Raw genomic sequence first — 57671 nt, forward strand, 5'->3', positions numbered from 1 at the left:
GTGCTGCTTATGGAAGAAAACTGAGATTTTATCGGAGCGCGGCGGGCGGTCGCGCGGATCATGCAAACGCGCGCAGGAAACCGAGCGGATCGTGCGTGCGCGCGACCGACGCGATGAACGCGAACACGATGATCGCGATGATGCCGAAGGCGGCGCGCGCGCCCTTCGTGCGGCCGCGCTTCAACGCGAGCGTGCCAAGCACGATATAGACGACGAGGCCCGCGATTTTCGCGCCGAGCCACGCGGCGTTCGCCGAAAAGCCGATGATCGCGACCAGTGCGATCGCGCTTGCGAGCAGCAGCGTGTCGACGATGTGCGGGAGGATTTTCGTGGCGCGCGCGGCGAGGAGGCGCGAGTCCGTCAGCATCCAGATCCAGCGCAGCACGAAACCAGCGATGGAGAGGCCCGCGCAGGTCATGTGGAGCGCGCGCAGCGGCAGGAAATAGTCGCCCATGGCGGGTTCCTTCTTAATTGTCGATGTATTTGTCGAGCAAGGCCTGAGCGATGGCGTCGCTTTCGGCGTCGGCGTCGCCCGCGTAGTTCGACGGGCGGAAGTGCATCTGGAAGGCGCTGAAGACGCGGCGCGTTTTGTCATCGAGCACGCCGTCGGTGGCGACGTCGTAGCCGTAGCGCTTCAGCTTTTCCTGCAATGCGCGCACGTCGGATGGCGCGTTGGGATCGCGGCCGGCGAGGTGGGCGGCGACGGCGTCGGCGTCGGGCCAGGCGCCTACGCCGGCATCGTACAGCGCGCGCCAGGGAAAGAGCGGGCCTGGGTCGATCTTGCGTTGCGGCGCGATGTCGCTATGGCCGACGACGCGCGTCGGCGGGATGTGGTGACGCGCGACGATATCGCGCGAGAGTCTGATGAGGGCGTCGATTTGTGCGGGCGGGTATGGTTGCCATTTTTTTTCGCCGCCTTGCTCGCCGATGGGACCGAGATTCACGTTCTCGATGCCGATCGAGGACGCGTTTAGTTCCGTCGCGCCTTGCCATGCGCTTACGCCCGCATGCCAGGCGCGCTTGTCCTCGGGCACGAGCTGGTAGACGACCGGTTCGCCGTGTTCGACGCGCGGGGCATCGGGGACGATGTAGTGGACGCTAACCTGGTCGCCTGTGAGGACCTCGATCGAACGCGCTTCGTCGATTTCGGTGTAATGCATCACCAGGAAGCGGATGCGGGAGTCGGCGTTTTTGGCGTGGTGTTGCGTGTCGGCGAGGTAGGTGCCGCGGTCTTGCATTGGGGTGGTGCAAGCGGTGAGCAGGGATGCCAATATCGATGCGGCTAGACTAATCGCGCGTTTAGTGCTTATCAAGATTGCATTTCTCGGATCTTGTGAACGTGCATCCAGTGAGTAAGAAGCGCGTCGTGGCTCGGTTGATCTTGAGCGGCGTTCGGAAGTCGAAGCTGTTGGCCGAGAAGCGCAGCGTAGTCGCTATCCTTCAATTCCGGCGAGATCGACACCCTATAGGTGGCCGGGTCAATCGCGATCAACATGCGATCGTAAAGCGTATGCAGGTCCGCGCGAAGCAAAAGGCCATTTTTCACGTGGTTGGTCTGCGGGCCTCTGTAGCCGCAGATATGCGCAGCTTCGAGAACCGCTTCGACTGCACAGTCCGTGAGTGCGCAACGACGTTCGTACGCCTCCAGCAGTTTCTTGCGAAACGCAGACTGGCCCTGCCGCATGACGATGGCGGTGAGTGTCTTTTTGCGGGCATCTTCGATATTCGAAGGATCGAAAGCGCCGCTTGCTTCGACTTGCGCTTCCGCCTCGGTTTCGGTCTTGAGTTCGTCCTGGGCCAGCGTCTCGCCTACACGCTGAAAGGTGAAGCTCGCGGGCAATGCGCCACGATGCGAGACGTACTCGAAGGGGCCTTCGTATTTGAATCCGGCGCCCGGGTACTCGTATTTTTTCGTACGATAGAACAGCAAAAGCTCCAGGCCACGCACCCGATGTTCGACGATCAACGAGTCGGTACGTCCAGCGTTTTGCCCTTGCCAGTGAAGAATGTCGTCTTCCAGCTTATCGACATACTGAACGCGGTCCGGCGTTTTCGCCTCAGTGACGAACAAAAGAACCGAATCGAAACCCCCAGGACGGAATACGCCCGTATTGATCGTCGCGTCCTGAGAATCGAGGACACCCTTCAACTGTTCGCGCGTGTAAACGCTCCCGGCGGCGAGCAGATCACTAAGTCGATTCAACGCCATGAACGATGTTCGATGCTTTCAATGGGCGATGGGGTCGCAAACGTCGGCCCTTACTTCTTCACCGCCCTCTGCCTAACCGCCTCGAACAAACACACCCCGCTCGCCACCGACACATTCAAACTCTCGACCGCCCCCGCCATCGGGATATTCATGATCTCGTCGCACGTCTCGCGCGTGAGCCTGCGCATGCCCTCGCCTTCCGCGCCGACGACGATCGCCACAGGACCGTCCAGCTTCGTCTCATAGAGCGAAGCCGTCGCCTCGCCCGCCGTCCCGATCACCCACACGCCCGCGTCCTTCAGCTCACGCAGCGCGCGCGCCAGATTCGTCACCGTGATGTACGGCACGCTTTCCGCCGCCCCGCTCGCCACCTTCGCCGCCGTCGCGTTCAGCCCCGCGGAGCGATCGCGCGGCGCGATCACCGCATGCGCGCCGGCCGCATCCGCGACGCGCAGGCACGCGCCGAGGTTATGCGGATCGGTGACGCCATCGAGCACCAGCAGCAAAGGCGTGCCCGAAATGCCATCGAGCAGTTCGGCGAGATTCTGCGCCAGCGGCAGATCGTTCGCGCGCGCGACGATGCCCTGATGCTGAATATTGCCCGCCAGCCCCCACAGCCGCGATTCATCCGCCGCGATCAGCCGCACGCCCGCTTCCTTCGCGGTCCGCAGAAAATCCTGCATGCGCCGATCCTTGCGCGTGGGGTCGTACAGCACCTCTTCGATCGACGATGCATCCGCGCGCAAACGCGCGGTCACTGCGTGAAATCCGTATAGAACCTTGAGACGTGACATGACTGATCCGAACCTTCGGTGAAAACTTGAAAAGCACGACGCGGTCCGAAGCACGAAGCATCGGACCGCGCGTAATGTGTGGCGACGGGAGTGCGTGCCGCCCTATCGTTTCTTGCGCGCCGGCCGCCCCTGCGACGCCGACTTCGACGCCACCCCACGCTTCTTGGCCGCGCCGCCGCGCGGGTTCGCCGCGAGCGGCGCGCCCTTCTTGGTGCCGCCGCGCGCACGCGTGCTGGGCACGTCGTCATCGCCGAACGGGCGGATGCGCGGTCCCGCCGCACCGTTGCCGGCGCTCGCGGCATGCTCGCCCGCAACCGCCGCCGGACGCGGCGACGGCGGCTTCACCGGCGTATCGCGTACCAGCCGGAAGTCGATCTTGCGGGCATCGAGGTCGACACGGCCCACCTGCACGCGCACGCGATCCGACATCCGGTAGCGGATGCCCGTGCGCTCGCCGCGCAACTCGTTCTTGATCTCGTCGTACTGGAAGTAGTCGGAGCCGAGCTCGGTCACGTGCACCAGCCCTTCGATGAACAGCGAATCCAGTTGCACGAAGATGCCGAACGACGTCACGCCGTTCACCATCCCGCCGTATTCCTCGCCGAGCTTGTCGCGCATGAAGTAGCACTTGAGCCACGCCTCGACATCGCGCGAGGCTTCGTCGGCACGGCGCTCGTTCGACGAGCAATGCAGCCCGAGTTCTTCCCAGATCGCCACGCTGTTGCGCGCACGCCCGCGCGCGGTGTCATCGGCTTTCTGCAGTTCGCGGGCGGCTTTCGTGAGGCCGGTGCTGAGCGGCACGTCGTGACCGATGTCCGGCAGATACTTCTTGCCCTGCAGGATCGCGTAGATCGCGCGGTGCGTCAGCAGATCGGGATAGCGCCGAATCGGGCTCGTGAAGTGCGCGTACGCTTCATACGCGAGACCGAAGTGGCCGATGTTGTCGGGGCTGTACACCGCCTGCTGCATCGAGCGAAGCACCATCGACTGCAACATCTGCGCGTCGGGCCGGTCGCGAATCTGCGCGATGAGCGCGGCGTAGTCGCTTGCGTGCGGCTTGGCGCCGCCGGTCAGCGTCAGGCCGACGCCGCGCAGGAACGTGCGCAGGTTCTCGAGTTTCTCTTCCGTCGGGCCCGCGTGCACGCGATACAGGCCCGGGTGCTTGTTGCGCTTCAGGAAATCGGCCGCGCAGACGTTCGCGGCCAGCATGCATTCCTCGATCAGCCGGTGCGCGTCATTGCGATGGCGCGGCACGATCTGCTCGATCTTGCCCTGCGAGTTCACGACGATATACGTCTCCGTCGTGTCGAAGTCGATCGCGCCGCGCTTCTGGCGCGCCGCGTGCAGCGACTTGTACACGCCGTAGAGATTCTGCAGATGCGGCAGGATCTCGGCGCGCTTCGTCGCTTCCGGTCCCTTCGTGTTGGTGAGCACGGCCGCGACTTCGGTGTAGGTCAGACGCGCCGACGAATGCATCACGCCCGGATAGAATTGATACGCCTTGATCTCGCCGCGCGCGGTGATGACCATGTCGCACACGAGCACGCAGCGGTCGACGTCCGGATTCAGCGAGCACAGACCGTTCGACAGCTTCTCCGGCAGCATCGGGATCACGCGGCGCGGGAAGTACACCGAGGTGCTGCGGTCGAGCGCATCGACATCGAGCGGCTCGCCCGGACTCACGTAATGCGACACGTCCGCGATGGCGACCAGCAGGCGATAACCCTGACCGCGTCCGACCGCGACCGGCTCGCAATACACGGCGTCGTCGAAATCGCGGGCGTCCTCGCCGTCGATCGTGACGAGCGGCACGTCGCGCAGATCGACGCGATGGCGGATATCCACCGGACGCACTTCGTCGGGCAGTTTGGCGGCCGCGGCCAACGCGGCGTCGCTGAACTCATGCGGCACGCCGTATTTGCGCACTGCGATTTCGATCTCCATGCCGGGATCGTCGATATCGCCGATCACTTCGGCCACGCGTCCGAGCGGCTGCGAATGGCGGCTGGGGAAATCCGTCAGATCGACGGACACCACCTGGCCGACCTTCGCCTTCTTCGGATTCTGCGTGATCAGGATGTCGTGACCGATGCGCTTGTCTTCCGGCACCAGAATGAGCGCGCCGTTCTCGTTGACCAGGCGCCCGATCACGCGCTTGTTCGCGCGGTCCGTCACCTCGACGATATGTCCTTCGGGCCGCCCGCGCCGGTCATACCCGACGATGCGCGCAAGCACGCGATCGTTGTGCATGACCTTCTGCATTTCGCCGTTGGGCAGGAAGAGATCGTCCTGGCCGTCGTCGCGGATCAGGAAGCCGAAGCCGTCGCGATGCCCCTGCACGCGGCCCGCGACAAAATTCGACGGATGCGTGAGTTGATAGTGGCCGCGCTTGTCGAGGCGGATCTGCCCGTCGCGTTCCATCGCCGCCAGTCGCTTGAAAAATCCTTCGCGCTCCTGGCGCTTGATCGACAGCGCCTCGGCGATGTCGTTCGCGGCATGCGGTGTCTCGCTCGTGCGCAACACGCCGAGAATTTCTTCGCGGCTCGGAATCGGATACGGATATTTGCTCAAGGGCGTAGTCGTGATTTTTCTCGTTGGACGGGACTTTTGCGGTGCTTTGCAACCAAATAATGCGGCCATCGTTGCGGGCCATTCTAACACCCGTCTTTTAGACGCCACGGGGCTTGCGGGCAGATGCGGCGCCGCGCGGGCGTCTTCACGTGCGCTGCATCGAAACGCTTGACACCGGCTCTGGACTCGCTATAATGTCGTTCTTTGCTGCTGAACGCAAAGCGAAATTGCAGCAAAACGCACCCTTGCCCAGGTGGCGGAATTGGTAGACGCACTAGGTTCAGGTCCTAGCGGTGGCAACACCGTGGAGGTTCGAGTCCTCTCTTGGGCACCAGATGTTCGGAAAAGCCACCTTCGGGTGGCTTTTCCTTTTTGTGCGGAGACCGTGCTTTTGGTTTAAGACGAGTCGTATGACTTTTCGATTGACACGGCGCCCGTTCCCGCTAGAATAGCGGGCTCGCTGTACCCCTTGGCCCAGGTGGCGGAATTGGTAGACGCACTAGGTTCAGGTCCTAGCGGTGGCAACACCGTGGAGGTTCGAGTCCTCTCCTGGGCACCAAGGTCCCTCTTTCGCGAAACGCCCATTCGGGCGCGTTGCACGCAAAAACCCCACGCATCGTCGTGGGGTTTTTTGTTTTGCGCCTTCCTTTTCTCCCGCCTCCTTCGAGATGCCTGCCCGGCCTCGCGATATGCGAGACCAGACCAGAGATACGCACCTCCCGCTCTTAAAAAAGTTGATATTTAGCTCCGTCAGGTAAACACATTTATTTAGGAACGCTTATCCTCCTGATGCCCTTTCCCAGGGCAGAAATTTTCTGCCGAAAGAAGATTTCTGTAGATTCGCGATCGTCGCGGGAGAGTCCGTCAACTCAACCACGACGCCGCGCCGGCTGGCGATCGTTGCCTGTCGCTACTCATGTCCATTCCCCTCGAACGTCAGCAGACGAATCAGTTGCAGAAGGTCGTGAGGGTCGATGACGCCGGTCGCACATTGCCAGACATCGAACAACCAGCGCATCGTGATGTCGGACATGCCGAGCTCGCGTTGAATAGCCGAAGCAGACACGTCTCGTTCCAGAAAAACCAGCGCCAGATACATGGCGAGCTGCGTCGGCTCACCGCGGCTGTCCAGGTACACGCCATCTTCCTTGCGCGCGTTCGACTCCCGGAGTCGCCTCAGCATTTCGATATCCAGCGGGACATACAGGTATTGCACTTCCCCGGTGGAACGGATCAGCAAATAGAGCATGTCGCCTTCGAGATGCGCCCAATCCGGAACGTCGAGTTCTTCAGGTATCGCGCCTAAATTTAGCCTGACTAATTGATCTCTTGTCTCCACTTCCAAATATGCTCCTTTGGCCACCATGCGCGTGGCAGGTGGTCGCAACAAGAAGCCCCGTGTTGTGACTCGCTGTGGGGTATCCGGCCGAGGTTCTTCCACAGCACCCTTTGACGACCCCGCTCACGCGGGGGAGTCAAGATTTCGCTCGGTTTTCTATTGTTTAGTTACCCGAACTAATCATTACTTTTAATCTGTTTCGATATTCTTTGAAAGAATAGCTCCCGCATAGTGGGCGATGAAGTGGATACGTCTTAAAGCGGACGACTTCCGAAGAATGGCTCTAGACGGCTTACAGGCACGATCTCAACCCGAAACTCGTGGCACGATGCGTGCTTCGAGTTTCCAAACGTCGGAGAACCCGTGATGCCCGCCCTCTATGTCATCGCCTTCTTCCTGCTCGCCGGTACGCTCACGTTCCTGCAGGCACCCGCGTTCGCGTGGTTCGCCGCGCTCGCGATCTGGATCGCCGTCGGACCGGTCATCGGCGTGACGGGCGCGATCGGCGTCACGCTGCTCGCAATCGTCTTCGCGCTTCCGGCGCTCGCGCTTGCCATCAAGCCGCTACGCCGCGCGCTGATCAGCCATCGCGTGCTCGGCATGTTTCGCACGATGCTGCCGGAGATGTCGTCGACCGAGCGCGATGCGATCGAAGCCGGCACGGTGTGGTGGGACGCCGAACTCTTCTCCGGCCGGCCACGCTGGGACAGCCTGCTCGACCATGGCGCGCCGAAGCTGACGCAGGAAGAACAAAGCTTCATCGACAACGAATGCGCGCGCCTGTGCGAGTTGTCGAACGATTGGAACACGACCGCGATCTGGCAGGATCTCTCGCCGCAAGCATGGGCCTACGTCAAGGCGCAGGGCTTTCTCGGCATGATCATCCCGAAGCAGTACGGCGGAAAAGCGTTCTCCGCGTATGCTCATTCGCAGGTCATCATGAAGCTCGCGACACATTCGTCGGCGGCGGCCGTATCGGTCATGGTGCCGAATTCGCTCGGGCCCGCCGAACTGCTGCTGCACTACGGCACCGACGAACAGAAAGCCCACTATCTGCCGCGTCTCGCGCGCGGCGACGAAATCCCGTGCTTCGCGCTGACGAGCCCATACGCCGGATCGGACGCGGCGGCAATTCCGGACGTCGGCATCGTGTGCCACGGCGTGCACGAGGGCCGCGAGACGCTCGGTTTTCGCGTCACGTGGGATAAGCGCTACATCACGCTCGGGCCGATTGCGACGGTGCTCGGCCTCGCCTTTCGCGCGCTCGACCCCGACCATCTGCTCGGCGAAGACGAAGCCCCCGGCATCACCTGCGCGCTCATTCCGACGAACCATCCCGGCGTAAACATCGGGCGGCGGCACTGGCCGCTCAACGCGGTGTTCCAGAACGGCCCGAACTGGGGCAAGGATGTATTCATTCCGATGGACTGGGTCATAGGCGGGCGCGCCCAAGTCGGCAATGGCTGGCGCATGCTGATGGAATGTCTCGCCGCCGGACGCGCGATCTCGCTGCCGTCGTCGAACGTCGGCATGGCGAAGCTCACCGTGCGCGGCACGGGCGCCTACGCCGCCGCGCGCCGCCAGTTTCGCACCTCGATCGGACGCTTCGAAGGCATTCAGGAAGCGCTCGGACGAATGGGCGGCAACCTCTATGTGATGGACGCGGCGCGGCGGCTGTCCGCGCAGGCCGTCGATCTCGGCGAGAAGCCCTCGGTCATCTCGGCGATCGCGAAGTATCACATCACGGAACGCGCGCGCAAGGTGATCAACGACGGCATGGACGTCGTCGCGGGCAAGGGCATCTGCATGGGGCCGTCGAACTTTCTGGCGCGCGCGTATCAGCAGATGCCGATCTCGATCACCGTCGAAGGCGCGAACATCCTGACGCGCTGCCTGATCATCTTCGGACAGGGCGCGATCCGCTGTCATCCCTACGTGCTCAAGGAAATGGCCGCGACGCGCGAAAACGACCTTCGCGCATTCGACGACGCCTTCTTCGGCCACGCGAGCTTTCTCGCCTCCAACGCGATGCGCAGTTTCGTGTATGCATTCGGCGGCGGCGCGCTCACACGCACGCCCGTGCGCGCCGATGCGCGTCTTCTGCCCTATTATCGCGCCGCCACGCGCCTGTCGAGCGCGTTTGCATTGTTCGCCGATGTCTCGATGCTCACGCTCGGCGGCGAGCTCAAACGTCGCGAGCGGCTTTCGGCGCGGCTCGGCGACATCCTCTCGCAGTTGTACCTGCTGTCCGCGACGCTCAAGCGTTTCGAGGACGACGGCCGCCCCGAAAGCGACCTGCCGCTCGTGCGCTGGGGCGCCGAAGACGCGCTGTACCAGGCGCGCGCCGCGTTCGACGGCCTGCTCGCGAACTATCCGAACCGCGCGGCGGCGGCTTTCCTGCGCGCGATCGCGTTCCCGTTCGGCCTGCCGCACGCACCGAGCACCGATGCCCTCGGCAACGCCGTCGCGATGCTGCTGCAAACGCCCGGCGAAGCGCGTGAGCGGCTCGTCGCGGGCTCGCACGTTTCGGCATTCGAAAACGATCCGATCTCGCGCGGCGAAAAACTGCTCGCGCTCACGCCCGCCGTCGCGGCGCTGGAGGCGCGCCTGCGCGACGCCGTCAAAGCGGGCCAGAGCGCCCCGCTGCCGCAAAGCCCGCAAGACGTCGCAGCGTGGGCGGACACGGCCGCCGCGCGCGGTCTCATCGACGAAAACGAGCGCGCGCTGCTGGGCGAATGGGCAGTCCATGCGCGCGAAGCGGTGAAAGTCGATGATTTTTCCGCAGACTTCGGTATCCTCGAAGCATTGCAAAAGCGCAGCGACGCGCTCGAGCGGACACTGCCCGAAACTATCGCCTGAGCACGCAGGCGTCCAGGCACCGCCGCGCGCGCCCTTCGACCGATCGCCAATCGATGAAAGACCGCTATCTCGACTTCGTCAATTCGCCCTTCGGCACGAGCATCGCACGCTCGCTCGGCTTGCCGCGTCCCGAACCATTGCGCCGCCATCGTGCGGATCGCGCCGAATTCGGCGGCATGGCGGCCATCGGCGCGGGGCCGTCGCCGGCGCTCTTCGATGACCTGATGGCCGTGTTGTCCGGCATCGGCATGACGGGCGTCGCGCACGAGAGCGCGTCCGGCTGGCTGCCCGTCGCCGCCCGTCACGGCGCGATGAGCGGCCGCTTCGAGCCGCGCGCACGCGACGCGCTCGCCACCGACCGCGTGCAGGCCCTGATCTTCGATGCGACCGGCATCGACGAAAGCGGCGAGTTGCATTCCCTCTACGCCTTCTTCCACGACGCGCTGCGCTCGCTCGCGAAGAACGGGCGCATCGTCGTCATCGGGCGGCCGCCCGCCACGCGCGCGAACGTCGCGGCCGCCACCGCGCAGCACGCGCTCGAAGGCATGGTGCGCTCGCTCGGCAAGGAAGCGCGCAACGGCATCACCTCGAACCTGCTGCGCGTGGCCGATGGCGCGGACATCGAATCTGCGCTGCGCTTTTTCGTGTCTCCGCGCTCGGCGTATGTGTCGGGGCAGGTCGTGACCATCGACGCGCCCGCCAGCGCCCCGGCGAGCTGGGCGAAGCCGCTCGCGGGCAAGCGCGCGCTCGTGACGGGCGCGGCGCGCGGCATCGGCGCGTCGATCGCGGCGGTGCTGGCCGAGCACGGCGCGATCGTCACCGGACTCGATGTCGACGCCGTCCGCGACGCGCTCGATCAGACCATGCTGTCGATCGAAGACGCATCGCCATCGGACGGCGCGCATGCGGCGCTCGTCGCGGATATCGCCGCGCCCGAAGCGCCCGCCGACATCGCCGCCGCGCTCATCGCGTCGGGTGGCATCGATATCGTCGTGCACAACGCGGGCATCACGCGCGACAAGACCATCGCGCGCATGAGCCCGGACATGTGGGACACCGTGATCGACATCAATCTGCTGGCGCAGGCGCGCATCGACGATGTCCTGCTCGCGCAGAACGTGTTGCGCGAGCAAGGACGCATCGTCGCGGTGTCGTCGATCAGCGGCATCGCGGGCAATCGCGGACAGACCAACTACGCGACCTCGAAGGCCGGCGTGATCGGCCGCGTGCACGCGATGGCGCCGCTCTTGCGCGCGCGCGGCATCACGATCAATGCGGTCGCGCCGGGCTTCATCGAGACGCACATGACCGCGCGTATGCCGTTCGGCGTACGCGAGGCCGGCAGACGGCTCAATTCGATGGGACAAGGCGGCTTGCCCGTCGATGTCGCCGAGACCGTCGCGTGGCTCGCGAGCCCGGGCAGCGCGGGCATCACGGGCAACGTGGTGCGCGTGTGCGGCCAAAGCCTGATCGGCGCGTGAGGAGACCCGTCCCCATGCATGCACCGACCATGCCGCGCGCCCGCACCGTCGTCATCGATACGCTGCCGCCGCCCGCGAAACTCTATGGCCGCGCGCTGCCGGCGCTGTTCAGGCGCGCGCGTGCGCCGGAGCTGCCCGCGCTCAGGCTCGTGCGCCCGGATGTGAAGCTCGACGCGGAGCAGATCGGCCGCTATGCGCGCGTGTGCGGGTTCATTCCCGAGCACGGCGTACCGCTCACCTTTCCGCACGTGCTCGCGTTTCCCTTGCATCTGATGATGCTCACGGACCCGTCGTTTCCGTGGTCCGCGCTCGGCGTGGTGCATCTGTCCAACAGTGTGCGGCTGCGGCGACCGCTCGCGGCGGGCCAGGGCTTGCGCATCGAAGTGGAATGCGGGCCGCTGATGCCGCATCAGAAAGGCCAGGCGTTCACGCTGCATACGCGCATCTACCGGCGCGGCGAAGCAGTGTGGGACGGCGACAGCGTCTATCTGAAACGCGGCGTGCGCAGCGAAGCCACCGCGCCTTCGGTCGAGATAGCCGATGCTTCCGACACGCCCGCGCCGCTCTTCGCCCGCGAAGCGCGCTGGCAGCTTCCGCCGCAACTCGGGCGCGATTACGCGAAGGCATCGGGCGATTTCAATCCGATTCATCTGCACATGCTGAGCGCGAAAGCGTTCGGCTTTCCGCGCGCGATCGCGCACGGCATGTGGACGCTCGCGCGTACGCTCGCGGCGCTGCATCCGGTCAAGGCGCTCGCGTCCGGGTACGCACAGGGCGATTTCAAATCGCCGCTCTATCTGCCCGGCGATGCGACCTTCTGGACCGCCGTGCCCTCGCCCACCGCGCGCGACTTCGAGGTGCGCAATCTCGCGGGCGACCGGGCGCATCTGCGCGGCCATTTCGAATGGGAGCTGCCATGAGCGAAGTTCGTCGCGTCGCGATCGTCGGCAGCAACCGCATTCCGTTCGCGCGCTCGAACACGGCATACGCCAGCGCGTCGAATCAGGACATGCTGAGCTTCGCGCTGCAGGGGCTCGTCGATCGCTTCGAGCTTCACGGCATGCGACTGGGCGAAGTGGCGGCGGGCGCGGTCGTCAAGCACTCGCGCGACTTCAACCTGACGCGCGAAGCCGCGCTCTCGACCACGCTGGCGAAGGAAACGCCCGCCTACGACGTGCAGCAGGCCTGCGGCACCGGCCTCGAAACCGCCATTCTCGTCGCGAACAAGATCGCCCTCGGGCAGATCGAGGTGGGCATCGCGGGCGGCGTCGATACCGCGTCGGATGCGCCCATCGCCGTGAACGAGCGCATGCGCAAGATCCTGCTCGAAGCGAATCGCGGCCGCTCGGCGGGCGCTCGCGTGGGCGCGCTCGCGAAGCTGCGGCCCGGCATGTTCTTCAGGCCGCTGTTGCCGCGCAACGCGGAACCGCGCACCGGCCTCTCGATGGGCGAGCACTGCGAGCTGATGGCCAAACGCTGGAAGATTTCGCGCGAGGCGCAGGACGCGCTCGCGCAGGAAAGCCATCGCAAGCTGGCGGCGGCATATGGGCGCGGTTTCTTCAACGATCTGATGACGCCATATCGAGGCCTCGCGCGCGACAACACGCTGCGTCCCGATGTATCGCTCGATCAGTTGTCGCAACTGACGCCCGTCTTCGATCGCGATGCCGGCACACTCACCGCGGGCAACTCGACGCCGCTCACCGATGGCGCATCGGCGGTGCTGCTCGCGTCCGATCAATGGGCCGCCGAACGCGGGCTGCCGGTGCAGGCGTACCTGACGTTCTCCGCGACCGCCGCCGTCGATTTCTTCGACAAGCGCGAAGGCCTCCTGATGGCGCCCGCCTACGCGGTGCCATCGATGCTCGCGCGCGCCGGGCTCGCGTTACAGGACTTCGATTTCTACGAGATCCACGAAGCGTTCGCGGCGCAGGTGCTGTGCACGCTCGCCGCGTGGGAAGACGACGAATACTGCCGCACCGCGCTCGGACTCGACGGCCCGCTCGGTTCGATCGACCGCGCGCGCCTGAACGTGAACGGCAGCTCGCTCGCGACCGGCCATCCGTTCGCCGCGACGGGCGGACGCATCGTCGGGACGCTGGCGAAGATGCTGGCGAAAGCGCCCGGACGCAGCGACGGCAAGCCGTTGCGCGGACTGATCTCGATCTGCGCGGCGGGCGGCCAGGGCGTCGTCGCGATACTGGAGCGGTAAGCGGCAGAAGTGAAAGAATAAGGCGCGCCATCGACGAACACGCGCGGCGCCAACGGAGACACCACATGAGCCCGGGACAGGCAGCGCCGCGCGAGGTTTCGGAGCCGCACGCGACTGACGGCATCTGGTACGCGTCGTATCCGCCGGAGGTCGCGCGCGAGATCGACCCTTCGCGCTATCGGTCGCTCGCGCATTTCTTCGACGAGTGCGTCGAGCGGTTTGCCGATCGCGTGGCGTTCGTGAGCCTCGGCTCCGAGATGACGTTTACCGCGCTCGGCAAAAAGGCGCACGCATTCGCGTCGTATCTGCAGAGTATCGGCGTGAAGCCCGGCGACCGCGTCGCGCTGATGATGCCCAACACGCTCGTCTATCCCGTCGCGCTCTTCGGCACGCTGATCGCGGGCGCGATCGTCGTGAACGTGAATCCGCTCTACACGGTGCGCGAGCTCAGTCAGCAACTGAAGGACAGCGGCGCGCAGACTGTCGTCGTGTTCGACAGGTTCGCCAGGACCGTGCAGGACGCGCAACCGGGCACGCGCGTGAGGAACGTCATCGTGACCGGACTCGGCGATCTGCTCGGCCACGGGCTCAATCTGAAAGGCCGCGCCATCGACCTGTTGCTGCGGCACGTGAAGAAGCAGGTGCCCCCGTACGCCCTGCCCGATGCCGTGCGCCTGCCGCTCGCGCTCGCACGCGGCGCACGGCAGAAGTTCGAGCCGGTGCGAGTCGGTCACGGCGACATCGCGTTCATTCAATATACCGGCGGCACGACCGGGGTCGCGAAGGGCGCGATGCTCACGCATCGCAACGTGATCGCCAATCTGTTGCAGGCGCTCGCGTGGGCGGGCGGACGGCTCGTCGATGGCGAAGAGACCATCGTGACGCCGTTGCCGCTCTATCACATCTATTCGCTGACCGTGAATGCGCTCGCGTTTCTCGCGATCGGCGCGCGCAATGTGCTGATCGTCAATCCGCGCGACATCGACTCTCTGTTGCGCGCGCTGCGTCACGAAAACTTCACGGCGATCACCGCGCTCAACACGCTCTACAGCGCGCTCATGGACAACGACGCCTTCCGCCGGCGCGACTTCTCCGCGCTCAAGCTCGCAATGGCGGGCGGCATGGCGACACAGCGCGTCGTCGCCGAGCGCTTCAGGGCGATGACGGGCCAGAGGCTCGTCGAAGGCTACGGCCTCACCGAATGCTCGCCGCTCGTCTGCGCGACGCCGGTCGTCGACATGCACGGCGGCAGCGCATTCGACGGCACGATCGGCGTGCCGGTGCCGTCCACGCTCGTGCGCCTGCGCCGCGAGGACGGCGCGTGGGCGAACATCGATGAACCCGGCGAGCTGTGCGTGCAGGGCCCGCAAGTGATGAAAGGCTACTGGAACCGTCCCGAGGACACCGCGAAGACCATCGACGCGAATGGCTGGCTCGCGACCGGCGACATTGGCGTGATGGATGCGCGTGGCATCATCCGGCTCATCGATCGCAAGAAGGACATGATGATCGTCTCGGGCTTCAACGTGTATCCGAACGAGATCGAGGACGTGCTCGCCGCGCATCCGAAAGTGCGCGCGGTGGCGGTCATCGGCGTGCCCGATCCGGTGACGGGCGAGCGCGTGAAGGCGTTCGTCGTGCGGCGCGATGAAACGCTTACAGTGGAAGAACTGCTGAAGTTCGCCCGTTTACACCTGACCGGCTACAAGGTGCCATCCTACGTCGAATTTCGCGACACCTTGCCGCTCACGACCATCGGCAAGGTGCTTCGGCGCGAGTTGCGCGAAGACGGGTCGATACCACCGAAAGCGCAGGACTGATCTTCGGAGATGCTCATGGCGCGTGCGCGATGGCGCAGGTTATGTCTGTGGTTGTGTCTGTCCGTCGCGCTCGCGAGTGTGCTCGCCCGGGCGGAGACGCAGGCGACGGACGAAGCCGCGCGCGTCGGCACGATGAGTGTCGAGCAGCAGGCGCAATGGCTCTCCGAGTCGGCGGCGAGCGGCACGCTCGCGAAACTCGACGACGCGCAACTCGTCGCCCTGTTTCGCTCGCTCGATGCGGGCACCTTGCCGCGTTATCTGCAGGACGGCTTGCGCGATTACGCGTCGTGCGAGTTCACGATGCGCCGGCGCGAGCGCATCAAGGGCAAGTGGCCGAAGCGTGCGGATCACATGCTCGTGCGCGTCGCGCACGAGCCGCTGCGCATCTACGCCAAATGGCTGCCCGATGGCGCGCACGCGGGCCAGGAAGTCATCTACGACGATTCCACGCGGCCGGACGAACTCTATGGTCATCTCGGCGGCCTGCTGAGCGTCGTGCCGATGTGGACGTCGGTGAATGGCGCGTTCGCCCGCACGCAATCGAATCATTCGATCCGCGAGCTCGGCATCGTCTCGATCTCGCAGCGCTTCATCGAAGAAGGACGCAAGTTCGCCGAAGCGGGCATAACGAAGCCGTCGGAGATCGAAGTGAAGACCGTCAACGGGATTCGCGTGGTCGCACTCACGTATGAAACGCCCGAGGGGCAGCCCGAGTTCTACGCGAAGAAGGAAGTGCTCGGGCTCGATCTCAAACGTCCGCTCTTTCGCACGCTGGAGTCCTACGACAACGACGGCAATATTTTCGAAAGCGTCGTGTTCGAGCGTATCGAGCCTCAAGCCTTCGACGGTCTGACATTCGACCCAAGAAATCCCGACTATCGTTTCTGACCGAAATCGCAATGAAATGCCTGCTGATTTCGTGACACCTAAAGTAACAATCGCGCTCCGGGCGTGCGTGCAGGTTTTAAGTTTCGCCTAAGAATCCGCCGATAACCTTGCCCGCACTCCATCGACATCAACGTCGGCGCACACCGCTTCAGGCCCGTCGCGCCGCGAATCGTCGTGCAAACCTGAGGGCTTCATCATGAACCTCCGTCGTCCCATCTCTGCTCCCGTGCGAGCCATCAAAAGGCTGCTGAGCCATCACGAGATCGCCACGCTGCTGTTGCTGCTGCACGCGCCCATCGACGCGATGGCGGCCACGCCCGATGTCGCGTCGCTGCGGGAGTACGGCTATGTCGAGATCGTGTCGCCGGAAGCGGGCAAGCCGCAAGTGCGCCTGACCGACGACGGCAACGCGGTGCTGCGCGGCCTCGGCGTCAAGTAAGCGCCTCCCGGATACGGGCCTCGCGGACGCCCGGCCACGCGAACTCTGTAATAATCGGTCGATTCCTTTCACCTTCGACCAAGGAGTCATTCGCGATGTCCGCCCTTTCACCCATCGTGCAGCGTGTACTCATCACCAACGACGACGGCATCGATGCGCCCGGCCTCGCCGTGCTCGAAGCCGTCGCCGCCGAACTCGCGCACGAAGTCTGGGTCATCGCCCCGGAACACGACCAGAGCGGCACCTCGCACTCCATCAGCCTGCACTCGCCGTTGCGCGTATCGCGCAAGGGTGAACGACGCTACGGCGTCCAGGGCACGCCCGGCGACTGCGTCGTGATGGGCGCGCGCCACATCATGAAGGACGCGCCGCCCACGCTCGTGCTGTCGGGCATCAATCGCGGCGCGAACCTCGGTGTCGAAACGATGTTCTCCGGCACCGTCGGCGCCGCGATGACGGGCCTGCTGCTCGGCCTGCCGTCGATCGCGCTCAGCCAGACCTTCACCGACCGTGAGAACGTGCGCTGGGATACGGCGCGCGCACTCGCGCCGGGCGTGATCCGCCAGTTGCTGGCGATCTCCCACGAAGCGCCCACGTGCCTGAACGTCAACTTCCCCGATTGCGACGCATCCGCCGCCGGTCCGCTCACCGTGACGCGACAGGGCGTCGGGCTGGTGGAAGGCATCGATGTGGTGCCGCTCGTCGATCCGCGCGGAATCGACTATCACTGGCTGCGCTTTCAGCGCGGCCCGCGCCCGAATTCGCCCGATAGCGAAACGGCGGTGGTCGCGGCCGGTGGCGTGTCGGTCACGCCGCTGCATTTCGATCGCACCGACGAGCGTACTTTCGCCACCCTCGAAGCGGGACTGAAGCGCGGCGTCTGAGTGTCGAGCGCGCGCCGCTAGAACGTTTCCTCCCACACGAAAACGGTCGCTTTCTCGTATGCTCGGGCGATCACAATAAGGAGACGATGATGACCCGTTCCATCGGCCGGCGCGGCGCGCGCCTGATGCTCGGCGCGCTCGGCGCACTCGGCGCGTTGATCGCCGCAAGCGCGTTCGCCCAGACGCCGACGCCCGTCGGCACCTGGCAGACCATCGACGATCAGTCCGGCAAGCCGAAGGCGATCATCCAGATCGTCGATGACGGCAGCGGTCAGTTGTCCGGCAAGGTCGTGCGCGGCATCGGCGAATTCGATCAGCCGGAAAAGCGCTGCACGGCCTGCACCGACGACCGTCGCGATCAGCTGATCAAGGGCATGACGATCATCACCGGAATGCGGCAGAACGGTGATGCATGGGACGGCGGCCAGATTCTCGACCCCGAGCACGGCAAGCTCTACAAATGCAAGATGAAGCTCGAGGACGGCGGGCAGAAGCTCGTCGTGCGCGGGTATGTGGGCGTATCGCTGCTGGGGCGCTCGCAGACCTGGGTGCGTCAGCAGTAAGGTTCAGATACGACAAAGCCGGCCGAAGACGCGTGTCTTCGACCGGCTTTGCTCATCTCGCTCTGGCGCGTTACGCGATCAGGCAGCGTGACGCTGATGCTTATGCGCCTCGTCCGCGTAGGCGCTCTCAGGCATGTTGGCGAGTTCCTGCTTGAATTCCGCCGGCACACGCATGCGCGAGGTCATCAACGCATAGAGCGATTCGCCGGCCGGCCCGAACAGCTGCGTCATCACGCGCAACAGCACGCCCGACTCGTGCCACGTCTTGAAACGCCGATGGCACGTCTGATACGACGGATATTTGCGCGGCAGCGTGGACCACGATGCGCCGCTGTACATCACCCAGAGCACACCGTTGAGCACGGCGCGGGTATTGGCGAGGGGCCGTCCACGCAGCTCCGAACGCGGGCGCAGTTCGGGAAGCAGCGGAGCGACCATCTGCCATTCTTCGTCGGACATGTCGCGGTAGGGCTTCACGGTAATTTCTCCAATTTGCTGACTGAAAACTGGTACCGACGATACCGAGTCCCCGAAAGCCAGCAAATCAGAGAGGTCCGAATCTTGAAAAAGCCGCAGAAGCCTTATGCCGATTGGCTAACCCGAGAATTTTGATTCTCGTATTAGGTCAGCGAAATATCCGTTACGCGCCGTGGCGCTTCCAGGTACTCCTTTGACTGCATCTCGACGATGCGCGAGACAGTGCGCGCGAACTCGTTGGCCATCGGCCCTTCGACGTATAGTTCCTCCGCAGGCACGGCCGCCGACATCAGGAGCTTGACCTTGTGGTCGTAGAACACGTCGATGAGCCATGTGAAGCGGCGCGCCTCGGATGCCATGCGCGGCGTCATCTGCGGCACATCGGACAGGATCACCGCGTGAAAGCGGTTCGCCAGTTCGAGATAATCGTTCTGCGAGCGCGGGCCGCCGCACAGCGTGGCAAAGTCGAACCACACGACGCCGTCGGCACGGCGCAACGCCTTGATCTCGCGCTTTTCGATATGCAGGATCGGGCTTTCGTCGGGCACGGCGGCGAGCTTCGCGTAATCCGCGCGCAACGCCTTGTCGGCGGCTGCGCCGAGCGGCGTGTGATACGCCTTCACTTGAGACAGCGTGCGCTTGCGATAGTCGGTGCCTGAATCGACGTTGAGCACGTCGAGATGCTCCTTGATGAGCTCGATCGCGGGCAGCAGACGATCGCGATGCAGCCCTTCCGGATAGAGCGTGTCCGGCTGGTAATTGGACGTCATCACGAACTGCACGCCGTTCTTGAAAAGCCGGTCGAGCAGGCGATAGAGAATCATCGCATCGGCGATGTCGGAGACGTGGAACTCGTCGAAGCAGATCAGCCGGAAGCGTTTGGCGATGCGTCTGGCGAGTTCGTCGAGCGGATCGGCTTGACCCTTCAGCTCCTCCAGCTCGCGATGCACTTCGCGCATGAACTCGTGAAAGTGCAGGCGCGTCTTGCGCTGCACGGGCACGATCGCGTAGAAGCTGTCCATCAGAAAGCTTTTGCCGCGCCCGACGCCGCCCCACATGTAGACACCGCGCGGCAAGTCCGGACGCACTAGAAACTTCTTCAGCGCATTGGAGCGGCGCGCCTTGTACGCGACCCATTCCTCGTAGCACTGCTGCAGGCGCGCGACCGCCGCGAGCTGCGCCTCGTCCGATTGATAACCCCGCGTGCGCAGTTCGTTTTCGTAGTATTCGGTGACGTTCATCTTCTGCCGTATGAAGTGACGAAGGCGAGCGGTTTGATCCGCTCGCCTTCGTGTGCGATGCCTGCCCGAAGCCGAGCTTGATTACATGTTCAGCGCGCGCTTGTCGACGGCGAGCGCCGCTTCACGCATCACTTCCGACAGCGACGGATGCGGATGGCAAATGCGGCCGATATCTTCGGAAGCCGCCTTGAACTCCATCGCCACCACCGCTTCCGCGATCAGATCCGATGCGTCCGCGGCGATCACGTGCACGCCGAGGATTTCATCGGTCTTCGCGTCGGCGATCATCTTGACGAAGCCTTCTGCCTTGCCGATACCCAGCGCGCGGCCGTTGGCCATCATCGGGAACTGGCCGGTCTTGATCTCGCGGCCTTCGGCCTTGAGTTGCTGTTCGGTCTTGCCGACCCACGCGATTTCCGGTTCCGTGTAGATGACCCACGGCACGCAGTTGTAGTCGATGTGCGGCTTCTGACCGTCGATGATTTCCGCCACCGCCACGCCTTCGTCTTCCGCCTTGTGCGCGAGCATCGGGCCGCGAACGACGTCACCGATTGCGTACACGTTCGGCACGCTCGTCGCGCAATGGTCGTCGACGTCGATGAAACCGCGCTCGTTGGCCTTCAGGCCAATGCTTTCCAGACCGAGGTTATCGGTGTTCGGCACGCGGCCGATCGACACGATCAGGCGATCCGCTTCCAGCGTCTGCGCGTTGCCCGTGCTGTCCGTATAAGCGATCGACACGCTCTCGTCCGACGTCTTCACTTCGCCGATCTTCACGCCGAGATGAATATCGAGGCCCTGCTTCTTGAACTGCTTCGCGGCTTCCTTCGCGAGCGACTCGTCCGCCGCGCCGAGGAATTGCGGCAGCGCTTCCAGCACGGTCACTTCCGCGCCCAGACGCCGCCACACCGAGCCGAGTTCCAGACCGATCACACCCGCGCCGATCACGGCGAGCTTCTTCGGCACGGCGTCGAACGACAGCGCGCCTTCGTTGTCCGCGACGATCTTGTTGTCGACCGGAATGTTCGGCAGATGACGCGCCTTCGAGCCCGTCGCGATGATCACGTTCTTCGCCGTGACGACTTCGGTTTCGCCTTCGCCAGACACTTCGATCTGCACGCCGGCAGCATTCTTGCCAGTGAACTTGCCATGACCCTTGAGCCACGTGATCTTGTTCTTGCGGAACAGGAACTCGATGCCCTTCGTCATCTTCTCGACGATGCCGTCCTTGCGGGCCAGCATCTTCGACACGTCGAGCTTCACGTCCGACACGCTGATGCCGTGATCGGCCAGATGCTTCGACGCATTCTCGAATTCTTCCGACGACGCGAGCAGCGCCTTCGACGGAATGCAGCCCACGTTCAGGCAGGTGCCGCCGAGCTTCAGCGCGCCGGCCGGGTTCTTCCACTTCTCGATACACGCAACCGTCTTGCCGAGCTGCGCTGCGCGAATCGCCGCGATATAGCCGCCCGGGCCCGCGCCGATCACGACGACATCAAATTCCTTGGACATGACTTTCCTTTGGTCTATCTCCGCTCATGCGGAGCAGCCTCGTGCGGTGCGCGCGAGCCTATCGCGCGCACCGAGGCGAAATGCTTTTCTTACAGGTCCAGCAGCAGACGGGCCGGATCTTCCAGCGCGTCCTTCATCGCGACCAGCGACAGCACGGCTTCGCGGCCGTCGATGATGCGGTGGTCGTACGACAGCGCCAGGTAGTTCATCGGACGGATCACGATCTGGCCGTTCTCGACGACCGCGCGTTCCTTCGTGGCGTGCACGCCGAGAATCGCGGACTGCGGCGGGTTGATGATCGGCGTCGACAGCATGGAACCGAACACGCCGCCGTTGGAGATGGAGAACGTGCCGCCGGTCATGTCTTCGATCGACAGCTTGCCGTCCTTCGCCTTCTGGCCGAATTCGGCGATCTTCTTTTCGATGTCGGCGAGGCTCATCTGATCCGCGTTGCGCAGGATCGGCACGACCAGACCGCGCGGCGAACCGACCGCGATACCGATGTCGAAGTAGCCGTGATAGACGATGTCGTTACCGTCGATCGACGCGTTCACGAGCGGGAATTTCTTCAGCGCGTGGACGGCCGCCTTCACGAAGAACGACATGAAGCCGAGCTTCACGCCGTGTTCCTTCTCGAAGCGGTCCTTGTACTTGTTGCGCAGATCCATGACCGGCGCCATGTTGACTTCGTTGAACGTCGTCAGGATGGCGTTGGTTTGCTGCGATTCGAGCAGGCGCTCGGCGATACGCGCACGCAGACGCGACATCGGCACGCGCTGTTCCGGGCGGTCCTTCAGCCACTGGTCAGCCGATGCCGGCGCGCTGACTTGCGGCAGCGCGGGCTTCGCGGCGCGCGCGGGCGCGGCGGCCGGAGCCGGTGCAGCAGCCTTGGCAGGTGCCGGAGCCGATGCCGAAGCGGCGAGCGCGTCGCCCTTCGTGATGCGGCCGTCGCGGCCCGAACCCGAAACCTGATCCGCCGACACGCCCTTCTCGGCCAGAATCTTCGTCGCGGCCGGCGACGATGCGCCACCGGTTGCGCCCGCCGACGCTTGCGCAGCAGCCGGAGCAGCGGCGGCGGCAGTCGTTTCCGCGACCGGCGCGGGTTTCACTTCGGAGTCCCCGGCAGCGGCGACAGCTTCACCTGCTTTCGCTTCGGTGTCGATCTTCGCGATGAGTTCGTCGGCGGTGACGATATCGCCGTCGTGCTTGATCACCTGCGCCAGCACGCCAGCGGAGGGCGCGGGCACTTCGAGCACGACCTTGTCGGTCTCGATTTCAATCAGGATTTCGTCCTGGGCGACAGCCTCGCCCGGCTTCTTCTTCCATTGCAGCATGGTCGCTTCCGAGACCGACTCGGAAAGCTGGGGAACCTTGACTTCTACGATAGCCATTTCTGTATTGTCCTAATGCGTGTCTGTGTGTTCGAGCGAGGGACCGGGGAGCCGCCGATACGCAAACGGCTGAGCCGGTCCCATCGAGCAATGCTTACTTCGCGATGACTTGCGCGCCCTTCAGGCGGCCGAACGCGCCTTCCACGAGCGCCTTCTGCTGCTCGTAGTGCTTCGCGTAGTAGCCGACTGCCGGCGATGCCGAAGCCGGACGGCCGCTGTAGGCCAGCTTCATGCCTTCGCGCATGCCTTCGCGCAGATGGTGCTCCACATAGAACCAGGCGCCCTGGTTCTGCGGCTCGTCCTGCACCCAGACCACTTCGGTCGCGTTTTCGAACTTCTTGATTTCCGCGTCGAACTGCTTATGCGCGAACGGATACAGCTGCTCGATACGCACGATGGCGACGTCGTTGCTCTTCGCTTCGCGGCGATGCGCGACGATGTCGTAATACACGCGGCCCGAACACACGATCACGCGCTTGACCTTCTTCGGCTCGATCGCTTCGTCGACTTCGCCGATGACCGGCTGGAACGAGCCCTTCGCCAGTTCCGACAGATCCGACACGGCTTCCTTGTGACGCAGCAGCGACTTCGGCGTGGCGATGATCAGCGGCTTGCGGAACAGGCGGATCATCTGACGGCGCAACAGATGGAAGATCTGCGCCGGCGTGGTCGGCTGAACCACTTGCATGTTGTGATCCGCGCACAGTTGCAGGAAGCGCTCGATGCGCGCCGACGAGTGCTCCGGACCCTGGCCTTCGTAACCGTGCGGCAGCATCATCGTGAGACCGGAGACGCGGCCCCACTTCACTTCGCCCGACGAGATGAACTGGTCGATCACGACCTGCGCGCCGTTCACGAAGTCGCCGAACTGCGCTTCCCACGCGACGAACGTGTTCGGCTCGGCCGTCGAATAGCCGTACTCGAAACCGAGCACCGCTTCTTCGGACAGCACGGAGTCGATCACCGTGAACTTGGCCTGGCCTTCCGCGATGTTCTGCAGCGGAATGTAGGTGCCGTCGTTCCAGCGCTCGCGGTTCTGATCGTGCAGAACGGCATGACGGTGCGTGAACGTGCCGCGTCCTGAATCCTGACCGGTCAGACGCACGGCGTAGCCCGACGCCACCAGCGATGCGAACGCGAGGTGCTCGCCCATGCCCCAGTCGAGCTTGGCTTCGCCCAGACCCATCGCGCGGCGGTCGTTGATCACGCGCTCGACGAGCGGGTGAACCTTGAAGTTCTCGGGGATCGTCGTGAGGCGTTCGGCGAGGCGCTTCAGTTCGGCGAGCGGAACCGCCGTATCAGCCGCGTCGGTCCACTTGCGGTTCAGGAACGGCACCCAGTCGACCGCGTACTTGCTCTTGTAGTTCGAGAGCACCGGATCGATCGTGTGATGGCCTTCGTCCATCGCCTGGCGATATTCCTTGACGAAGCTGTCCGCGTCTTCCGCCGTGATCACGCCTTGCTGCACGAGCCTTTCCGCGTAGACGGCGCGCGTGCCCGGGTGCTTCGCGATGGTCTTGTACATCAGCGGCTGCGTGACCGCCGGCGTGTCCTGCTCGTTGTGGCCGAGCTTGCGGAAGCAGATGATGTCGACGACCACGTCCTTGTGGAACTTCATGCGGAAGTCGATTGCAAGCTGCGTCGCGAGCACGACGGCTTCGGGATCGTCGCCGTTCACGTGCAGCACCGGCGCCTCGATCATCTTGACGACGTCCGAGCAGTACAGCGTCGAGCGCGCATCGCGCGGGTCCGACGTGGTGAAGCCGATCTGGTTGTTGATGACGATATGCAGCGTGCCGTGCGTGCCGTAACCACGCGTCTGCGCGAGGTTCAGCGTTTCCATCACGACGCCCTGACCCGCGAAGGCCGCGTCGCCGTGCACTTGCACCGGCAGCACTTGCAGGCCTTCTTCGTCGCCGCGGCGATCCATACGCGCCTTGGCCGAGCCTTCGACCACCGGATTGACGATTTCCAGGTGCGACGGGTTGAACGCGAGCGACAGGTGAACCGGGCCGCCTTCGGTCGAGACATCCGACGAGAAGCCCTTGTGATACTTGACGTCGCCGGCCGGCAGGTCATCGACGTGCTTGCCTTCGAATTCGGCGAAGAGGTCCGCCGGCATCTTGCCGAGCGTATTGACCAGCACGTTCAGACGCCCACGGTGCGCCATGCCGATGACGATTTCCTGCACGCCGCTCGCGCCGCCGTGACGGACGACTTCGTCCATCGAAGCGATGAAGCTCTCGCCGCCTTCCAGCGAGAAACGCTTCTGGCCGACGTACTTGGTGTGCAGGAAACGCTCGAGGCCTTCGGCGGCCGTCAGGCGATTCAGGATGTGCTTCTTCTTGTCGTTCGAGAAATTCGGCGTCGAGCGGATCGACTCGAGCTTCTCCTTCCACCAGCGCTTTTGCTCGGGATCGCTGATGTACATGAATTCAGCGCCGATCGTGCCGCAGTACGTGTCGCGCAGCGCCTTGACGATGTCGCGCAGCGACGCCTGCTCGAAACCGAAGTACAGGTTGTTCGCGTTGAACACCTGATCCATGTCGGCTTCGGTGAAGTCGTAGAAGCCGGGTTCGAGTTCGGGAATCGCGGGACGCTCGCGGCGCTTGAGCGGATCGAGGTTCGCCCACTGCGTGCCGAGGAATCGATACGCGCCAATCAGCGATTGAACGTAGACCTGCTTGCGTGCGGTGGTGAGGTCGCCGGTGCTTTCGCGCGGCAGAAAGGCGTTCGCCTTCGCGCGCTGGGCGAAAGATTCGACGATGGGGCCGTGAGCCACGTCGTTGTGAGCCGTGCCGTCGGATGCGGGCACGTTCTGCAACGCGTCGAAATAGGCGCGCCAGGTCTCGGGCACTGACGCGGGATTATCGAGATATTGCTCGTACAACTCTTCGACGTACGGAGCATTACCGCCGAACAGATAAGAGTTCGACTGGAATTGCTTCATCATTTTACGCTCACCTTTCTTCGAGTTTCTCGAGGAAGTGCGGGTTACGAAACCTTCCGCGCCACGGCCTGACCGTTTAGCGGATTGCGCGAATCAAGTCTGCTTGGAAGGACCTAATAGCGACAGCTAATCCGAGAAGCATAGCACAGAACGAATAGTCATATGACGGAACGCCGCATGTGCCCGGCCCTCGTCATCCTTTGCGCAACAAGCATGTGCGGGCTTTTGTGAGATACGCAAGGGTCTCTTCCACGGCTGCGCACAACGACAAAAGCCGCCCGAAGGCGGCTTTTGTTCTGGCGATGCGAACCGATTCCGGATACTTACTCGGCGTTGCCTTCGCGGCTCGCGCGGCGACGCTCGTGTTCCTTCAGATGACGCTTGCGCAGGCGGATCGACTGCGGCGTCACTTCGACGAGTTCGTCGTCGTCGATGAACTCGACCGCGTATTCGAGCGACAGCTGGATCGGCGGCACGAGGCGCACGGCTTCGTCGGTGCCCGACGCGCGCACGTTGGTCAGCTGCTTGCCCTTGATCGGGTTCACGACGAGGTCGTTGTCGCGGCTGTGAATGCCGATGATCATGCCTTCATAGAGCGCATCGCCCGGCGTCACGAACATGCGGCCGCGATCCTGCAGCTTCCACAGCGCATAGGCGACGGCGGCGCCATCGTCCTGCGAGATCAGCACGCCGTTGCGGCGCTCGCCGACCGAGCCTTCCTTCACCGGCGCATACGAATCGAACGTGTGGCTCATCAGACCCGTGCCGCGCGTGAGCGTCAGGAACTCGCTCTGGAAGCCGATCAGACCGCGCGCCGAAATCTTGTATTCGAGACGGGTGCGGCCACGGCCGTCCGACGTCATGTCGAGCATTTCGCCCTTGCGTCGGCCGAGCTCTTCCATCACGCCGCCCTGGTGCTGGTCTTCGATATCGACCGTCAGGTTTTCATACGGCTCGCACTTCACGCCGTCGATTTCCTGCAACACCACGCGCGGACGCGACACCGCGAGCTCATAGCCTTCACGGCGCATGTTCTCGACGAGAATCGTCAGATGCAGTTCGCCACGGCCCGACACTTCGAACGTGGTTTCGTCGCCTGTGTCTTTCACGCGCAGCGCCACGTTGTGGTTCAGTTCCTTGGTGAGACGGTCGCGAATCTGGCGGCTCGTGACGAACTTGCCTTCCTTGCCCGCGAGCGGCGACGAGTTCACGAGGAAGTTCATCGTGAGCGTCGGTTCGTCGACGGTGATCATCGGCAGCGCTTCGGGATTGTCCGGCGAGCAGATCGTCACGCCGATACCGATTTCCTCGATACCGTTGATGAGCACGATATCGCCCGCTTGCGCTTCTTCGACCTGCACGCGCTCGAGGCCGTGGAACGACAGCACCTGATTGATCTTGCGATTGATGATCGCGCCTTCCGGACCCGAACGCACCGAGACCTGCATGCCGGGGCGAATGCGACCGCGCGCGACGCGGCCCACGCCGATACGGCCGACATACGAGTTGTAGTCGAGCGACGTGATCTGCAATTGCAGCGGACCGTCCGGATCGGCCGGGCGCACCGGCACGTGTTCGAGAATGGCTTCGAAGAGCGGGCGCATCGTGCCTTCGCGCACTTCGGGCGAGAGACCGGCGTAGCCGTTCAGACCCGACGCATACACGATCGGAAAGTCGAGCTGCTCTTCGGTCGCGCCGAGCTTGTCGAACAGATCGAAGGTCTGGTTGATCACCCAGTCGATACGCGCGCCCGGACGGTCCACCTTGTTGATCACGACGATCGGCTTGAGACCGAGCGCGAGCGCCTTCTTCGTGACGAAGCGCGTTTGCGGCATCGGGCCTTCGACGGCGTCGACGAGCAGCAGCACGGAGTCGACCATCGACAGCACGCGTTCCACTTCACCGCCGAAGTCCGCGTGTCCCGGCGTATCGACGATATTGATGTGGGTGCCTTCGTATTCGACGGCGCAGTTCTTCGCCAGGATCGTGATGCCACGTTCCTTTTCGATGTCGTTCGAGTCCATGACCCGCTCGGCGACCTGCTGGTTTTCCCGGAACGTGCCCGACTGGCGGAGCAACTGGTCGACGAGCGTGGTCTTGCCGTGGTCGACGTGGGCAATGATGGCGATATTGCGGAGGGCGCGAGTCATATAGAGATGTCTTGGTTGTGCGCCGTCGGAGCAGCCTCTTCAGCGAGACTTCATGGCTCGGCAAGCCCCCCTTGATAACGTCATGCAAGCATGACTACGCGGGCCCGGCGCGGTGAGAACCGTAAATTATAGCACGCACGGATGACCTTTCCTCGCAATAGGACGCAACCCGTAAATCGGGCCAGCAAGCGCGGCGCTGCGCGTGCGCCGGTCCGCACGATTGTTAAGCGCTTTCAGAAAAGATCCTTGCGGCACTCGTAACGCCCACCTATAATCCTGCCTAGTCAACTATTGCAATCGCACAAATATTTCCATGAGCGACGCTCCCAAATCCGCGGCGATCGGCGACTATGTGCTCGCCGAGAGCGTCGGCTACCTGATGAGCCGGGTGCGCTCGACCATGTGGAACATGGTCACCCAGCACACGACGTCCGAGCTGGGCATCACGAGCACGCAGGCCAGCATTCTCTTCATGCTGGCGGTCGGCAAGTGCCTGACGGCGGCGGACATCGCCCGCGAATACGGCATCGATGCGAGCGCGGTGACGCGCCTCATCGACCGGCTGGAGAAGCGTGGCCTGCTCTCGCGGGTGCGCAGCGAGGAAGACCGCCGCGTGGTACGCCTCGCGCTCACGGAAGAAGGCCAGGCGATTGCTGAGAAGATCCCCGCCATTTTCACGCGCGTCCTGGACAACCTTCTTGCCGGCTTCACGCCGGAGGAAGTGGGCTTTCTGAAGAGCATGCTGCGCCGAATTCTCGCGAATTCCTGCGATCCTTCCGTGGCGCCTCTGCTGGCCAGCAATGATAAGCCTGGTACGTCATTGCGATGACAAGCAAATTGGTCATCACAAGCCTACAAATTGATTGCAGCGTCCATCTTTAATTCTCTTCTCAAGAGACGAGATATGAAACACCTCTCCCCGTCCGCGTTTCGCGGCGAAAGCCGTGTGAAGAGCGCAGTCGCCGTTGCGGCGGCCGCGCTCGCGCTCGCCGGTTGCGCGAACTACGCGGGCATTTCGAGCGACAAGCAGATTGCCGCGCCCGAAAACTTCGAGGCCACGCAAAGCGTGCCAGGCCAGGGCGGCCAGTGGCCGGCGCTCGACTGGGCGAAGCAGTTCGGCGATCCGCAACTGCCGCAGCTGATCGACGAGGCGCTCGCCGACAATCCGTCCATCGCGCAGGCGCAGGCGCGCATCGCGAAGGCGTCGTCGTATATCGAGACATCGCGCTCGGCGCTCTATCCGAAGGTCAACGGGTCGTATTCGTGGACCCGCGAGCTGTATTCGGCCAACGCCCTCTTCCCGCCGCCCTACGGCGGCACCTGGTTCAGCGAGAATAACGTGCTCGCGAGCGCGTCGTGGGAGCTGGATCTGTGGGGCAAGAATCGCTCGCGGCTGAACATGGCGGTGTCGCAGCAGAAGGCAGCCGAGGCCGACATGCAGCAGGCGCGCGTCTCGCTCGCGACGTCGGTTGCGCGCACCTACAACCAGCTCGCGCTGCTCTACGCGTTGCGTGACGTCTCCCAGCGCGAGATCGCGAACCGGCAGGACGTCGGGCGCATCACGAACGGACGCGTCGCCGCCGGTCTCGACACCAACGTCGAGCGGCGCACGGCGGAAGGCAACGTCGCGACGAGCCAGACGAATTCGACCGAGCTCGACGGACAGATCGAAACCGTCCGCTATCAGCTCGCCGCGCTGCTCGGCAAAGGCCCGGACCGCGGCCTGCAGATCGCGAAGCCCGTGATCAAGCCGGACGTCAGCGTGACGCTGCCCGACAACGTGCCCGCCGATCTCGTCGCGCGCCGCCCGGATATCGTCGCCGCGCGCTGGCAGGTCGAAGCCGCGACGCACAACATCAAGGAAGCAAAGGCCGAGTTCTTCCCGGACATCAACCTCGCGGCGGCCTTCGGCTTCGACGCGTTCGGCTGGAGCCGCTTCCTGCAGGCGAGCAGCCGGCAGATCCAGATCGGGCCGGCGGTGCATCTGCCGATCTTCGACGCCGGCGCGCTGCGCGCCCAGTTGAAGGGCCGTTACGCCGATTTCGAAGGCGATGTCGCGAACTACAATCAGACGCTCATCAACGCGCTGAGCGACGTCGCGACCAATATTTCCGCGATCCGCTCGCTCGACAAGCAGATGGCCGACGCCCAGCGCGCCCTCACGGCGGCGTCAAGCGCGTATCAGCTCGCGGTGATCCGCTACAAGGCCGGGCTGTCGCCGCAATTGCAGGTGCTCAACGCCGACGAAAACCGCCTCGCCAACGAGCAGACCGTGACGAATCTGCGCCTGAAGCGCACCGATCTGCAAATCGCGCTGATCAAATCGCTCGGCGGCGGCTTCGACGCGACGAGCACGAATCTCGCGGTCGACGGCAGCGGGCAGCAACAGGCGAGCGCACAGCCGGCCAATCAGGCCACGCCGGCGAAATAAGCCGCGCACAAGAATACGCATCAAGACCAAAACGGAATATTCGGAGTCTTTCATGAGCGACCCTCAACAAACCGCCGCCGCGCCCGCGCCGAAGCAGAGCAACGGCAAACGCCGCCGGCTGATGACGCTGATCGTGCTCGTCATCCTCATCGCCGCCGTCGCGTACGGGCTGTACTATTTCCTCGTCGCGCGCTTCCACGAAGCCACCGACGACGCCTATGTGAACGGCAACGTCGTGCAGATCACGCCGCAGGTCGTCGGCACGGTCATTTCCGTGAACGCCGACGACACGCAAACGGTGAAGGTCGGCGATCCGCTCGTCGTGCTCGATCCGGCCGATTCGAAGGTCGCGCTCGATCAGGCCGAAGCGAATCTCGCGCAGACCGTGCGTCAGGTGCGGACGTTCTTCGTGAACAACAACCAGTACGAAGCGCAGATCGCGCTGCGCCGCTCGGATCTGTCGCGCGCGCAGGACGACCTGAAGCGCCGCATGCAGGTCGCGCAGACCGGCGCGGTGTCGCAGGAAGAAATCTCGCATGCGCGCGACGCGGTGCGCGGCGCGCAGGCCGCGCTCGACGCCGCCGAGCAGGAACTCGCGTCGAACCGCTCGCTCACCGCCAACACGACGATCGCCGATCACCCGAACGTGCTGGCCGCCGCCGCGAAGGTGCGTGATTCGTACATCAACTACGCGCGCAACACGCTGCCGGCTCCGGTGACGGGTTATGTCGCGAAGCGTTCGGTGCAGGTCGGCCAGCGCGTCGCGCCGGGCAACCCGTTGATGGCGATCGTGCCGCTCAACGCCGTGTGGGTCGATGCGAACTTCAAGGAAGTGCAGTTGAAGCACATGAGAATCGGCCAGCCGGTCGAGCTGACGGCCGACCTGTACGGTTCGGGCGTCGTGTTTCACGGCAAGGTCATCGGCTTCTCGGCCGGCACGGGATCGGCGTTCTCGCTGCTGCCCGCGCAGAACGCGACGGGCAACTGGATCAAGGTCGTGCAGCGCCTGCCGGTGCGTATCGAACTCGATCCGAAGGAACTGGAACAGCATCCGCTGCGAATCGGTCTGTCGATGAACGCCGACGTGACGATCAAGGACGAGGGCGGCGGCCAGCTCGGCAACGCGCAGAACACCGTCTATCAGACCAATGTGTTCGACAAATACGGCGCGCAGGCCGATCAGGAAATCGCACGCATCATCCAGCAGAACGCGGGCACGGGCGTGGGCGCGCCGGCGTCGAGCACGTCGTCTGCACATGGCCGTGCGACGAAGTCCGCATCGGCCGCCAAGCTGATGTAAGCGGATTCGCCACATGTCTTCGCAAAACGTCGTACATCCGCCGCTGTCGGGCGGAAAGCTCGTCATCGGGACGATCGCCGTGTCGCTCGCGGTGTTCATGAACGTGCTCGACACGTCGATCGCGAACGTCTCGATTCCGTCGATTTCCGGCGACCTCGGCGTGTCGTCGGATCAGGGCACGTGGGTCATCACCTCGTTCGCAGTCGCCAATGCGATCTCGGTGCCGCTCACCGGCTGGCTCACGCAGCGCGTCGGCCAGGTGCGGCTCTTTCTCGGCTCGATCATTCTGTTCGTGCTCGCGTCGTGGCTCTGCGGCCTCGCGCCGACGCTGCCGTTCCTGCTCGCCGCGCGCGTGCTGCAGGGCGCGGTCGCCGGCCCGATGATCCCGCTGTCGCAAACACTGCTGCTCGCGAGCTATCCACGCGAAAAGGCGCCGATGGCGCTCTCGATGTGGTCGATGACCACGCTCATCGCGCCGGTCGCGGGCCCGGTGCTCGGCGGCTGGATCTCCGACAACATCTCGTGGCCGTGGATCTTCTATGTGAACATTCCGGTGGGCATCGCGGCGGCGCTCGCCACCTTCGCGATCTTCCGCGACCGCGACTCGGCGATCCGCAAGGCCCCGATCGATACCGTCGGGCTCGGGCTGCTCGTCGTCTGGGTCGGCTCGCTGCAAATCATGCTCGACAAGGGCAAGGATCTCGACTGGTTCAACTCGACGACGATCGTTGTGCTCGCGCTGATCGCGGTGATCTCGTTCGCGTTCTTCATCGTGTGGGAGCTGACGGCGGAGCATCCGGTCGTCGACCTGTCGCTGTTCGAGCTGCGCAATTTCACGGGCGGGACGATCGCGCTGTCGATCGGCTACGGGCTCTACTTCGGCAATCTCGTGTTGCTGCCGCTGTGGCTGCAAACGGATATCGGCTACACGGCGACGAACGCCGGTCTCGTGATGGCGCCCGTCGGGCTGTTCGCGATCCTGCTCTCGCCGATCACCGGCAAATTCCTGCCGCGCACCGATCCGCGCTACATCGCGACCGCGGCGTTCCTCGTGTTCGCGCTGTGCTTCTGGATGCGCTCGCGCTATACGACCGGCGTCGATACCTGGGCGCTCACGGTGCCGACGGTGATTCAGGGCATCGGCATGGCGGGCTTCTTCATTCCGCTCGTGTCGATCACACTGTCGGGCTTGCCGGGGCATCGGATTCCGGCGGCGTCGGGCTTGTCGAACTTCGTGCGGATCATGTGCGGCGGCATCGGCACATCGATTTTCTCGACGGCGTGGGAGCATCGGTCGATCGTGCATCACGCGCAACTGGTCGAAGGCGCGAATTCGTATAACCCGGTGTTCGCCAACTCGATGCAGCAGATGCACGCGCTCGGCTTCTCGCAGGAACAGACCGTCGGCCTCTATAACAGCATGGCCACGCAGCAGGCGGCGCAGCTCGGCGTGAACGACATGTTCTATATCTCGGCGGGGATTTTCGTCGCGCTGATCGCGCTGATCTGGATCACGCGGCCGGAGCGTTCGGGCGGCGGAGATTCGACGGCGGCCGCATCGGCGGCGCATTGACTGACTGCCGCCTGCGGAAAGACAAGAGCCCGGTTGAATCAAACCGGGCTCTTTTTTATTGCGCTGTGACGATCAGCCGTTCGGGCGCGAGTACGCCCTCGCCCGCGCGCGCGACGCCGAGCAGGCGTCCGCCCTCTTGCGAATAGACACGCACGCGACCGGCTTCGAGTCGCGATTCCACGACATCCGCGAGCCGCAGGCGCTGGCCGTGCAGAAAGCGTCGCGCCGCGTCGTCGTTCAACCGCACGGCGGGAAACGTGGACAACAACGCGTCGACAGGCTGAAGGCGTTCGTCGCGCTCGGCTTCGGTCAGACTGCCGAGTTGATCGAGCGTCACCGCGTGTTCGAGCGTCAACGCGCCGACGCCCGTGCGCCGCAACGCCGTCAGATGCGCGCCGCAACCCAGCGTCTCGCCGATGTCCTCGGCCAGGGTACGCACATACGTGCCCTTGCTGCACGTCACGCGAAACGTGACGAGCGGCAACGCGCATGAGATCAACTGCAACGCGTGAATCGTCACCTGGCGACCTTCGCGCTCCACCGTCTGCCCTGCGCGAGCGTATTCGTAGAGTGGCTTGCCATCGCGTTTCAGCGCGGAATACATCGGCGGGACCTGCACGATGTCGCCCAGAAACTTCGTCAGCGCTTCGGCAACCGCCGCTTCGTCGCACGTTACGTCGCGCGTATCGATGGCCTCGCCTTCGGCATCGCCCGTTGTCGTGCGCACGCCCAGGCGCATAGTCGCTTCGTAGGACTTGTCGGCCTCGAGCAGATCCTGCGAAAACTTCGTCGCCTCGCCGAAACACAGCGGCAGCAAACCCGTCGCGAGCGGATCGAGCGTGCCCGTGTGGCCCGCCTTCTTCGCCAGATAAAGCCGCTTCGCCTTGATCAGCGCATCGTTGCTCGACAGCCCGAGCGGCTTGTCCAGCAGCAGCACGCCATCGAGCGCGCGGCGCGGGATCTTCGGCCGCGCTTCGTTCTTCGGACCGCCCATCGCTCAGGCGCCTTCCTTGTCGTCGTCCGCATCCTTCGCGCGCGACGCATTCGCTTCGTCGATCAGGCGCGACATCTCGACGGCCTTCTCGATCGTCTGGTCGTAGTGGAAATGCAGCGTCGGCACCGTGTGGATGTGCAGGCGCTTGAACAGCATATTGTGCAGATGCCCCGCCGCGTGATTCAGACCTTGCTCGGTCTGCTTCGGATCGCCAGTGAGCGTCGTGAAGTACACCTTCGCGTGCGCATAGTCGGGCGTCAGCTCGACGCTCTGAATCGTCACGAGACCCACGCGCGGGTCCTTGACTTCGCGCATGAGTTCCGAAAGGTCGCGTTGAATCTGATCCGCAATCTGCACGTTGCGGTTCGCGGATGTCCGTCTTTTAGCCATGATGTCGTTTCCGTATTTCTTTTTCCGCCGCCTGAAGCAAAAAGGGCGGAGCGAGCCACCAGGCTCACCCCGCCCTTTTATCAGCGGCTAGCGCATTACAGCGTGCGAGCCACTTCCGTCACTTCGAAGACTTCGAACTGATCGCCTTCGACGATATCGCTGAAGTTCTTGATCGACATACCGCACTCGAAGCCCTGACGCACTTCCTTGACGTCGTCCTTGAAGCGCTTGAGCGAATCCAGCTCGCCCGTATGGATCACGACGTTGTTGCGGATCACGCGCACCGACGAGGAACGCTTCACCACGCCGTCCGTCACCATACAACCGGCGATGAGGCCGACCTTCGGCACGCGAATCACCTGACGCACCTCGACCGTACCCGTCACCGTCTCGCGCTTCTCCGGCGCGAGCATGCCGGACATCGCTGCCTTCACCTCATCCACAGCGTCGTAGATGATGTTGTAGTAGCGGATGTCGATGCCGTTCGACTCGGCCAGCTTGCGGGCTTGAGCATCCGCACGCGTGTTGAAGCCGATGATGACCGCCTTCGACGCCGTCGCCAGGTTGACGTCCGACTCGCTGATCGCGCCGACCGCGCTGTGCACGATCTGCACGCGCACTTCGTTGGTCGACAGCTTCTGCAGCGATTGCACCAGCGCTTCCTGTGAGCCCTGCACGTCCGCCTTGACGATGAGCGGCAGGTTCTGCACTTCGCCTTCGCCCATCTGCTCGAGCATGTTTTCCAGCTTGGCGGCCTGCTGCTTGGCCAGCTTGACGTCGCGGAACTTGCCCTGACGGAACAGCGCGATTTCGCGCGCCTTGCGCTCGTCCGGCAGCACGATCACTTCCTCGCCCGCCGCCGGCACTTCCGACAGACCCTGGATTTCCACCGGGATCGACGGACCGGCGGTCTTCGTCGGCTTGCCGGTTTCGTCCAGCATCGCGCGAACGCGGCCGTAGGCGCTGCCCGCGAGAACCACATCGCCGCGGTTCAGCGTGCCCGACTGCACCAGAATGGTCGCGACCGGGCCCTTGCCCTTGTCGAGCTTGGCTTCGATCACAAGACCCTTGGCGGGCGCGTCGACCGGCGCGGTCAGTTCCAGCACTTCGGCCTGCAGCGAGACGTTTTCCAGCAGATCGTCGATACCGCGGCCGGTCTTCGCCGAAACTTCGATGAACGGCGAATCGCCGCCGTACTCTTCCGGCACCACGCCTTCCGCGACGAGCTCCTGCTTCACGCGCTCGGAATTCGCTTCCGGCTTGTCGATCTTGTTGATCGCGACGACGATCGGCACGCCGCCCGCCTTCGCGTGGGCGATCGCTTCCTTCGTCTGCGGCATCACGCCGTCATCGGCCGCGACGACCAGAATGACGATGTCGGTTGCCTTCGCGCCGCGCGCACGCATGGCCGTGAAGGCTTCGTGACCCGGCGTGTCGAGGAAGGTGATGACGCCGCGCGGCGTTTCGACGTGATACGCGCCGATATGCTGCGTGATGCCGCCCGCTTCGCCCGCCGCCACTTTCGCGCGACGGATGTAATCCAGCAGCGAGGTCTTGCCGTGGTCGACGTGACCCATGACGGTGACGACCGGCGGACGCGGCAGCTTCTCCGCCGTTTCCTCGGTGGTCTCGCCTTCGACGAGCAGCGCTTCCGGATCGTCCAGCTTCGCCGCGACCGCACGATGGCCCAGTTCTTCGACGACGATCATCGCCGTTTCCTGATCCAGCACCTGGTTGATCGTGACCATCTGGCCGAGCTTCATCATCACCTTGATGACTTCCGAAGCCTTCACCGACATCTTGTGCGCGAGGTCCGCCACCGAAATGGTTTCCGGGACGTGCACTTCACGGATGATCGGCTCGGTCGGCGCCTGGAACGTGGTCTGTTCCTGATGCTTGCCGCGACCCTTCGGGCCGCCGCGCCAGCCGCGATCGACACCGCCGCTGCTGTCGCCGCGCGTCTTGATGCCGCGCCGCTTCGATGCGTCGTCCTGCTGCCAGCCGCCCTTGCCGCCAGCCTTCTTCTTGTCGCCAGCGCCAGCCGGAGCCGTCGATGCGGGCGCAGCCGCGCCTGCAGCCGGCTTCTTCGCTGCGGGACGTGCAGCCTGCGCGCCTTCCGGCTTCGCGGGCTTGTGCAGCGTGCCCTTCGCTTCAGCGGCCTTCGCCGCTTCCGCCGGCTTCGGTGCGGGCGCGGGTTCCGGCGCCTTCACCTGCGTTTTGCGCGGCGTGTTCATCATTTCGCGGATCGCGCGTGCTTCGGCCTCGGCCGCCGCACGGCGCTTCGCGATGGCTTCCTGTTCGAGGCGCGCCTTTTCGGTCGCCGCGCGCGCATCTTCCTCCGCCTTTTTGGCGGCTTCGCGTTGCGCTGCACGCTCGCTCGCAGCCTTTTCTTCGGCTGCCTTTTCGGCGGCTACGCGCTGCGCGTCGTCGTTCTGCTTCGTGTCCTGCTTGGCTTCCGCCGTGACCTGGGCGCGCACTTCCTGACGCGCGGCCTGTGCCGCACGCGAGATTTCCGCCGCCTGAGCGGCAGCCGCCGCACGGCGCGCCGCTTCTTCTTCCTGCTTGCGACGTTCGGCTTCGGCCGCTTCCTCGCGGGAACGGCGCTCGGCTTCCTCGGCTTCGAGACGCGCCTGACGTTCCTTCAGCTCGCGCTCTTCGCGCTCAAGCTGCTCGGCGGCATGACGCGCTTCTTCCTCGCGGCGCTGCAGTTCGGCCTCGTCGACTTCCGGCTCTTCGACGTGGTTCGGCGCCGCTTCGGCCTGTTCCAGACCGGCTTCGTCGCGCTTCACGAACACACGCTTCTTGCGCACCTCGACCTGAATGGTGCGAGCTTTACCCGTTGCGTCAGATTGCTTGATTTCCGACGTATGCCGGCGGGTCAAAGTGATCTTGCGCTTGTCGGCGTCGGCGGAACCGTGCGACTTGCGCAAATGATCGAGCAGACGCGCCTTGTCCGTTTCAGACAGGTCGTCGTTCGCGCTCGCTTTCTGGACGCCAGCCGCCTGCAACTGCTCGAGCAGGACGCCCGCAGGCATTTTGAGTTCCGCGGCAAATTGGGCTACGTTGTTACTCGCCATTCATTCCTCTTGATGCAAGGACAGATCCTTGCGGTTAGATCGGGGTCACGCGGCCAGACAGGCCGCCAAATATCAGTGCGCCATGGTCATTTCTCACTGGAACCAGTGTTCACGTGCTTTCATGATCAACGCCTTAGCGGCATCCTCTTCCATTCCGGTCATTTCGACCACTTCATCGACTGCCAGCTCCGCGAGGTCGTCGCGGGTCTGAATCTGGTGCTCGGCGAGCTTGGCCAGCAGCTCGTTGTCCATGCCGTCGAGGCTCTTCAGATCGAGCGCGACGCCTTCCACTTTCTCTTCGTTGGCGATCGCCATCGTGAGCAGCGCGTCGCGCGAGCGGTTACGCAGCTCGTGCACGGTGTCTTCGTCGAAGGCTTCGATTTCGAGCATTTCGTTGAGCGGCACGTAGGCGATTTCTTCGAGGCTCGTGAAGCCCTCGTCGATCAGGATGTCGGCGACTTCCTCGTCCACATCCAGACGCGCCATGAACAGGTCGCGCAACTTGCCACGCTCTTCGTTCTGCTTCAACGCCGACTCGTCCGGCGTCATGATATTGATTTGCCAGCCGGTGAGTTCGGAGGCGAGCCTCACGTTCTGGCCGGCACGGCCGATGGCGACGGCGAGCTCGTTCTCGTCCACGACCACGTCCATCGAATGCTTTTCTTCATCGACGACGATCGACTGGACGGCTGCCGGCGCAAGGGCGCCGATCACGAACTGCGCGGGATCTTCCGACCATAGCACGATGTCGACGTTCTCGCCACCGAGCTCGTTGCGCACGGCCTGCACGCGCGAGCCGCGGATGCCGACGCACGTACCGATCGGGTCGATGCGCTTGTCGTAGGCGATCACACCGATTTTCGCACGCACGCCGGGATCGCGCGCGGCTGCCTTGATTTCCAGCAGACCTTGCTCGATTTCCGGCACTTCCAGTTCGAAAAGCTTCATCAGGAACTCGGGCGCGGTGCGCGAGAGTTCGATCTGCGGGCCGCGCGCGGTGCGGTCGACCTTCGCGATATACGCCCGCACGCGGTCGCCCACGCGCAGGTTTTCCTTCGGGATCAACTGGTCGCGGCGCAGCAGCGCCTCGACGCGGCCCGATTCGACGATGAAGTTGCCCTTGTCCAGGCGCTTCACCGAGCCGGTCATGATCTTTTCGCCGCGCTCGAGGAAGTCGTTCAGGATCTGCTCGCGCTCGGCGTCGCGCACCTTCTGCAGGATTACCTGCTTGGCGGCCTGCGCGCCGATACGGCCGAATTCGATCGACGGAATCGGCTCCTCGATGAAGTCGTCCACCTCGGCGTCGGGCTTCTGTTCCTTCGCTTCGAACAACAGGATTTCCTGATCCGGCTCTTGCAGGCCGGCCTCGTCCGGCACGACACGCCAGCGGCGGAAGGTTTCATGCTCGCCGCTCTCACGGTCGATGGCGACGCGGATATCCACGTCTTCCTCGAAGAGCTTCTTCGTTGCGGAAGCAAGCGCAGCTTCCAGCGCTGCGTACACGACGTCCTTGTTGACGTTCTTTTCGCGTGCCAGCGCATCCGCCAGCATCAATACTTCGCGACTCATTGTTTGCGGCTCCTAAAATCAACCTTGGGAACGAGACGTGCCTTATCGAGGTCCGCGAGCGTGAAATCGAGCATCGCGGCGCCGTCCTTCCCTTCAAATTCCAATCCGATCTTTTCGCCGTCCGGCGCATGCAAGATGCCACGGAACGACTTGCGCCCGTCCAGCGGCTTTTTCAGCGTGATGGAGACTTCGCTCCCCGCGAAGCGCTCGAAATCCGCCAGTTTCTTGAGCGGACGATCGAGTCCCGGCGACGATACTTCGAGCCGGTCGTAATCGATATTTTCGACTTCGAGCAAGTATTGGAGCTGACGTGTGACCTTCTCGCAGTCTTCGATGGCGATACCAGCCGGCTGGTCGATATATATACGCAGCATGCCGCCTCCCGAACGCTCGAGATCGACAAGCTCGTAGCCAAGGCCCGAGACCGTGGTTTCTATCAATTCCGTCAGTTGCACAGTAACTCCAAGGTGTTTCGCGCACTCCACGCCAAAACACCTGCGGGCGAGCGCCTTCATGCGGGCGCGCACCCCTGCTCCCGAGATGCCGAACCGAATAGCCAAAAAAAAATGGGCGCAACGCCCATCATCTTCAACCGAGGTCGCACCCGGGCAGCAAAAAAACTACGTGCCCAGCGACTTCGTGATTTTAGCCATTTTTCAGGATAAACGCAAACGTACCGCGCGCTTTGGGGCCCGTTGTGGCCAGTTTCACGTCGATTCGTTCGCCCAGTCCCGAAGCGCACAGCATATGTTTTTCGCTGCCGGCAGCAGGTCCGAAGCCTCGGACCCGCCTGCCAGCAAGGTCTTTACATTTCTTTGCGCTTTCTGCGGGCTCAGCGGCCGCGCGAGCGATTGCGCGTGCCACGATTGGCGCCGCCGCCGGCCTTGCCTTGTCCGGCGCCCTGCTGCGCGCCGCCCTGGCGATTACCGCGCGGTGCGTTGCCACCGCCCGCGGCGCGCTTGCCCGCGCCACCCACGCCCTGCGGCGCGCCTTGCGGACGCGGACCGCGCGGACTCGGACGGCCGCCGTTCGCGCGATTGCCGGTCGGCTCGTTGCCGCCGACACGATTGCCGTTCGCCTCGCGCCCGCCGCGACGCCCCATGCCGCCGGCATTGCCGGCGCCCGCGTTGCCGCCGAATCCACCCATGCCGCCGAGCCCGAAACCGCCGGCCACGCCGCCCGGCTGGCCGCGCCGTCCGCCACGTCCCGGCGTCTGCTGCTGCGTCATGCGCGAGTGCGAGCTCAGCACCGGCTCGCGCGTGATGAAGCCCATCGACGTCTGCATCGGGTCGGGTTGCACGCGCGGCGCGGAACTGCGTGCGCCCTTCTCGGCCGTCGGCAGCTTCAGGCCAACTGACTCCATCAGGCTGCGCACCTGATTGTCCTCGAGCTCTTCCCAGCGGCCGCGCTTCAGGCCGCGCGGCAGCGCGATCGGGCCGTGACGCGTACGGATCAGGCGGCTCACCATCAGACCCGCCGCCTCGAACATGCGACGCACTTCGCGATTGCGGCCTTCAGCCAGCGCGACGTGATACCAGTGATTCGTGCCCTCGCCCCCGCCATCCTGAATGCGCAGGAAGTTGGCGGGGCCGTCGTCGAGTTCGACGCCCTTCAGGAGCTTCTGCTTCATCCCCTCCGACAACTGGCCGACCACGCGCACCGCGTATTCACGCTCGACGCTGTAGCGCGGATGCATGAAGCGGTTCGCGAGATCGCCCGACGTCGTGAGCAGCAGCAGGCCTTCGGTGTTGAAGTCGAGGCGCCCGACCGCAAGCCACTTGGCCGTTTTCATCGAAGGCAGTTTGTCGAACACGGACGGACGGCCTTCCGGGTCCGCGTGGCTGACGATCTCGCCCGTCGGCTTGTGATAGAGCAGGATGCGCGGCGGCTTGCTCGCGAGCTTGCGCTTGAGCGGCTTGCCGTTGATACGCACCTGATCCGACGGCATGATGCGCTGGCCGATGTGCGCCGGCTCGCCGTTCACCGAGACGCGCCCGGCGATGATCAATTCTTCCATGTCGCGGCGCGAGCCCATGCCCGCGTCGGCGAGCACCTTGTGCAGCTTCGGGGCGTCGTCGTCCGGTTCCAGCACGCGCTTCTGCTGCGGGGCGTTGCGGCCGCGTCGCAGCATCGGAGCGCGCACTCCGGAACCGTTGTCGGCGTCGAACGCCGGCGAAGTCACGTAGGCGAAGACGTCGTCGACGGCGGCAGCGGCCGCGCTCTCGACCGTCGCGGGCCCCGCGTCGCTGCGCTTGCCGCGCCTGGGCGGCTGCGGACTCTTGCGTCGGCCGCCTTCGCGCGGCGCGGGCGCGGCGGCTTGCGGCACTGCTTCATCGGTTGCTTCGACAGGGGTCTCGCCAGTCTCGGCGCGCGCGTTCTTGCGGCCACGCGGATTCGCCCCTTCGGTCTTGCGCGGCCTGGCGGCCGGGTCCTTGCGCGGCGCGCGTACCTGCGCTGCGACGACGCCATCGGGCGGCGTTTCGTTCACGGCATCCGGCGCGGCCGGCGCGCCTTCGGTACCCTTGGTCTTCGCGACAGCGCGACGCCGTGCGATCAGACTGCGCGGCCCGCGGCGCAGTCCGCGGCGCGGACGGTCGTCGCCCTCGGCGCCTTCATCGGCGCGGTCGGTACGCGTGCGTTCGCCGGCGTCGGCCGACTCAGGTGCGTCCGCGGCGTGCACGGGGCGCGCGGATTCAGGCGAATCGCTGTCGTGGGAGTGTGTCAAAACAACCTCAAATGTCGAATCGCGCGCCCGTCGCGGGCGCGTCTAAAAATCCGCTGATCGCTCCGGCTGGTCGTCTCGAAATGATCTTTATGGAGAGCCGGGTTGCGAAATCAGGGGCCATGCAATTTGCGTCAGGCGCGGCGCGCCGTCGGTTCTTCGGAGTCGTCGTCCAGTTCGGCGTCGTTCGATGGACTCGCTGCTGCTTCCTCTTCACGCGGCATCGGCACGGGCGCGGCGTGCGTCTCGTGCGCGGCGCCCAGCGGCTGCGCGTGAATCCCGGACGGCGATGCGACGCGCTCGTCGTGCGCGTCCGCATGTTCCGTTCCGAGTATGTCCTGCGGTTCTTCTCTTGCTTCTGGCTCTGCGCTCATACCGGCGGCGCTCTCATCGCTGCCGGATGCTTCGGTTTGCGCCGGCTCCAGCGACTCTTCGGCGTTGACCTGCACGGCGGCATCGCGTTCCCCGACGTTCGGCGTTTTCGCGTCGCCGGCGACGCTATCGGGGAAGTCGATCGAATGCTGCGCGAACAGCGACGCCTCGAATTGCGCCGACGGATTGTCCAGCGCCGGCAGTTCGTCGAGCGCGGTCAGGCCGAGGTCGTCGAGGAACTGCTTGGTCGTTGCGTACAGCGCCGGGCGGCCCGGCACGTCGCGATGTCCGATCACCTCGATCCAGCTACGGTCCTCCAGCTGCTTCACGACCTGCGTGTTGACCGTCACGCCGCGAATCTCTTCGATATCGCCCCGCGTCACCGGTTGACGATACGCAATGATCGCCAGTGTTTCGAGTACGGCCCGTGAATACTTGGGCGGCTTCTCCGGATGCAGCCGATCGAGATAGGTCCGCATCGCGGGCTTGCTTTGAAAACGCCAGCCCGAGGCAAGCGCCACCAGTTCCACGCCGCGGCCCGACCAGTCGGCCTTGAGCGCTTCAAGCAACGTGCGAACGGTGTCCGCCGCGATGTCATCGGCGAACAGCTTGCGCAATTCATTCAGCCTCAGCGGTTCCTGCGCGCAAATCAAGGCAGTCTCGAGGACGATCTTCGCCTCTTGGGTATTCATGCAGCTTGGGTCAACCCTGTATGGTCAATGATTCAATTCAAATCGAGCTTGCACGCGGCCGAACGCTACCAAAATGGTGCGAACGATAAAACTGGACGCGGATTTTCAAGACGCGCTCGCCCGATTGTAATCGGTCATATTGATTGGGAGCACGCACCGGGGAGAGGCGGATTCGGGCGACCGGTGAGCGGTCGCCGGGCCATCCCAGCCGGACGAGGTGGCGCTTTCCTAGGCGAAAGCGCGTGACTGAGCGCCATATTACGCAAAAACAACCGGGGCGTAAAGGTGAACGCTTCATTGCATTCGAACTCACTTGACGCCGGGGACATTCGCTCACGCACCTCGATCGACGCCACGCGCCGCCAGGAAACGCTGCAACCGCTCGACGCCCGCGTCGAGCCGTGAAGGATCGCACGCATAGCACCAGCGCACGAATCCTTCGCCTTCCGGACCGAACGCGCTACCCGGCGCAAGCCCGAGACCGGCCTCGCGCACGAGCGACTTACACAGCGCAAGACTGCTATGCGCACCCGGCAGCGAGAAGAACAGATACATCGCGCCATCGGGCGCGCGCACGTCGACGCCTTCGACCGCCTGCAAGGCCGTGACCAGATGATCGCGGCTCGCGCGCAGATCGGCGACGAGCGTTTGCGTGAAGCGCTCGCCCTCGTCCACCGCGACGACACCGGCCTGCTGCACGAACGACGGCGCGCACGAGGTGTTGTATTCCACCAGTTTGCCGAGATCGTCCATCAACTGCATGGGCGCGACGAGCCAGCCGAGCCGCCAGCCCGTCATGAGCCACGCCTTCGAGAACGAGTTCACCGCGATCACGCGTTCATTGCGCGCGGCGAGATCGAGGAACGACGGCGCCGCCTGGCCGGGCGCGTCATTCCCGTAATACAGACGCTCGTAGACTTCGTCCGCGACGATCCAGATGCCAAGACGCCGGCAATGCTCCAGCACGGTGCGTTGCTGCTCGCGGGTCATCGTCCAGCCGGTCGGATTGTTCGGCGAGTTGATCATCAGCATCCGCGTGCCCGGCGTGAGCGCCGCGAGCAGGCGATCCAGATCGAGCGTCCAGCCGCGCGCGCCGTAGTCCAGCGCAACGGTATCGACGCTCGCACCGAGGATCTTCGGAATCTCGACGAGGTTCGGCCACAGCGGCGTCACGGCGACGACGCGATCACCCGCGCCGACCACCAGTTGCGCCGCCAGCATCAACGCATTCACGCCGGCGCTCGTCACGGCGATGTGCGCCGGCGTCGTCGGACCGTGCAGCGCGCTCACGTAACGGCTGAGCGATTCGCGCAGCGGCGCGATGCCGAGATTGTGGGTGTAGAACGTGGCGCCGTCGGCGAGTGCGCGGCTCGCGGCGTCGCGGATGAACTCGGGCGTCACGCGATCCGATTCGCCGAACCAGAACGGCAGCACGTCCGCGACGCCGAAACCGGCGTTCGCGACCTCGCGGATCTGCGACGGCCTCAGCGCCCGCACGGCGTCCCGCGCATTGGGCGCACCGGATCCGTGCGCGCCCGCCAGTTGGCTCAATTCGCTGACCACCGCTCCTTCCGATTCGCTCATCGCCTGCCCCGTCGTCTTGTCTTAAAAATAGAGTCTAACGCGCGCGCCGTACGTTTCGGGACGCGCTGCGGCGTCATCCGAGGTCTTCCGCACGCGCGGGCAGCGACGCGATCAGCGACCAGACCGATTCCGCCGCGGGCGACAGCGAACGATCGCGCCGCCGCACCAGTTCCACGGTCCGCTCGGCGCGCGGTTCGAGCGGCAGCGCGACCAGCGACGAATCCGCCGGCAAAGGCAGCGCGAGCCAAGGCAGCACGCTTACGCCAACGCCCGCCTCGACGAGCCCGAATACCGTCGCCGAATGGCCGAGCTCCTGCACGACATGCGCCTCGACGCCGTGCTCCTGCATCACCGCGTCGATTATCGGCCGGCTGCCGGATGCGTAGTCGAGCATCACGAGCCGCTCGCCGGCGAGCGCTTCCCACGACACCGCGGTTTCGCGCCCGAGCCGATGGTCGCGCCGCACGACGAGACAGAAGGAATCGGTCATCACGGGCTCGCCGTGCAGCTCATCCGAGGAAAACGGGCCGATCACCACGCCGAAGTCGACTTCGCCAGACTTGACCTTGCGCAGCACGTCGGACTGAACGTCGTCGCGCAGACTCAGATTGATCAGAGGAAACTGCCGCAGGCACGACGCGAGCACACGCGGCATCAGCCGGCATGCAACGGTCGGGCTCGCTGCGACGATCACGCGTCCGCGGCGCTGCTGCCCGAGATCGCGGACTTCGCGCAGCGCTTCGTCGAGATCCGCCAGAAGGCGCGACACGGTGCCGACGAGATTCACGCCGACATCCGTCAACTGGACTTCACGCGTGGTCCGGTCGATCAGCTTGAGGCCGATTTCCCCTTCCAGTTCGCGGACGCAGCGGCTGACCGCCGATTGCGTCAGACCAATCTCATCGCCCGCGCGGCTGAAGCTGCGCAGTCTCGATACCTCGATGAAGACGCGCAGCTGCCGCAACGTCACGTTCAATGGCGCGTTCATTCAGAATGCTCATCAATGACCCTGTTTCATGCGGAATTATAGACTGTCATTGGTCTGATTTCATGCGCGAACGTACGTTTCGCTGCGGTGCAGCAAATTGCGCAAACGCACGTCTGCTGGGCCTATTGCACTTGATTGGTGATTGTCCCGATTTCTTAATCAGTCTGTTTCGGGTCTGATACGGGCCATGCTGACATCGCGTCAGCCTACTGCCATGCGGGTTTCCCGGATTTCACGACATGCATGGCACGGTTCTCGCATTTCATTGCGCACAGAGGTCGGAGTCATTACGCGGTTATATCGAAACATCGTCCGCCGTAACCGCTCCGGCCTTCCCAGGTATTCGTTCATCGGATTCCGACCAGAGTGCGCGGCGCGGGGCAGCGCACCGGGGTTAGCTTCGCTGAGGTGAGATATGGTGCTGTTCGACGATTTGAGAGATAACGAGTGGGCGCTGGTTGAGGCGTTGTTCTGTTCCGAGCCGGCGCGTAGCGAGCGGCGCGGACGGCCGCGCGTCGAGGCGCGAGCCGTGGTCAACGCGGTGTTGTGGGTGCTGTCGACGGGCGAAGGCTGGTCGAAGCTGCCCGGACGCTATCCGTCGCCGCCGACCTGCCGTCGTCGCTTTGACGAGTGGCAAGCGGACGGCACGCTGGCCGAGATCGTGAAGCGCCTTTCCAGCAACGGCCGTGAAGTGTCGTTGCGCGGGCGCATCGGTTCGAGCGCCGCGAAGCCGCCGGCACCGCCGAGCCGCGATCGCCTGCGCGGCGCATTCTGGACCAACCCGGAATCGTGGCGCGCGCCGGCCAAGATGGCCTGAGCGTCTCCATTTCTGCCGGAGCCGGCCCTCGCCGGCTTCGCTGAGAAATTTCATCCGCTCGCGCAGACCACGCCCTGCGCGGGTTTCCTCTCCGCCGAAATCTGCGCCTCGGGCTATCGTGCCCTTGCGCGCCATGACCGGCTGCATGGCCGCCGATGTTACGTCGTAACACGGGCAAGCCGCGCGCGGCCCACGGCGAAACAACTCTTTACCATTCCTTACAGCGCTCCGGCGGCTCGAAGCATAGCTTGGTGAGTGATCGAACAAGCCTCACGAAGGCTTCGAGGATTTCCACCATGAAGGCATCGACTCTGCTCGTCCACGGCGCTTTCATCGCCCTCACGAGCACTGCGGCGATGAGCCAGGCACAACCTCCGCCTCCGGCTTCCGATTTCCATGTGAGCACGAAGGCTTCGATGGCCGCGTCGCAGAACGCCGGCCGCAATCGCGACGCTTCGCCTCCCGCACCGCGTGGCGATCTGCGGGGAGACATCGCGAGTAACGTCCGCGCTCGCCCTGACCCAGAGCGGGAGTCGCGCTCGCAACATCATTGAGCCTGCGTCACGACGTCGAACGATCTTGCGCATGCGCGGAACCACTCCGGCGCGCGCCAGTCACATCCAATGCCATGAACAGCGTGGCAACAGTGAGATCCGGTCTGCCCGTGTCCTTCGCGATACGGGCATTTTTTTGGCCGTGCCACAAACCCAGGCCGTTTGTCAGCCTTTTTCGTTCGACGACAATGTACCCTCGACCCAAACGTCGACTGTCGACCGCGTCCGGACGTGCCCGGCAGTCCCTAGACTCGCGCCTCCAGAACCGCTTCCTGACCACCGAACGTGTAGCGTTCCGCGCGGCGCAAATCCCAGTCGCTGGAGCGCTCGTCGCGGCAAAGCCGGGAAAACTCATGCTTGCCGCGATCGGTGACCACCGCGATGTCGACCGGTGCATGAAATCCCGGCGCGGGCGCCACGGTGCGCTGCCGTGCGAGTTCGAGCAAGCCGAGCGCGCGCAAGAGATCGAATACGTTGGGGCGTTTCGCCCAGGGAACCTGACGATACTGCGCTCGGCGAAGTGCCTCGAGTACAACTTCGTTGGAATACGTGGTCATCTCGTTCTTTCTTCCTGTGCAGCCATGACGACGCTCGTGACGGTCGCACGACGGTCCGCGACGTCGACTAAACGCGGCGCGCCGAATTCCGTCTGCGAAGCCAACTGAATGAATCACAGTCGAATGTTTGGCCGCCGCTTGCGTTAGGTGCTGCTTTCTATTACAAGCCCCCGTTGAGAGCGCGCTGATCACGCGCTTTACTGCGACACCGCCGATGCGTTCCGAAGTACGCGATGACGGAACGAATTGCCCTTAAACCAATACGTTACCCCAATCAAATTGGTTCTATTCACTTTATTGCTGCTTTTTTTTGCATTATTTGCGCTATGGCGACGCCGCCGCGCGCAGATCGCGATTGTCGTGGCGGCGCTTGCGTGGGCCATCGGCGCGGGCTGGCTGGCGACGCCCCTGCTCGACCTCGCCCAACATGGCTATCGTCAGACGGACATGCCGGCATTCGCGCCCAACACGACGATCGTAATGATGGGCGGCGGCACGGATCGCAGCGGCCCGGAACTCGTCCCGAAGCACAACGCGATACGGCGCATCGCCGCTGTGGCGACGCTGTACCGGCAGTGCCGCCAGACCGGCGCCTCGTGCAAGGTGATCCTGAGCGGCGGCGATCCGCAGCGCCACGGTCAGGCCGAAGCCGATAACTACGCACCTTACGTGCTCGCTGAAGGCATCGCGCCCGGCGATCTCGTGCGCGAGAACCAGAGCCTCAATACCTACGAAAACGCACGCAACGTGGCCGCCATTCTGGGCGCCGCACATGACAACCGTTTGATCGTCGTCACATCCGCGTATCACATGCGGCGCTCATTGCGCGCCTTCGAAGCGTTCGGCTATACGCCCGCGCCCTACGTGTCCGATGTGCGAAGCTACCGTGCCACGTTCTTTCCGCGCATTCGGGGCTTCACGAATAGCGAACTCGCCATGCACGAACTGGTGGGACTCGCGCGCTTCGATGTCTACCGCTGGCTGCATCTTTATTGATCGCGAGTCTTCCCGACAAAGTGCAATGATAAGCACTCTGAAGTAATCCGCTCGATCCGCTGGCTTCAAATCGACGCACGACACACCGTTGCCCGATTCCGGGCTTATCATTCGGTTTGTCTGATCGTCACGCGCGCAGGATCGGCGCACGACGTCTCGCGCAGCAGCGGGAGCGATTCTTGCTCAGACAAAGCGTCATTCCACTGGATCTGACAGGCAAATTCCGGGTTCAACTACTACTAGGAGGTAACAATGAAGAAAGTGTCCCTGGCTGTTCTGTTGTCCCTCAGCGCGGTCGCATCGGGCGCGTACGCCCAGAGCGATCAGGGCGTGATGATGAGCACCGATCCCGCGAAGATCGCTGACATCGAATCGCGCGCGCAAACCTTGCAGACGCAGCAGGACAACGCGCAAAGCGCCCGCATGCAGGCGCCCGCGCACAAGTCGATGCAACACAAGAAATCGCACGGCAAGCCAGCGTCCGGCTCGAGCCAGTAAGTCCGGCCTTCGGTAAGGCGCGGGGCCATTCACGCCGCGTTGGGTCGATGCATCGATCCAACGCGGCGCGGACCTTTATTGATAAGGCCCGCAGCGCTGCGACGTCACACGCGCGAAGCCCGATGCGCCACCCAGTCGCCGCTCTCGATACGCGGCCGACCCGTCGCGGCAGCCGCCGCAACCGGATAGATCAGGCAATCGATCCGATCCTTTCTGCCCTCGACATCGACCTCCACATGCAGGCGATGCGAACGGAACAGGCCTTCCACCCCCGGATACACCTCCTCGATCTCGTCGAGCACCGGCACGAGCGCGTCGTCGATCCGGTAGACATCGCCGCGAATCGGCGCGCCTGACTCGTCGATCACCAGCCCTGGATACGTTCCGAAGTCGAAAAGCCGCCCGTGAACGTGCGCGGCGCCGAGCCATTCGGGTATCGCGATGTCGTGCCGCTCGGCGGCGCGGTTGATATCGTTGACTTCGCCCGCGCGCAGCGTGCCGTAGACAAAAACGTATTGCATCGAAACAGGCGCTCCCGATGTCGTAAGGATGAACGACGGCATTATGCGCCGTGCAAAAATCGTGGCGCGCCCGCGCACGCGCTTTCGGCTACCATCGGCGCGTGGCTCGAAGCCCATTTCAACCCCCAACCAACATGGCTACGTTTGTCGAATCCAGATCGTCGAGCGAGGAAGTCGAGCATCTCGACATTCCCATCGAGCATTCGCCGACCCTCGATCATCCGATTCGCGTGCGATCGCGGCCGGTTGCCTACGGCGTGCGTATTGCGCTGCACACGCATCCGTGGGCGCAGGTCGCCTATACGTCACGCGGCGTGCTGCGCGTCGCGACCGTCGATTCAACCTGGATGGTGCCGCCCTCGCGCGCGATCTGGGTGCCGCCCAACGTCACGCACGAAGTGGTGATCGTCGAGGACGCGTATCTGCGCACGCTCTATGTCGATGCGAGCGTCGTGCCGGCCGGTCTCGGCGCGTGCCGTGTCGTCGAGGTGTCGCCGCTCTTGCGCGAAGTCATTGCCGCGCTCGACGACGAAACGATTTCCCGCCAGCGAGAGCGGCTGCTGGGCACGCTCGCACTCGACGAGATCATCCGTTCGCAGCCGCTGCCGCTTTCCGTGCCGATGCCCAACGAGAAGCGTCTGCGCGCCTTATGCAACGCCGTGCTGGCCGATCCCTCGCACTCCGATCTCGAACGCTGGTCGTCGGAAGCTGGCGCGAGCACGCGCACCATTGCGCGGCTTTTCAGGCGCGAGCTTGGTGTGAGCTTTTCGCAATGGCGTCAGCAAGCCGTGCTCGCGCGCGCGATTCCTCTGCTGAGCCAAGGCCGCCCACTTGCGCAAGTCGCGCGTGAGCTCGGCTATCAAAGCCAGAGCGCATTTTCCGCGATGTTCCGTCGTGCGTTCGGCGAAAGCCCGCGGGCATTTTTCGCGCGTGACGGCCACGATGATCGCGACACGCGCGATGTCGACGGCGCCTGAGGCACTGCCCTACATGCGCCGCACCATATGCCGGATGGCGCCGAGCTGCGCGAGCCGCGATCCGGCCGGCCGATAACCCAGCCGGACGTAGAGTCGCGCCGCCGGATTATCGACGAACACTCTCAACTGGCATTCGGCGAGCCCGCGCGAGCGCGCCCAGCGATGCGCGGTGTTGAGCAGGAACGTCCCCGCACCGCGTCCGCGATAACCCTGCGCGATCTGCACGTCGCGAATATGCAGCGAGTTGTCTTCCTCGGTGACGCGCATCACGCCGATCGGCATGCCGTCCGCCTGCAGGATGAAATTCTCGGATTCGCGCCAGCTGGAGAGGAAGAGATCGCCGCGCCACACGAGATTGTGACGCCGGTAATAGCCGACCATGTTGTCGTGCGTGAGCGCTTCGGCGAAGGCGAAGTCGGCCATGGTCGCCTGGCGCAGTTGATAGAGCGAGAGGTCTTCGGTCGGATCGAGCATCGCACGGGCACGAGAACAAGTGCCTAAACACTAAGACAGTGCGCGCGGACTGGCAATGGCCATTATTACGGCCCCGAGGCAGGCCAGTAGCGGAACGGGGAAAACGCGGGCAAAAAAAATCCAGCCGGAAGGCTGGATTTCTCGAACAACGATTTGGCGGAGCGGACGGGACTCGAACCCGCGACCCCCGGCGTGACAGGCCGGTATTCTAACCAACTGAACTACCGCTCCACTTCTTTTCATCGATTCGCAGTGTCATCTGCGAGTCTTGCAGCGCTTTACTGGCAGCCGCCGATGTTCTGGCGTCCCCTAGGGGATTCGAACCCCTGTACTCACCGTGAAAGGGTGATGTCCTAGGCCTCTAGACGAAGGGGACTTCAACTTCTACACACTTTGCGGCGAAAAAAAACCGGCTCTCATTAGCCGGAGTGTTCCTGCTCGCAAGTTTGGCGGAGCGGACGGGACTCGAACCCGCGACCCCCGGCGTGACAGGCCGGTATTCTAACCAACTGAACTACCGCTCCACTTCTCTTCATCGATTCGCAGTGTCACTTGCGAATCTTGCAGCGCTTTACTAGCAGCCGCCGATGTTCTGGCGTCCCCTAGGGGATTCGAACCCCTGTACTCACCGTGAAAGGGTGATGTCCTAGGCCTCTAGACGAAGGGGACAGAAACTTGTGATTCTGTCTTTACCGCTGTTTCGCTGATCTGCTCATTTACTTGCCGCATATCAGCGAAGACCGAAATTCTATACAACTTCATGCTGCTTGTGAAGTATTTTTTGCGACTTCCGTAACTCCGGAGAACCTGCTTCGCTACTTCATCTGTTCTTTGGTGGAGGTAAGCGGGATCGAACCGCTGACCTCTTGCATGCCATGCAAGCGCTCTCCCAGCTGAGCTATACCCCCTTGCAGAACAGAAACGAGATTGTATAGGGCGTTTTTGAAGTTGTAAATACCATCTGATGACTGAAGCGAAATTTATTTGCCTCGCTTCCCGCGATCACGCGCAATGGATGACGCGCCGCGCGTTTCGGCCCGTCATCCTTCCCGGCGCGTTCAGCCTGCCGCCTTTTCCAGACGTTTCAACACGGTTTCGCGGCCGAAAAGCATCAGCACGGCATCGATCGACGGCGTGTGCGTCGTGCCCGCGACCAGCAGGCGCACCGGCATCGCGAGTTGCGGCATCTTGAGCTTATGCGCGGTGAGCGTGGCTTTCAGCGCCGCAGCAATCGCTTCCTTGGTCCAGTCGATGTCGGCGAGGGCCGCACGCAGCTCGGCGATGGCCGGACGCACCGTGTCGGTGACGTGCTGCGCGAAGGCGTCCGGATCGATGGCAGGCTCGCGATAGAACATCGCGGCGTTATCGGCGATTTCCTTGACCGTCGACGCGCGATCCTTCAGCAGTGCGATCGCCTGATCGAGCGGCGCGCCGCCGTCGATGGCCGCGGCATCGATACCCGCCTGCAACAGGAACGGCCGGGTCAGCTCAGCGAGACGCGCGTTGTCCGCTTCCTTGATGTAATGCGCGTTCAGCCAGTTGAGCTTGTCGTGGTCGTACTGCGCGGGCGACTTGCCGAGATGCTCGAGATCGAACCATTCGACGAACTGCTCGCGCGAGAAAATTTCCGCATCGCCATGCGACCAGCCCAGACGCGCGAGATAGTTCACCACCGCTTCGGGCAGATAGCCGTTGTCGCGATAGCCCGTCACGCTCATCGCGCCGTGGCGCTTGCTCATCTTCTCGCCCTGCTCGTTCAGCACCGTGGGCAGATGCGCGTAGACCGGCGCTTCGCCGCCGAGCGCACGCAGGATGTTGATCTGACGAGGCGTGTTGTTCACGTGATCGTCGCCGCGAATGACGTGCGTGATCTTCATGTCGAGATCGTCGACGACCACGCAGAAGTTATAGGTCGGCGTGCCGTCGGGACGCGCGATCACGAGATCGTCGAGTTCGTCGTTCGAGATTTCGATGTGGCCTTTCACCGCGTCGTCCCACGCGACCGCGCCCGTCAGCGGATTGCGGAAACGCACGACCGGCGTCACGCCCTCCGGCACCGGCGGCAGCACCTTGCCGGGCTCGGGACGCCACGTGCCGTCGTAGCGCGGCTTTTCGCCCGCGGCGCGCTGGCGCTCGCGCAGCGCGTCGAGTTCTTCCGTCGACATGTAGCAGTGGTACGCAAGGCCTTTCTCCATCATCTGCGCGACAACTTCGCGATACCGGTCCATGCGCTGCATCTGATAGAACGGGCCTTCGTCGAAATCGAGCCCGAGCCACGCCATGCCGTCGAGGATCGCATCGACCGATGCGTCGGTGGAACGCTCGAGATCCGTGTCCTCGATGCGCAGCACGAAGGTGCCCTTCATCTTGCGCGCGAACGCCCACGGATAGAGCGCGGAGCGGATGTTGCCGAGATGGATGAAGCCAGTCGGGCTCGGTGCGAAGCGGGTACGGACTTGGGTGGTCATTGCGGTTTGCTCGATGGATGGCGGGCACGCGGGTGCGCCGCGTTTGGGCCTCAGGCCCGCCCAAAATGAGACGAAATTATACTCGCCACCTGCTTTGCGTCGGTCCGATGGCCTTTTGTTTTATGATGTGCGCGCTTTTCCCGATCTCCCGCAACGCCCGCATGGACGGAGCGCGCGGGACCCGCTGCACCGCTGGAGCACACCTTGAATTCATCGTCACCCCGTCTTTCGCGCCGCGCGTTTTCGCTCGCGGCCGCTTCGTCCGTTCTTGCCGCCTGCACAACCACGAGCGGCGGCGTCCCGGGCGGAGCCGCCTCCGTCCCGCCGACGAAGACCGAGCCGCAGCAGCCGTTGCGCATCGGCCTCGCGCTCGGCGGCGGCGCCGCGCGCGGCTTCGCGCACATCGGCGTGATCAAGGCGCTGGAGGCGCGCAACGTGCGCGTCGATCTGGTCGCGGGCACGAGCGCGGGTTCGGTGATCGCGGCGTTGTACGCGTCGGGGATGAACGGCATCGCGATCAACAAGCTCGCGCTGACGATGGACGAAGCCTCCATCAGCGACTGGGCGATGCCCTTTCGCGCGCGCGGCATCCTGCAGGGCGTCGCGCTGCAGAACTACCTGAACAAGACGCTCGACAATCGTCCGATCGAAAAGATGGCGAAACCGCTCGGCATCGTCGCCACGGATCTGAGGAGCGGCCAGCCGATCCTCTTTCAGCGTGGCAACACGGGAATCGCGGTGCGTGCGTCGTGCAGCGTGCCGTCGATTTTCGAGCCGGTGAAGATCGGCGAGCGCGAGTATGTCGACGGCGGGCTCGTGAGTCCGGTGCCGGCGGCGTTCGCGCACAAGATGGGCGCCGATTTCGTGATCGCCGTCGATATCTCCGCGCGGCCGGAGAGCGGCCTGACGTCGAGTTCGTTCGACGTGCTGATGCAGACGTTCACCATCATGGGCCAGACGATCAAGGCCTACGAACTCGACAAATACGCGAACGCGGTGATCCGCCCGAATCTCGCCGCGATGAGCAGCAGCGATTTCAGCCAGCGCAACGCATCGATTCTCGCGGGCGAGGAAGCGGTGGCGAAAATGTGGCCGACGCTGCAGCATCAACTGGCGGAACGCGGCGCGCGGGTCTGAGCGTTTTTCTCCCCCGAATGCGACGAGGCATCACAAACGCGCGGCCGTGATCGCGAAATTGATTCGCATTGCAAAGTGATGACAACGCGCAAAAAACAAAACGGCGGCTTCTTGCGAAGCCGCCGTTGCCGGGCCGACACTGAAACCGGAGATCAATAATCCGCGTCTTCGATCCACGCTGCCTGGATCGCCTCCAGAATCTTCTCGTTGGATTTTTGTGGGTCGTCGTCGAATCCGTCCAGTTCCGTCACCCAGCGATGCAGGTCAGTGAAACGCACATATTGGGGATCGATATCCTGATGCGCGTCGGTAAGTGCCATCGCGATGTCCTGAGTATCCGTCCACTTCATGGGCGAGCCTCCTGTCAGTGATTTTCTTTGGCGTGATTGATGGAGTACCGCGGGATCTCGACCACCAGATCCTCGTCGGCAGGCACCATTGCCTGACATGATAACCGCGATGTCGGTTCGAGACCCCACGCTTTGTCGAGCAGATCGTCCTCGTCTTCTTCGGACGGTTCGAGCGCGTTGAAGCCCTCGCGAATGATGACGTGGCACGTCGTGCACGCGCACGATTTCTCGCAGGCGTGCTCGATCTCGATGCCGTGTTCCAGCAGGTTGTCGCAGATGCTCTTGCCGAGGTCGGCGTCGATTACCGCGCCGTCCGGGCAGAGTTCCACGTGAGGCAGCACAACGATTTGAGGCATGGGACTGATTTTCCGTAAATGCTTGTTTGTTCGCTTGTCTGTTCGATAGCGGCGCGACGATCAGACGTCGTCGAGCTTGCGGCCCGCGAGCGCGCGGCGAATGCTCTTGTTCATGCGGCGCGCGGCGAATTCGTCGGTGGCGGTGGCGAGCGCCTTGGTCGCGTCTTCGATGCTCTCGACCGAATCGCCGTTTGCAAGCGCCGCCAGTGCGGCCACGAGCGTCTGGATTTCAACGCGCTCGTCATCGTCGAGCAGTTCGGCGTCGGCTTCGAGAGCGGCATGCGTCGCTTCGATCAGGCGCTCCGCTTCCACCTGCGCCTCGCGCAACGCGCGCGCGCGCATGTCGACATCCGCGGTCCTGAAACTTTCTTCGAGCATCCGGGCGACCTCGTCGTCGGCGAGGCCGTACGACGGCTTCACCACCACCGACGCTTCCACGCCCGAGGTCTGCTCGCGCGCGAACACGGACAACAGACCGTCCGCATCGACCTGATAGGTCACACGAATGCGCGCGGCGCCCGCGGCCATCGGCGGAATGCCGCGCAGCTCGAAACGTGCGAGCGAGCGGCAGTCGGAGACGAGTTCGCGCTCGCCCTGGACGACGTGAATCGCCATCGCCGTCTGGCCGTCCTTGAAGGTCGTGAAATCCTGCGCGCGCGCGGTCGGGATGGTCGAATTGCGCGGGACGATCTTCTCGGTCAGGCCGCCCATGGTTTCGACGCCGAGCGACAGCGGAATCACGTCGAGCAGCAGCCAGTCGTCGCCTTCGCCGCGGCGGTTGCCGGCGAGCAGATCGGCCTGAATTGCGGCGCCGAGCGCGACGACCTGGTCCGGATCGAGATTGATGAGCGGCGGCTGGCCGAAGAACGCCTCGACCGCGCGGCGAATCACCGGCATGCGCGTCGCGCCGCCGACCAGCACGACGCCCTTGATATCGCCGGCTGTCACCTTCGCGTCGCGCAGCGCCTTTTTCGTCGGCGCGAGCGTGCGCGCGACGAGCGCTTCCGTCAGCGCGGCAAATTGCGCTTCGATCACGGCGACGTCGATTTCGCGGCCGGTCGAAAGTGTCGCCTGCACGCGCGTCTCGGGCGCGTCCGTCAGCGCTTCCTTCGCCGAGCGCACGCGATCGAGCAACAGGCGCACGTCTTCCGGCGTGTCGAGCGCGACGCCCGCCTGCGCCAGCACATGGCGATACAGCACGTGGTCGAAGTCGTCGCCGCCGAGCGCGGAATCGCCGCCCGCTGCGAGCACTTCGAACACGCCCTTCGTCAGTTTGAGAATCGACAGGTCGAAGGTGCCGCCGCCGAGGTCATAGACCGCGTACAGACCTTCCGAGCCGTTGTCCAGACCGTAGGCGATCGCCGCCGCGGTCGGCTCGTTCAGCAGTCGCAGCACGTTGAGGCCCGCGAGCTTCGCCGCGTCCTTGGTCGCCTGGCGCTGGGCTTCGTCGAAATAGGCGGGCACCGTGATCACCGCGCCGACGAGATCCTCGCCGAGCGTGTCTTCCGCGCGATAACGCAGCGTCGCGAGAATTTCCGCCGATACTTCGACCGGGCTCTTCACGCCATCGACAGTACGGATCTGCACCATGCCGGGCGCGTCGATGAAATCGTACGGCGCATTCTCCGCGCCCTCGACTTCGCTCTTGCCGCGGCCCATGAAGCGCTTGACCGAGACGATCGTGTTGCGCGGGTCGGTGACGGCTTCTTCCTTCGCGGTGCGGCCGATGCGCCGCCCGCCCTTCTCCAGATAGCGCACGACCGACGGCAGCAGCACGTGGCCGTCTTCGTCGGGCAGCGCTTCGGGCACGCTGCTGCGCACGGCCGCGACGAGCGAGTTCGTCGTGCCGAGATCGATGCCGACCGCCACGCGCCGTTGATGCGGCGCCGGCGCCATGCCGGGTTCTGAGATTTGCAGTAAAGCCATCTTTGGTCTTATGGGGTTGGGTCGGCTGTCTCGTCTTACGCGTGTTCGAGCCGTTCTATTTGCGCGCCGATTTCATGCGCCACGCGTTCGATGAACATCAACTGGCGCACTGCCTCGCTCGCGGCCTGATCCGACCGGCTGTCGACGAGCGCCTCGAGTTTCGTGAAGCGCACGCGCTCTTCCTCGCGCAGTTCGTCGAGCAATGCTTCGAGCGCGCCGATATTCTTCGCGCCCGCTGCATCCTCGATATTTTCGCGCCATTCCATCTGCTGCATCAGGAACGCCGGCTCCATCGCGGTGTTGTTCTCCGCGCCGACATCGATGCCGCGCAGCGACAGCATGTAGCGCGCGCGCTTCAACGGATCGCGCAGCGTCTGGTACGCCTCGTTCGCGTGCGTCGCCCACTGCATCGCGATGCGCTTCTGGGCGTCGCCGGCGGCGGCGAAGCGGTCGGGATGCACTTGCGCCTGCACGGTGCGATAGGCGTCGTCGAGCTTCTGCTGGTCGACGGCGAAGGTCTGCGGCAGATCGAAGAGATCGAAGTGACTGTCGGTGAGCGAGGCCATGC

Annotated in this window: 47 protein-coding genes and 7 tRNA genes; 20 read left to right on the forward strand and 34 right to left on the reverse strand. The window is 64.0% G+C overall.

Going from position 1 to position 57671, the window contains the following annotated elements; translation table 11 throughout:
• Positions 1-58: 58 nt before the first annotated feature.
• From BTHE68_RS07510 to rnr, 5 genes are all read right to left on the reverse strand, one after another.
• Positions 59-454 carry a SirB2 family protein gene (locus BTHE68_RS07510; RefSeq protein WP_162065802.1) on the reverse strand — a complete coding sequence of 132 codons (396 nt, stop codon included), beginning with the start codon at positions 452-454 and terminating at the stop codon, positions 59-61.
• A 13-nt stretch (positions 455-467) separates the two neighbouring features.
• Positions 468-1238, reverse strand: a complete 771-nt coding sequence (locus tag BTHE68_RS07515; RefSeq protein WP_162066820.1) for an N-acetylmuramoyl-L-alanine amidase — start codon at positions 1236-1238, stop codon at positions 468-470.
• Positions 1239-1309: 71 nt separating this feature from the next.
• Positions 1310-2209 (reverse strand): HNH endonuclease, encoded by a 900-nt coding sequence (locus tag BTHE68_RS07520; protein WP_162065803.1) that lies wholly within the window; start codon positions 2207-2209, stop codon positions 1310-1312.
• A 50-nt stretch (positions 2210-2259) separates the two neighbouring features.
• Positions 2260-3003, reverse strand: a complete 744-nt coding sequence (gene rlmB / locus BTHE68_RS07525) for a 23S rRNA (guanosine(2251)-2'-O)-methyltransferase RlmB (RefSeq protein WP_062259943.1) — start codon at positions 3001-3003, stop codon at positions 2260-2262.
• 102 nt (positions 3004-3105) lie between these two features.
• The gene (gene rnr, locus BTHE68_RS07530) at positions 3106-5643 is read right to left on the reverse strand and encodes a ribonuclease R (RefSeq protein WP_502710553.1); all 2538 of its coding nucleotides are present in this window, start codon (positions 5641-5643) and stop codon (positions 3106-3108) included.
• A 178-nt stretch (positions 5644-5821) separates the two neighbouring features.
• Here rnr and BTHE68_RS07535 point away from each other — a divergent pair.
• Positions 5822-5908: transfer RNA gene (locus BTHE68_RS07535), tRNA-Leu, on the forward strand.
• A gap of 138 nt (positions 5909-6046) precedes the next feature.
• Positions 6047-6133, forward strand: a tRNA-Leu gene (locus tag BTHE68_RS07540).
• Positions 6134-6484: 351 nt separating this feature from the next.
• Here the strand turns inward: BTHE68_RS07540 and BTHE68_RS07545 are convergent.
• On the reverse strand, positions 6485-6913 hold the full coding sequence (locus BTHE68_RS07545; protein WP_162066822.1) for a hypothetical protein: 429 nt from the start codon (positions 6911-6913) through the stop codon (positions 6485-6487).
• Between the two features lie 366 nt (positions 6914-7279).
• Here BTHE68_RS07545 and BTHE68_RS07550 point away from each other — a divergent pair, with 366 nt between their 5' ends.
• The 9 genes from BTHE68_RS07550 to BTHE68_RS07590 all read left to right on the forward strand — a co-directional run bounded on the left by BTHE68_RS07550 (position 7280) and on the right by BTHE68_RS07590 (position 18059).
• On the forward strand, positions 7280-9772 hold the full coding sequence (locus BTHE68_RS07550) for an acyl-CoA dehydrogenase (protein WP_162065804.1): 2493 nt from the start codon (positions 7280-7282) through the stop codon (positions 9770-9772).
• Positions 9773-9825: 53 nt separating this feature from the next.
• Positions 9826-11253 carry a 3-oxoacyl-ACP reductase gene (locus BTHE68_RS07555; RefSeq protein WP_162065805.1) on the forward strand — a complete coding sequence of 476 codons (1428 nt, stop codon included), beginning with the start codon at positions 9826-9828 and terminating at the stop codon, positions 11251-11253.
• A 14-nt stretch (positions 11254-11267) separates the two neighbouring features.
• On the forward strand, positions 11268-12173 hold the full coding sequence (locus tag BTHE68_RS07560) for a MaoC/PaaZ C-terminal domain-containing protein (protein ID WP_162065806.1): 906 nt from the start codon (positions 11268-11270) through the stop codon (positions 12171-12173).
• Positions 12170-13465 carry an acetyl-CoA C-acetyltransferase gene (locus BTHE68_RS07565; RefSeq protein WP_232077860.1) on the forward strand — a complete coding sequence of 432 codons (1296 nt, stop codon included), beginning with the start codon at positions 12170-12172 and terminating at the stop codon, positions 13463-13465. The genes BTHE68_RS07560 and BTHE68_RS07565 overlap by 4 nt, the downstream gene beginning before the upstream one ends.
• A 65-nt stretch (positions 13466-13530) precedes the next feature.
• The gene (locus tag BTHE68_RS07570) at positions 13531-15285 is read left to right on the forward strand and encodes an AMP-binding protein (RefSeq protein ID WP_162065808.1); all 1755 of its coding nucleotides are present in this window, start codon (positions 13531-13533) and stop codon (positions 15283-15285) included.
• 15 nt (positions 15286-15300) lie between these two features.
• A complete protein-coding gene (locus tag BTHE68_RS07575; protein ID WP_232077861.1) occupies positions 15301-16173 on the forward strand; it encodes a DUF1571 domain-containing protein in 873 nt (290 codons plus the stop codon).
• Between the two features lie 196 nt (positions 16174-16369).
• Positions 16370-16612 carry a hypothetical protein gene (locus tag BTHE68_RS07580; RefSeq protein WP_162065810.1) on the forward strand — a complete coding sequence of 81 codons (243 nt, stop codon included), beginning with the start codon at positions 16370-16372 and terminating at the stop codon, positions 16610-16612.
• Positions 16613-16707: 95 nt separating this feature from the next.
• Entirely contained in the window at positions 16708-17496 is a 789-nt protein-coding gene (gene surE / locus BTHE68_RS07585; protein WP_162065811.1) for a 5'/3'-nucleotidase SurE, read from the forward strand.
• 89 nt (positions 17497-17585) lie between these two features.
• Positions 17586-18059, forward strand: a complete 474-nt coding sequence (locus BTHE68_RS07590; protein WP_162066823.1) for a DUF2147 domain-containing protein — start codon at positions 17586-17588, stop codon at positions 18057-18059.
• Positions 18060-18137: 78 nt separating this feature from the next.
• Here the strand turns inward: BTHE68_RS07590 and BTHE68_RS07595 are convergent, their stop codons facing one another.
• The 6 genes from BTHE68_RS07595 to typA all read right to left on the reverse strand — a co-directional run bounded on the left by BTHE68_RS07595 (position 18138) and on the right by typA (position 27780).
• Positions 18138-18536 carry a transposase gene (locus BTHE68_RS07595; protein WP_162065812.1) on the reverse strand — a complete coding sequence of 133 codons (399 nt, stop codon included), beginning with the start codon at positions 18534-18536 and terminating at the stop codon, positions 18138-18140.
• 143 nt (positions 18537-18679) lie between these two features.
• Positions 18680-19777 carry a cell division protein ZapE gene (gene zapE, locus BTHE68_RS07600; protein WP_162065813.1) on the reverse strand — a complete coding sequence of 366 codons (1098 nt, stop codon included), beginning with the start codon at positions 19775-19777 and terminating at the stop codon, positions 18680-18682.
• Positions 19778-19858: 81 nt separating this feature from the next.
• Positions 19859-21289: a dihydrolipoyl dehydrogenase gene (gene lpdA, locus BTHE68_RS07605; protein WP_162065814.1), complete on the reverse strand. Its 1431-nt coding sequence runs from the start codon at positions 21287-21289 to the stop codon at positions 19859-19861.
• A gap of 89 nt (positions 21290-21378) precedes the next feature.
• Complete coding sequence (gene odhB / locus BTHE68_RS07610) at positions 21379-22680, reverse strand: 2-oxoglutarate dehydrogenase complex dihydrolipoyllysine-residue succinyltransferase (RefSeq protein ID WP_162065815.1); 1302 nt, start codon at positions 22678-22680, stop codon at positions 21379-21381.
• A 94-nt stretch (positions 22681-22774) separates the two neighbouring features.
• Complete coding sequence (locus tag BTHE68_RS07615) at positions 22775-25633, reverse strand: 2-oxoglutarate dehydrogenase E1 component (RefSeq protein WP_162065816.1); 2859 nt, start codon at positions 25631-25633, stop codon at positions 22775-22777.
• A gap of 320 nt (positions 25634-25953) precedes the next feature.
• Positions 25954-27780, reverse strand: coding sequence for a translational GTPase TypA (gene typA, locus BTHE68_RS07620; protein WP_162065817.1), 1827 nt, complete (start codon positions 27778-27780; stop codon positions 25954-25956).
• A 313-nt stretch (positions 27781-28093) separates the two neighbouring features.
• On the opposite strand from typA, the gene BTHE68_RS07625 reads away from it, so the two are divergent.
• The 4 genes from BTHE68_RS07625 (at position 28094) to BTHE68_RS07640 (ending at position 33084) form a co-directional block, all read left to right on the forward strand.
• Entirely contained in the window at positions 28094-28609 is a 516-nt protein-coding gene (locus BTHE68_RS07625; RefSeq protein ID WP_162065818.1) for a MarR family winged helix-turn-helix transcriptional regulator, read from the forward strand.
• A gap of 75 nt (positions 28610-28684) precedes the next feature.
• Complete coding sequence (locus tag BTHE68_RS07630; protein WP_162065819.1) at positions 28685-30211, forward strand: efflux transporter outer membrane subunit; 1527 nt, start codon at positions 28685-28687, stop codon at positions 30209-30211.
• A gap of 52 nt (positions 30212-30263) precedes the next feature.
• Positions 30264-31511, forward strand: a complete 1248-nt coding sequence (locus tag BTHE68_RS07635; protein WP_162065820.1) for an HlyD family secretion protein — start codon at positions 30264-30266, stop codon at positions 31509-31511.
• 13 nt (positions 31512-31524) lie between these two features.
• Positions 31525-33084: a DHA2 family efflux MFS transporter permease subunit gene (locus tag BTHE68_RS07640; protein ID WP_162065821.1), complete on the forward strand. Its 1560-nt coding sequence runs from the start codon at positions 31525-31527 to the stop codon at positions 33082-33084.
• A 55-nt stretch (positions 33085-33139) separates the two neighbouring features.
• Here BTHE68_RS07640 and truB read toward each other — a convergent pair whose 3' ends face one another.
• The 9 genes from truB to BTHE68_RS07685 all read right to left on the reverse strand — a co-directional run bounded on the left by truB (position 33140) and on the right by BTHE68_RS07685 (position 45460).
• The gene (truB, locus tag BTHE68_RS07645; RefSeq protein WP_162065822.1) at positions 33140-34078 is read right to left on the reverse strand and encodes a tRNA pseudouridine(55) synthase TruB; all 939 of its coding nucleotides are present in this window, start codon (positions 34076-34078) and stop codon (positions 33140-33142) included.
• Positions 34079-34081: 3 nt separating this feature from the next.
• Positions 34082-34468: a 30S ribosome-binding factor RbfA gene (gene rbfA / locus BTHE68_RS07650; RefSeq protein WP_061179349.1), complete on the reverse strand. Its 387-nt coding sequence runs from the start codon at positions 34466-34468 to the stop codon at positions 34082-34084.
• Between the two features lie 95 nt (positions 34469-34563).
• On the reverse strand, positions 34564-37545 hold the full coding sequence (infB, locus tag BTHE68_RS07655; RefSeq protein ID WP_162065823.1) for a translation initiation factor IF-2: 2982 nt from the start codon (positions 37543-37545) through the stop codon (positions 34564-34566).
• Positions 37546-37638: 93 nt separating this feature from the next.
• Complete coding sequence (gene nusA / locus BTHE68_RS07660; protein ID WP_162065824.1) at positions 37639-39114, reverse strand: transcription termination factor NusA; 1476 nt, start codon at positions 39112-39114, stop codon at positions 37639-37641.
• A complete protein-coding gene (gene rimP, locus BTHE68_RS07665; protein ID WP_062254666.1) occupies positions 39111-39569 on the reverse strand; it encodes a ribosome maturation factor RimP in 459 nt (152 codons plus the stop codon). The genes nusA and rimP overlap by 4 nt, the downstream gene beginning before the upstream one ends.
• A 377-nt stretch (positions 39570-39946) precedes the next feature.
• Complete coding sequence (gene rluB / locus BTHE68_RS07670; protein ID WP_174257997.1) at positions 39947-41839, reverse strand: 23S rRNA pseudouridine(2605) synthase RluB; 1893 nt, start codon at positions 41837-41839, stop codon at positions 39947-39949.
• Positions 41840-41970: 131 nt separating this feature from the next.
• Positions 41971-42900, reverse strand: coding sequence for an SMC-Scp complex subunit ScpB (gene scpB, locus BTHE68_RS07675; RefSeq protein WP_162065825.1), 930 nt, complete (start codon positions 42898-42900; stop codon positions 41971-41973).
• 333 nt (positions 42901-43233) lie between these two features.
• Positions 43234-44484, reverse strand: a complete 1251-nt coding sequence (locus tag BTHE68_RS07680; RefSeq protein WP_162065826.1) for a pyridoxal phosphate-dependent aminotransferase — start codon at positions 44482-44484, stop codon at positions 43234-43236.
• A gap of 73 nt (positions 44485-44557) precedes the next feature.
• A complete protein-coding gene (locus tag BTHE68_RS07685) occupies positions 44558-45460 on the reverse strand; it encodes a LysR family transcriptional regulator (protein WP_162066825.1) in 903 nt (300 codons plus the stop codon).
• A 427-nt stretch (positions 45461-45887) separates the two neighbouring features.
• On the opposite strand from BTHE68_RS07685, the gene BTHE68_RS07690 reads away from it, so the two are divergent.
• Positions 45888-46289: a transposase gene (locus BTHE68_RS07690; RefSeq protein WP_008349224.1), complete on the forward strand. Its 402-nt coding sequence runs from the start codon at positions 45888-45890 to the stop codon at positions 46287-46289.
• Positions 46290-47088: 799 nt separating this feature from the next.
• On the opposite strand, the gene BTHE68_RS07695 is transcribed toward BTHE68_RS07690, so the two are convergent.
• A complete protein-coding gene (locus tag BTHE68_RS07695; RefSeq protein ID WP_061179341.1) occupies positions 47089-47400 on the reverse strand; it encodes a hypothetical protein in 312 nt (103 codons plus the stop codon).
• A gap of 360 nt (positions 47401-47760) precedes the next feature.
• Here BTHE68_RS07695 and BTHE68_RS07700 point away from each other — a divergent pair, with 360 nt between their 5' ends.
• On the forward strand, positions 47761-48396 hold the full coding sequence (locus BTHE68_RS07700) for a YdcF family protein (protein ID WP_232077862.1): 636 nt from the start codon (positions 47761-47763) through the stop codon (positions 48394-48396).
• Positions 48397-48648: 252 nt separating this feature from the next.
• The gene (locus tag BTHE68_RS07705; protein ID WP_162065828.1) at positions 48649-48894 is read left to right on the forward strand and encodes a hypothetical protein; all 246 of its coding nucleotides are present in this window, start codon (positions 48649-48651) and stop codon (positions 48892-48894) included.
• Positions 48895-48998: 104 nt separating this feature from the next.
• Here the strand turns inward: BTHE68_RS07705 and BTHE68_RS07710 are convergent, their stop codons facing one another.
• On the reverse strand, positions 48999-49415 hold the full coding sequence (locus BTHE68_RS07710) for a gamma-glutamylcyclotransferase family protein (RefSeq protein ID WP_162065829.1): 417 nt from the start codon (positions 49413-49415) through the stop codon (positions 48999-49001).
• A 134-nt stretch (positions 49416-49549) separates the two neighbouring features.
• Between BTHE68_RS07710 and BTHE68_RS07715 the strand changes: the two genes are divergently transcribed.
• The gene (locus tag BTHE68_RS07715; RefSeq protein WP_162065830.1) at positions 49550-50392 is read left to right on the forward strand and encodes an AraC family transcriptional regulator; all 843 of its coding nucleotides are present in this window, start codon (positions 49550-49552) and stop codon (positions 50390-50392) included.
• Positions 50393-50401: 9 nt separating this feature from the next.
• On the opposite strand, the gene BTHE68_RS07720 is transcribed toward BTHE68_RS07715, so the two are convergent.
• The 7 genes from BTHE68_RS07720 to gltX all read right to left on the reverse strand — a co-directional run bounded on the left by BTHE68_RS07720 (position 50402) and on the right by gltX (position 53334).
• Positions 50402-50866, reverse strand: a complete 465-nt coding sequence (locus BTHE68_RS07720; protein WP_162065831.1) for a GNAT family N-acetyltransferase — start codon at positions 50864-50866, stop codon at positions 50402-50404.
• Positions 50867-51020: 154 nt separating this feature from the next.
• Positions 51021-51097, reverse strand: a tRNA-Asp gene (locus BTHE68_RS07725).
• Positions 51098-51166: 69 nt separating this feature from the next.
• Positions 51167-51242 (reverse strand) — tRNA-Glu (locus BTHE68_RS07730).
• 71 nt (positions 51243-51313) lie between these two features.
• Positions 51314-51390: transfer RNA gene (locus BTHE68_RS07735), tRNA-Asp, on the reverse strand.
• Between the two features lie 69 nt (positions 51391-51459).
• A tRNA-Glu gene (locus BTHE68_RS07740) sits at positions 51460-51535 on the reverse strand.
• Positions 51536-51698: 163 nt separating this feature from the next.
• Positions 51699-51774, reverse strand: a tRNA-Ala gene (locus BTHE68_RS07745).
• A gap of 150 nt (positions 51775-51924) precedes the next feature.
• A complete protein-coding gene (gene gltX / locus BTHE68_RS07750) occupies positions 51925-53334 on the reverse strand; it encodes a glutamate--tRNA ligase (protein ID WP_162065832.1) in 1410 nt (469 codons plus the stop codon).
• Positions 53335-53538: 204 nt separating this feature from the next.
• Between gltX and BTHE68_RS07755 the strand changes: the two genes are divergently transcribed.
• Positions 53539-54471 carry a patatin-like phospholipase family protein gene (locus tag BTHE68_RS07755; RefSeq protein ID WP_162065833.1) on the forward strand — a complete coding sequence of 311 codons (933 nt, stop codon included), beginning with the start codon at positions 53539-53541 and terminating at the stop codon, positions 54469-54471.
• 152 nt (positions 54472-54623) lie between these two features.
• Here the strand turns inward: BTHE68_RS07755 and iscX are convergent, their stop codons facing one another.
• Genes iscX through hscB form a run of 4 tightly spaced genes read right to left on the reverse strand, consistent with a single transcriptional unit; the run spans position 54624 to position 57669 of the window.
• Positions 54624-54821, reverse strand: a complete 198-nt coding sequence (iscX, locus tag BTHE68_RS07760; RefSeq protein ID WP_061169811.1) for a Fe-S cluster assembly protein IscX — start codon at positions 54819-54821, stop codon at positions 54624-54626.
• A gap of 14 nt (positions 54822-54835) precedes the next feature.
• A complete protein-coding gene (fdx, locus tag BTHE68_RS07765) occupies positions 54836-55177 on the reverse strand; it encodes an ISC system 2Fe-2S type ferredoxin (protein WP_061179332.1) in 342 nt (113 codons plus the stop codon).
• Between the two features lie 60 nt (positions 55178-55237).
• The gene (gene hscA / locus BTHE68_RS07770; RefSeq protein ID WP_162065834.1) at positions 55238-57103 is read right to left on the reverse strand and encodes a Fe-S protein assembly chaperone HscA; all 1866 of its coding nucleotides are present in this window, start codon (positions 57101-57103) and stop codon (positions 55238-55240) included.
• Positions 57104-57138: 35 nt separating this feature from the next.
• Positions 57139-57669, reverse strand: a complete 531-nt coding sequence (gene hscB, locus BTHE68_RS07775; RefSeq protein WP_162065835.1) for a Fe-S protein assembly co-chaperone HscB — start codon at positions 57667-57669, stop codon at positions 57139-57141.
• Positions 57670-57671 lie beyond the last annotated feature (2 nt).

This window comes from Burkholderia sp. THE68 (assembly GCF_009938265.1).
Taxonomy (GTDB): domain Bacteria; phylum Pseudomonadota; class Gammaproteobacteria; order Burkholderiales; family Burkholderiaceae; genus Caballeronia.

Coding starts and splice junctions, on each gene's coding strand:
- fdx (WP_061179332.1), bottom strand. CDS start 55,177: ATGCCTCAAATCGTTGTGCTGCCTCACGTGGAACTCTGCCCGGACGGC.
- BTHE68_RS07515 (WP_162066820.1), bottom strand. CDS start 1,238: ATGCAAGACCGCGGCACCTACCTCGCCGACACGCAACACCACGCCAAA.
- BTHE68_RS07560 (WP_162065806.1), top strand. CDS start 11,268: ATGCATGCACCGACCATGCCGCGCGCCCGCACCGTCGTCATCGATACG.
- BTHE68_RS07565 (WP_232077860.1), top strand. CDS start 12,170: ATGAGCGAAGTTCGTCGCGTCGCGATCGTCGGCAGCAACCGCATTCCG.
- hscA (WP_162065834.1), bottom strand. CDS start 57,103: ATGGCTTTACTGCAAATCTCAGAACCCGGCATGGCGCCGGCGCCGCAT.
- BTHE68_RS07520 (WP_162065803.1), bottom strand. CDS start 2,209: ATGGCGTTGAATCGACTTAGTGATCTGCTCGCCGCCGGGAGCGTTTAC.
- rlmB (WP_062259943.1), bottom strand. CDS start 3,003: ATGTCACGTCTCAAGGTTCTATACGGATTTCACGCAGTGACCGCGCGT.
- lpdA (WP_162065814.1), bottom strand. CDS start 21,289: ATGTCCAAGGAATTTGATGTCGTCGTGATCGGCGCGGGCCCGGGCGGC.
- BTHE68_RS07635 (WP_162065820.1), top strand. CDS start 30,264: ATGAGCGACCCTCAACAAACCGCCGCCGCGCCCGCGCCGAAGCAGAGC.
- BTHE68_RS07705 (WP_162065828.1), top strand. CDS start 48,649: ATGAAGAAAGTGTCCCTGGCTGTTCTGTTGTCCCTCAGCGCGGTCGCA.
- gltX (WP_162065832.1), bottom strand. CDS start 53,334: ATGACCACCCAAGTCCGTACCCGCTTCGCACCGAGCCCGACTGGCTTC.
- BTHE68_RS07590 (WP_162066823.1), top strand. CDS start 17,586: ATGACCCGTTCCATCGGCCGGCGCGGCGCGCGCCTGATGCTCGGCGCG.
- nusA (WP_162065824.1), bottom strand. CDS start 39,114: ATGAGTCGCGAAGTATTGATGCTGGCGGATGCGCTGGCACGCGAAAAG.
- rbfA (WP_061179349.1), bottom strand. CDS start 34,468: ATGGCTAAAAGACGGACATCCGCGAACCGCAACGTGCAGATTGCGGAT.
- BTHE68_RS07640 (WP_162065821.1), top strand. CDS start 31,525: ATGTCTTCGCAAAACGTCGTACATCCGCCGCTGTCGGGCGGAAAGCTC.
- BTHE68_RS07720 (WP_162065831.1), bottom strand. CDS start 50,866: ATGCTCGATCCGACCGAAGACCTCTCGCTCTATCAACTGCGCCAGGCG.
- BTHE68_RS07580 (WP_162065810.1), top strand. CDS start 16,370: ATGAACCTCCGTCGTCCCATCTCTGCTCCCGTGCGAGCCATCAAAAGG.
- BTHE68_RS07630 (WP_162065819.1), top strand. CDS start 28,685: ATGAAACACCTCTCCCCGTCCGCGTTTCGCGGCGAAAGCCGTGTGAAG.
- scpB (WP_162065825.1), bottom strand. CDS start 42,900: ATGAATACCCAAGAGGCGAAGATCGTCCTCGAGACTGCCTTGATTTGC.
- BTHE68_RS07555 (WP_162065805.1), top strand. CDS start 9,826: ATGAAAGACCGCTATCTCGACTTCGTCAATTCGCCCTTCGGCACGAGC.
- rnr (WP_502710553.1), bottom strand. CDS start 5,643: ATGGCCGCATTATTTGGTTGCAAAGCACCGCAAAAGTCCCGTCCAACG.
- BTHE68_RS07625 (WP_162065818.1), top strand. CDS start 28,094: ATGAGCGACGCTCCCAAATCCGCGGCGATCGGCGACTATGTGCTCGCC.
- zapE (WP_162065813.1), bottom strand. CDS start 19,777: ATGAACGTCACCGAATACTACGAAAACGAACTGCGCACGCGGGGTTAT.
- iscX (WP_061169811.1), bottom strand. CDS start 54,821: ATGAAGTGGACGGATACTCAGGACATCGCGATGGCACTTACCGACGCG.
- truB (WP_162065822.1), bottom strand. CDS start 34,078: ATGGGCGGTCCGAAGAACGAAGCGCGGCCGAAGATCCCGCGCCGCGCG.
- hscB (WP_162065835.1), bottom strand. CDS start 57,669: ATGGCCTCGCTCACCGACAGTCACTTCGATCTCTTCGATCTGCCGCAG.
- BTHE68_RS07550 (WP_162065804.1), top strand. CDS start 7,280: ATGCCCGCCCTCTATGTCATCGCCTTCTTCCTGCTCGCCGGTACGCTC.
- BTHE68_RS07715 (WP_162065830.1), top strand. CDS start 49,550: ATGGCTACGTTTGTCGAATCCAGATCGTCGAGCGAGGAAGTCGAGCAT.
- odhB (WP_162065815.1), bottom strand. CDS start 22,680: ATGGCTATCGTAGAAGTCAAGGTTCCCCAGCTTTCCGAGTCGGTCTCG.
- surE (WP_162065811.1), top strand. CDS start 16,708: ATGTCCGCCCTTTCACCCATCGTGCAGCGTGTACTCATCACCAACGAC.
- infB (WP_162065823.1), bottom strand. CDS start 37,545: ATGGCGAGTAACAACGTAGCCCAATTTGCCGCGGAACTCAAAATGCCT.
- BTHE68_RS07680 (WP_162065826.1), bottom strand. CDS start 44,484: ATGAGCGAATCGGAAGGAGCGGTGGTCAGCGAATTGAGCCAACTGGCG.
- BTHE68_RS07710 (WP_162065829.1), bottom strand. CDS start 49,415: ATGCAATACGTTTTTGTCTACGGCACGCTGCGCGCGGGCGAAGTCAAC.
- BTHE68_RS07690 (WP_008349224.1), top strand. CDS start 45,888: ATGGTGCTGTTCGACGATTTGAGAGATAACGAGTGGGCGCTGGTTGAG.
- BTHE68_RS07615 (WP_162065816.1), bottom strand. CDS start 25,633: ATGATGAAGCAATTCCAGTCGAACTCTTATCTGTTCGGCGGTAATGCT.
- BTHE68_RS07575 (WP_232077861.1), top strand. CDS start 15,301: ATGGCGCGTGCGCGATGGCGCAGGTTATGTCTGTGGTTGTGTCTGTCC.
- typA (WP_162065817.1), bottom strand. CDS start 27,780: ATGACTCGCGCCCTCCGCAATATCGCCATCATTGCCCACGTCGACCAC.
- BTHE68_RS07695 (WP_061179341.1), bottom strand. CDS start 47,400: ATGACCACGTATTCCAACGAAGTTGTACTCGAGGCACTTCGCCGAGCG.
- BTHE68_RS07570 (WP_162065808.1), top strand. CDS start 13,531: ATGAGCCCGGGACAGGCAGCGCCGCGCGAGGTTTCGGAGCCGCACGCG.
- BTHE68_RS07510 (WP_162065802.1), bottom strand. CDS start 454: ATGGGCGACTATTTCCTGCCGCTGCGCGCGCTCCACATGACCTGCGCG.